This window comes from Sphaerotilus sp. (assembly GCF_034519685.1).
GTDB lineage: Bacteria > Pseudomonadota > Gammaproteobacteria > Burkholderiales > Burkholderiaceae_C > Sphaerotilus.
Window position 1 is genome coordinate 164,821 of the sequence record NZ_JAXHOF010000007.1, and the last position, 56,994, is coordinate 221,814.

A 56,994-nucleotide genomic window follows, 5' to 3' on the forward strand; every position below is an offset into this window, starting at 1 on the left:
CCGAGCGCATCGAAGTCGACTTCCTGCGCTGGAACGACTTCGACAAGAGTGCCCGCCTGGCCTGCCACTCTGCCGACGGCGTGATCGAGCTGATGCCGATCGCCGACGCCGAGCGTTTCACCTTCAAGTACGTCAACGGCCACCCGAAGAACACCCGCGCCGGCCTGCCGACCGTGATGGCGTTTGGCGTGCTGGCCGATGTGGCCACGGGCACGCCGCGCCTGCTGTCCGAGCTGACGCTGACCACCGCGATGCGCACCGCCGCGATGTCCGCCACCGCCGCACGCCACCTCGCCCGCCCCGGCAGCCGCGTGATGGCGCTGATCGGCAACGGCGCGCAGAGCGAGTTCCAGGCCATCGCCTTCCGCGACCTCGTCGGCGTGCGCGAGCTGCGCCTGTTCGACACCGACCCGGCCGCCACCGCCAAGCTGGTGGCCAACCTCGCCGGGAACCTTGCCGGCGGAGGCCTGTCGGTGACGGTCTGCGCCAGCGTCCGCGAGGCCGTGCAGGGCGCCGACATCGTCACGACCGTGACGGCGGAGAAGGCCAACGCCACCATCCTGACGCCCGACCTGATCGCGCCGGGCATGCACCTGAACGCCGTCGGCGGCGACTGCCCCGGCAAGACGGAGCTGCACCCGGACGTGCTGCGCTGCGGCCCGGTCTTTGTCGAATACGCGCCACAGAGCCGCATCGAGGGCGAGGTGCAGCAGATGCCCGCCGACTTCCCCGTGACCGAGTTCTGGCAGGTGCTGGCCGGGCAGGCACCGGGGCGCACCTCGGCCGAGCAGGTCACGGTGTTCGACTCGGTCGGCTTCGCGCTGGAGGACTACGCCGCGCTGTGCTTCGTGCAGGACACGGCGCGTGCGCTGGGCCTGGGCCGCGAGATCGACCTGGTACCGCAGGCGGCGAACCCGAAGGATCTGTTCGGGGTGCTCCGTCAGCGGTAGCTTGCCAGCAGGATGCTGGTCTCGGTGGTGCGGATGCCCTTGATGAGCCGCACCCGCTCCAGCACCCGCGACAGCTCGGCCATCGAGTCCGCGCGCAGCTCGGCGAGCAAGTCCCAGCGGCCGTTGGTGTCGTGCAGCGCCTGCACCCCCGGCTCGCCGAGCAGGTTGGCGATGACCTCGCGGGTCTGGTTGCCCTCGACCAGCACGCCCATCCAGGCGCGGATCTGGTTCGGCTCAGCGTCCGGGCGCAGCCGCACGGTGTAGCCGACGATCACCTGCTCGTCTTCGAGCCGGCGCAGCCGGTTGGTGACGGTGCCGCGCGAGACGCCGAGCTTGGTGGCCAGCGCCGCGACGGTCAGCCGCGCGTCCTGGCGCAGCAGCGAGATCAGGTGGCGGTCGGTATCGTCCATCGGGGCAGTGTGCCTGCAGCCGGCGGCCGCGGCGCGACAATCGCGCCATGCGCATGACCGACACCCCCCACCTCGACCGCGAAGCCGGCCCACGCCGCAGCACCCGCGACACCACCCGCACCGACGACACCCGCATCGACGCCGTGCGCCCGCTCATCACCCCGGCGCTGCTGCACGAGCGGCTGCCGGTGAGCGAGTCGGCGCAGGCGCTGGTCGAGCAAGCGCGCGGCGAGATCGCCAATGTGCTGCACGGCCGCGATGACCGGCTGGTGGTCGTCGTCGGGCCGTGCTCGATCCACGACCATGCGCAGGCGCTCGAATACGCCGCGCGCCTGAAGCCGCTGGCGGACGAACTGCGCGGCGAGCTGGTCACCGTGATGCGCGTGTATTTCGAGAAGCCGCGCACGACGGTGGGCTGGAAGGGCTACATCAACGACCCGCACCTCGACGGCAGCTTCGCCATCAACGAGGGGCTGGAGCGGGCACGGGCGCTGCTGCTGGACATCCTCGGCCTCGGTCTGCCGGCGGGCAGCGAGTTCCTCGACCTGCTCAGCCCGCAGTACATCGCCGAGCTGATCTCCTGGGGCGCGATCGGCGCGCGCACCACCGAGAGCCAGAGCCACCGCCAGCTCGCCTCGGGCCTGAGCTGCCCGGTCGGCTTCAAGAACGGCACCGACGGCGGCGTGCGCGTGGCCACCGACGCCATCCTGGCCGCCAGCGCGCCGCACGCCTTCATGGGCATGACCAAGATGGGTGTGGCCGCCGTGTTCGAGACGACCGGCAACGCCGACTGCCACGTCATCCTGCGCGGCGGCAAGGCGCCGAACTACAGCGCGGCGGACGTGGAAGCGGCCTGCACGCTGCTGCGCGGCGCAGGCCTGCGCGAGCAGGTGATGATCGACCTCTCCCACGCCAACAGCAGCAAGCAGCACCGCCGCCAGATCGACGTCGCCGACGACATCGCCGGCCAGATCGCCGGCGGCGAGCGGCGCATCACCGGCGTGATGATCGAGAGCCACCTGGAGGAAGGGCGGCAGGATCTGCGCCCGGGCGAGCCGCTGCGGCATGGGGTGTCGATCACGGATGCGTGCATCAGCCTGGCGCAGACGGAGCCGGTGTTGCGGCGGCTGGCGGAGGCGGTGCGGGCGCGGCGGGCGGGTGGCGCCAGCGCGGCCTGAGCGTCGGCAAGCCGGGGCCTCACATCGTGTTGAGGTCATCGGCTGTTCTGGTCAACTCTATGTGAGGTGAACCTCGAACGCGGGCCGCGCCAGACAGCTAGCCTGCAACCGCTGACGCTATGCTTTTGCACTTTTCCAGCAGGGGGCAAAGCACATGAACAAGAGCGAGAAACGGCGGATCTTTCTGGCCTCATCGGCCGAGCTGGTCGAGGACCGGCGCGAGTTCGAGATCTTCATCAACCGGCAGAACGATCGCTGGCACGAGCGTGGTGTGTTCCTGAAGCTGGAGCTTTGGGAGAACTTCATCGATGCGATCTCGCAGACGCGGCTGCAGGACGAATACAACAAGGCGCTCAAGGGCTGCGACGTGTTCGTGATGCTGTTCTGGACCAAGGTCGGGATGTACACGGCCGAGGAATTCGAGACGGCGTTCGGGCAGTTCAAGGCGACGGGGCGGCCGTTGATCTACACGTATTTCAAGGACGCTCCGAGCGGGCATCCGCTGGACGATGACGATCAGGCCAGCCTGTATGCCTTCCGCAGCAAGCTCAAGAAGATGGGCCACTTCTACACCTCGTACAAGAACCAGGACGCCCTGTGCCGGCACTTCGGCGATCAACTGGAGAAGCTGGCGCTGGCTGGGGCATTCGGCACGTTGCCGGGGCCGGAGACGGCGGCTTCGCTCGCTGCGGCTGCTCCCACGAACACGGCGACGCTGCACGGCGGTGGTGCCATTGCGCAGGGCACGAATGCCCAGGCGGTTGGCCAAGGCGGCTTCATCGTCAACGGTGACAACCACGGCTCCATTAATACCGGCACCGTGAACACCGGCGGCGGCGGCTACTTCGGCGGCACGGTGAACGCACAGCAGGTCGTTGGCGGCAACCAGTTCAATCTCGGGAAGAAGCGCGATGGGCGCTGAACCCGCTCCATCCGTCCACACGGGCGGCGGCATGGCCGCGCTTGGGGACGTGACAGCCGGGCGCGATGTCATCGGCGGGGACCAGTACAACATCACGCTCCTGCTGCAGCCCGAGATGCTGGCCGGGCTGGTGGTGGTGCCGGACGAGTCGGCGCTGCGCTGCTACCTGCATGCGCTGATCGACACGCTGACGCCGCTGCCGCTCGACCGAATTGACACCCGCGCCTCGACCGGCGGCGAGCCACTTCGACTGGACGACGTGTTCGAGCCGCTCGACACGCGCACGCAGATTCCGCAAGGGCTGACGCTCGCGCAATGGCTCGACCCGGCGCGTCAGCGGTCGCGTGGCAAAACTGGTCGGGCGGGATCGTCGCCAGAGGAACAGGAACAGCGCCCGGTCACAGCCCTCGAAGCCTTGGCGCATCACCGCAGCCTGACCTTGCTCGGCGCAGCCGGCGGGGGCAAGAGCACCTTCGGCGCCTGGATGCTGGTGGTGCTGGCGCGGGCATGGCTAGGCGAGGAGTCGACGATGCTGGGAGAAGCCTGGCCGCATGACGCGCTGCTGCCGATCCGCGTGACCCTGCGGCATTTCGCGGCATCGCTGGCGCCGTCGGACGCAGGCACGGCCGAGCGGCTATGGACTTTCATCGCGGATACGCTGAGGGGCGCCGGGCATGAACTGCCCGTGAAGTACCTCAAGAGCGTGGCGATCCAGCGTGGCGTGTTCTTCCTGTTCGATGGGCTGGACGAGTGCGGCACGCCCGCGCAGTGCGAGCAGGTGCTGAGAGGCATTGAGGCACTGGAACTCAGCCTCGGCGGAACGAGGAGCAAGAGCCGCTTCCTGCGCACGGTGCGGCCGAACGCCTGGAAGGGCGACCTGGTGGCGGCCAAGGGTGAATACGCCCTGGCGGCGCTGACCGAGGCGCAGATCGATCACTTCATCGGCCGCTGGTACGACGCAGCGGATCGGCACGGCTGGAACTTGCGCGCCGATTCGGCCGTATTGGTGGCGGATCTTCAGCAGGCGAGTCGACGCCCGGAGTTGCGTGAACTGGCGGCCAATCCGTTGCTGCTGACGCTGATGGCGGCGCTGCACACGGTCGATCGGCTACCGGACGCCCGCGCCGATCTGTACAAGGAGGCGGTCACGCTGCTGTTGATGCGCTGGGATGACAAGCACAAGCATGGCGCGGGGGCCAGCCGGCGCCGGCTGCTCGATCTGCCGCATCTCCGCATCGAGAGCCTGTTGCCGACGCTGGAACAGGTCGCCTTCGAGACCCACGAAGCGAAGGAGTCGGCGGTCAGCGAATACCGGCTGTTGGATGGATTCCGGAAACTGTTCGCCGAGGTAGGCGACCCGCTGGGGTGTGCGCAGAAGGTGGTGACGTACATCGTCGAGCGTACCGGCCTGTTGAGCTGGGACGGTGGCGATCGCTCGCCGCGCCGCTTCGAGTTCCCGCACCGCAGCTTCCGCGAATACTTGGCGGCTTGTCACATGGCCCATCAGCCGGAGATGGCCCGCCAGTGCATCGCGCTGGCGCGCAGTGATCCAGCGCTGTGGGAGTTGCCGCTGGTGCTGGCGGCACGGGTGGCCGGGGCGGAGCGGGGCACATTGGCCGCGCAAGCCTTGGTGGAATCCTGGCCGCTGCCTGATTCGCCGACGGAAGCGGACTGGCTCTGCGCGCGGCTGGCCGGGTTGCAACTGAAGGAAATCGGCAAGGAGTCGGTGCTGGTCGAGCCGTATCGCCGGGTGATGGCGGATCGGGTCGTGGCGGCGCTGATGCGTGGCGCGTTTCCGAGCGAACCAACGGTCAATGGGCTGCCGGCGAAGGTGCGTTCCCGGTTGGGGGATGCGATCGGGGCGTTTGATCCACGCTTTGATGCGGAAAACTACTTTTTGCCCTGCGGCGATGACCTCGGCTTCGTTTCCATCCCCTGTCGCGACGACCTGCGCTTCGCCCGCTACCCGGTCACGGTGGCGCAGTTCCGAGCCTTCGTCGTAGACAGCGGCTTCGAGCCAGGTGACCCGGATTGCCTGCGCGACCCGGACCACCGTCCGGTGTGCTACGTCAACCACGCCGAGGCACTGGCGTACTGCGAATGGCTGACCGGCACGGGTTACCTGCCTGATGGCTGGCGGGCGGATCTGCCGGACGAGCACGAGTGGGAACACGCCTCGCGTGGCGGCCAACCGGGCGATTGGGATTACTGGTGGGACAAGAAGAAGGCGGACCCGGAGAAGGCGAACTACAACGACAGTGGAATCGGTGATACCTCGGTCGTGGGGTGCTTTCCGGCCAATGGATACGGGCTGTACGACATCCTTGGCAATGTCTGGGAGTGGACCAAGAGTCCCTACAGCAAAAGCGATAGCGATAGCGATCTGGTCGTGCGCGGCGGGTCGTGGTTCAATTCCGCGGGCGGCCTGCGTTGTGCCGCCCGCGGCGGGGGTCACCCCGGCAGCCGCGGCTACAACTTGGGGTTCCGTGTGGTGTTGCGGTGTTCCCCTGTTTGAATTCTCGGGTCTCGGCAAGCTCGGCACTCTGCTACTCGGGAGGCTCTGCGCTTCTGGAGGGCGCGCGGGGGAGACTTCCCCCGCCCGCCGCTGCAGGCGGCGTATGTTGGCCGCGCCAGCGTTTCACCGCGCTGGCCAGGCCGTCTGGAGAGGTCGTGCGCGGCGGGTCGTGGATCAATTCCGCGGACAACCTGCGTTGTGCCTACCGCAACAGGAATCACCCCGACAACCGCAACAACAACTTGGGGTTCTGTGTGGTGTTGCGGTGTTCCCATGTTCTTCAGCCCCTTCTTCTGGCCGTGTCGGCCCTCGCGACACGGTGGCGCATCGGTCACCCGCACCGACGGCGTTCCGGCAATGCGGGTTGACGTTCGCAAGGACGTTCCCCCGCCGAGGCGAAGGAAGAAGAACAGCGCCAGACAGGTCTGGTCCACTCGCCAGCCCGCCCGCCAGGGAGCGAGCAGCGTGGTCCCGCAGGGCGTCACGGGCGATGGGCGCATAGACGAGCCGGGGCGCGGTCAGATCCACCGATCCGCCGCGCCCCGCCTGCGGCGGGCGGGGGAAGTCTCCCCCGCACCCCCTCCAGAGGCGCCGAGTCACCCGAGTAGCAGAGTGCAGAGCTGGCCGAGGCCCGAGAACTCAAACAGGGGAACGCCGCAACACCACACGGAACCCCAAGAAGCTGCCGCGGCCGCCAGGGAGAAACCTGAAGCGGCAGGCACAACGCAGGCTGTCCGCGGAATCGAACCACGAACCGCCGCGCACGACCCGCCACACATCATCTGGAGCATCTAGATGCTCACGCTTCGCTGTCAGCTCATACGGGTACTTGAAGGTTGGCTCCCTGAGATCCGTGCTCCATAGACTGCGTGTCCATTCCCAGACGTTGCCCGCCATTTCCTCGCAGCCATAGGGGCTCGCCCCTGTCGGAAAGGCGCCGACCGCGCTGGTCTGCCCGATCGCGCCCTCGATGCTGTTGGCCCGCTCGGCATCGAAGTCGTCACCCCAGGGATGGACACGCTGCACGTTGCCGTTCGGCTGCAACGCACCGGACGGTTGGCCCAAAACGCGCGTGATCGCGTCGATCCCGACCGGCTGAGGCACCACAGGGACACGGTCGCCGCCGCGTGCCGCCTTCTCCCATTCCGCTTCGGATGGCAGCGCCACTTCCCACCCCGCTGGCAGCCGGTCGCGCCAGCGCCGGGTCAGCCATGCACAGAAGCGGCGGGCGTCGTGGAAGGTCACATGCAGCGCGGGATTGTTCGAGCGAACGCCGAGGCTGTCCGTGTCGTCGGGCGTGTTGCCGTCGTTGACGAACGCCAGCCATTGCGCCGTTGTTACCGGATACCGCGCCATGAAATACGCCGAGGGCAGATCGACCGGATGCACGGGCAAGGAATGGTCGTCCCAGCTCTCGCCGCCCATCGTGAACGCCCCCGCTGGCACGAAGCAGAACTGCATCGCATCCACGCCCGTCACCTCGGGCCGCGGGTCATCCAGCTCGGCCAGCGTACACCCGGCCAACGCCCGCTCCTGTGCCAGCAGCTTCGGGTGCCGCAGCAGCTTCAGTTGCCAGTCGCGCATCAACGCGAGGTGGGACTCACGCCGCTCGGGCACGTTGCGCAGCTCGACGTTCTCGGCCAGCACCTGCCCGGCCAGCAGCGCGCCGTGGCGGTCGGCGTCGCTGTCGTCTCGGCCCTTGCAGCACAGCGCGGTACTCAGCTCCCAGACCGTCGATTTCGATCCCGTCGCCGCCTTCGCGGCGGCCAGGAGCGTGACCTCGCGCCAGCGGTTCAGATCAGCGCGCGCGAGTTCGGCGAGTGCATCGGGGAAGTCGGCGTCGGTCAGGTGGCAGGCGGCCAGGTACTCCTGGAACGAGCGGTGCGGAAACTGGTAGCGCCCGACCCCCTGCGACGACAGCAGGCCGGCGCGGTCGCGCAGGTAGTCTTCCAGTTGGCGGACCATCACGTTCGGATCGTTCGATGCATTCAGCAGCGCCAGCGTGAGCTGGCCTTGCGGAATGTCGGCGGTGCCTTCGAGCTTGGGCTGGTCGCGGTGCGCCTCGAACGCCAGCCGGTTGAGCTGTGCGCGGATGTCCTTGCGGCTCGACTTCAGCCACTCCGCCAGACTCGGCAGCACGACGCGCGTGCCGTCGTCGCGCACATGCACCTTCAGGTTCTCCCACTGGTTCAGCAGCATGTCCACCGCGCGGTCGTACAGCGCCTCGCGGTTCTCCGGCAGGCTGCCGCCGCGCTCGGTCTGGATCTGCGCCATCAGCGTCAGCAGCAGCGGGCGCATCGCCAGCTCGCCGATGCTCGGGTTGTGGTCGGTCTCCCGCGTCAGCCGTTCGGCCCCGTCCTGAGCGGCCGCTTCGCTCATGCGCGCCAGCTCGACCATGTGCCCGAACCATGCCTGCACGAAGCCGTGGATCTGCGCCCGCGTGAAGTCCCCGAGTTTCACGTCCGCAAAGCCGTTCAGTCGCCACTGCTGCTCCTGGTAGGCATAGGTGCGGCTTGTGACCACGACCCGGCAGCGCGGGAATGCAGTCACGAAGGTTTCCACCGCCTGCTGGATCTGGACGCGGCGCGTGTCGGCGTCGGGCACTTCGTCGAGGCCGTCGAACAGGACCAGCCCGCCTGCGCCCTGCAGCTCGCCAAGCAACGGTTGCTCGAAGGCGTCCTGCTTGTTGGTGCGCAGGTTGCGAGCAATGTGGTTCCAGACCACCTGGGCCGTGATCGGCGTGCCCGGCGCCGGCAGTTGCGCCGCCAGATCGCGCAGCACGACCCGCACCGGCAGCAGCGCGCCGTGGTCCCAGCGCTGGGGTTTTGGCGATTCCTTGTCTTTGTCTTCCTGCTCGTCCCGCGCACGCGGGATCGGTGCCGTGAGCCACGCCAGCCCGAGTCCCAGCCCGTCCTCGCCCAGCAGCTCGTCCGCCATCGCCAGCGCGGCGATGTTGACGAAGGTGCTCTTGCCGCTGCCAGGGCCGCCGAGCAGTACCAGATGCGACTCCCGGTTCATCACCTCGACGGCAGACAGGGGCGGCGCCTTCTCCATCTGACGCTGCGCAAGGGCGACGTCCTCCGCACGCTCCGTGAGCAAGGCGGTGTAGACGGAAGACAGCCGGATCTGCGAGGCGCCCGTCTCACCAGACAGCGCGAAGTGGTTGAGCTGCCCGACGAGGTGCGCGAGATAGGCGCTGCGCATCTGCTGGGCCGTCGCGCCGGGCTGGGTGCCCTGCTGGATCAGGAGCTGGATGATGCCGGTGTTGTTGCCCATCACCAGCGCGCTGCCCGCCCCGACCGCGATCGCCTTTTCACCGATGGCGGCAGCGCCGTCCTGCACGGTGACCGCCGTGGCGGGCTGCGTCGGCAGCGTTCCGAGCAGTTGCACGGGCGCTGGCGTCGGTGCTGGCGCCAACCATCCTGTGATCTTTTGTATCCACCCCATTCCCTGTCCCTCCCGGCAGTGCGTCGGGCAGCGTAGCGGGGAACGCGCAGAAATCAAGCTTCCGGCAAAATGTCGTGGTCCAATTTAAACGGACACCTCGATAGGGGATTTTTGACCCGAAGAGGAAAACATGACAGACATGAGCAAACAACCGCGAAGAAAGTTCGACCCGGCCTTCAAGCTGCAGGTGGTGCGGATGATTCGAGAACAGAACGTGAGCCTGAGCCAGGTGTGCCGGGACATGGACCTGGTGGACAGCGCGGTGCGACGCTGGGTGGAACAGTACGATGCGGAGCAGGCGGGTGGGCCCGGGCAGGGCAAGCCGTTGACGGGCGACCAGCAGCGCATACGCGAGTTGGAGGCCGAGAACCGTCGCCTCAAGGAGGACGTCACGCTGTTAAAAAAAGCGTCTGCCTTCTTTGCCCGGGAACTGCGGTGACCTACGAGGTGATCAAGCAGGCGGCGAAGAAGGCCGAGGTGAGCAGGCTGTGCGCACTGCTGGAGGTCAGCCGCTCGGGGTTCTACGCCTGGCGGGTGCGTACCGGTCGACCCGAGGCCGTGTGCGCCACCGGTGTCCGGCTGAAGGCGGCGTTCGAGGCCAGCGGGCGCTGCTATGGCAGCCGCCGGCTCACGGCCGCGCTGCGTTCGCAGGGTGTCGAGGTCGGCCGCCACCGGGTACGCACGCTCATGAGGCGCCACGCCCTGCAGGCCCGCTGGCGGCGCAAGTTCGTCCACACCACTGACAGTCGGCACGATCTGGCCGTGGCCGACAACGTGCTCGACCGGCAGTTCCAGCCCACCGCCCCCGACCGGGCCTGGGTGTGCGACATCACCTACATCCGCACCCGCAGCGGCTGGCTTTACCTGGCCGCCGTGCTCGACCTGTACTCGCGCAAGATCGTCGGCTGGGCCTGCGCGCCGAGCATGCCTGCCGAGTTGGTCTGCTCGGCGCTGCACATGGCCCTGAGCGTGCGCCGGCCTGCGCCCGGGCTCATCGTCCACTCTGACCGCGGCAGCCAGTACGCCAGCCTCGTCCACCGGGCCATGCTCCAGCAACACGGCATCGTTTGCAGCATGAGTCGCCGGGCAAACTGCTGGGACAACGCCGTCATGGAGCGCTTCTTCCTCAGCCTCAAGACCGAACGTGTCTGGCAGCGTGACTATGCCAACCACGCCGAGGCGGCCTCCGACATCGCCGACTACATCGTGCGCTTCTACAACCCTGTGCGCCTGCACTCCACCCTGGGCTATCTCTCCCCGGCTGACTTCGAGCGCCAGTCCGCCTGAACCCGCTTTTTACCTATCGGACTGTCCGAAAAAACTTGACCACGACAAAACGGTAGGCGTCCGACTGATCACGCCGGACCATGAAGTCTCGCCACGGTCTGCGCATAACGCGGATCCTCGCCTTCGCGAGGATGGCGGGGTGTGGGGTGGGTGACTCAGGCGGCCACACAGAGGAAACCCACCCCGGTTACCATCATCCGCTTGCCCGCTCGCGTCCTCCCCGGCCGCCTCCCCCCATGCAGTCCGCCCTCTTCCGCCACGCCCTCGTGCTCGGCCTGGTTTCCGCGATCGGTCCGTTTGCGATCGACATGTACCTGCCGGCGCTGCCCGAGATCGGCCACAGCCTGAACGCCAACGTGGCGCAGGTGCAGCTCAGCCTGACGGTGTTCTTCCTGGCGCTCGGCCTGTGCCAGTTGCTCTACGGCCCGCTGTCGGACCACTTCGGCCGCAAGCCGCCGATGTACTTCGGGCTCGCGCTGTTCGTCGCCGGCAGCATCGGCTGCGCGCTGGCGCCGGACATCGAGACACTGATCGTGCTGCGCTTCATCGCCGGGGTGGGCGCCTGCGCGGGCACGGTGATCCCGCGCGCCGTCGTGCGCGACCTGCACACCGGCGTGGAGGCGACCAAGCTCACCTCGATGCTGATGCTGGTGTTCAGCGTCTCGCCGATCCTGGCGCCGCTGGCGGGCAGCCTGGTGATCTCGGTGGCGAGCTGGCGCTGGATCTTCTGGACCGTGTCGGCGCTGGGCGTGCTGGGCATCGCGCTGCTGGTGTCACAGCTGGAGGAAAGCCGCCCCGCCGCCTCGCGCACCGCCTCGACGCTCGGCGGTGTGCTGGCGACGTACTGGACGCTGCTGCGCGACCGCCACTTCATGGCGCTGACGCTGATCGGCGCCTTTGGCATGTCGGCCTTCTTCGCCTACCTGGGCAACTCGTCCTTCCTGCTGATCGGCCACTACGGCGTCACGCCGATGCAGTACGGCTTCTTCTTCTCGATCAACGCCGCCGCCTTCATCGGCATCGCGCAGTTCAACGGCCGGCTCTGTGCCCGCTACGGGCTGGTGCGCGTGGTGGAAGCGGGCGTCGCGGGCTTCGCCTCGATCGCGCTGCTGCTGTGGGCATTGTTCGCGCTCGGGGTGGACCGGCTGGATGTGCTCAGCGTGCTGGTGTTCTTCAGCTTCGGCTGCCTCGGGCTGGTGGTGCCGACGACGGCGGTGCTGGCGCTGGAGACCCATGGCGAGATCGCCGGCACGGCGTCCGCGCTGCTCGGCACCACGCAGATGGTCACTGGCGCGGTCGTGATGGGCGTGATCTCGCAGTTCGTCGACGGCTCGCCGCTGCCCATGGTCACCGGCATCGGTGGCTGCGCGCTGATCGCCGGTGTGCTGACCTGGTTCACCTTGGCGAAGGCGGCGCATGCGTCGTCGGCGCCGGCCCACTGACCTTGCACGTCCTGCCATGTCCGACGACCACGACAACCAGATCCTGATCCCCGAGTCCTTCCTCGACCTGCACCGCGACCGCCACCGCACGCGGCTGCGCACCCCGATCGCCGAGGTGCGCGTGCGCTACGAGGCCTGCGAAGACCTCGCGCAGCAGCTCGTCGCGCAGGCGCAGCACATCCACTTAGACCTCGGCGTGTCTGAGGACGAAGTGCTGATGCGCATGGAGGCGGGGCTGCAGTCGCCCGATTCCGGCTTCACGCCGGAGGAGGCGGTGTGGGTGGTGCGGCGGCTGGCCGAGCTGCTGCAGTGGGACTGAGCGGCCGAGCCTGAGCAGCAGAGGTCACGGCTCGATCGCCATGCCCCATAGCGCCTGACCGTTGCCGATGCTGCCGAGCAGAGTGGCGCGGCCGGTGGCCAGGTCGAGCTGGTGCAGCCGGGTGCGGCCTTGCTGGCGCAGGGCGGCCAGGGCGGTATTGTCCGTGTCGGTGATGTCGAAGGCCACGTCGTCGACTGGCCCGGTGCCCATCGGCCCGACCGTGAACAGCCGGCCGGTGTTCGGCGACACGGCGGGCTGGACTGACTCGTGCGTGCCCTGCGTGACCAGGCTGCCGGCGACCAGGTCGATGGCGTAGTTGGTCGTGAGCTTGTCGTTGGTCTTGTGGTAGGTGTAGGCGGCACCGGCGATGCGCGGGGTGCCGCTTCCCTGCAGTGCCGGGTCGACCGCGGCGACGGCGCCGGTGTCGGGGTGCAGGCGCAGGTTCAGGCCCGACTCGGTGACGACGCGCACGCGGTCGGCGACGGGGTTGAAGTCGAAGCCGGTGCGGCCGGACTGCTTCAGCGCCGGGATGGCCGTGCCGATCGGCTGGAGCTGCCCGGTGGCGGTGTCGAGCGTGCAGAGCTGGCCGCCGGAGGTCAGCGCATACAGCACGCCCCGGGCCACGCGGAAGTCGAGGCCCACGAGCTGCTCGCCGGGCGCCAGGCCCTTGAGCGGCAGGCGTTGCAGCAGCTTCTGCGGCTGGCCCGCGTTGAAGCGGACCAGCTCGGCCGTGTCCGTCACGGCCCAGACGGTTTCGCGTCGGGCCGTGGGGGCGGGTTCAGCCGGGGGCAGGGCGCAGCCGGCGAGGGCAGCCAGGCTGGCCAGGGCCAGCAGGTGGCGCGAAACGGGGAGGTGGAGGTGTGGCATCCCCGTGGTTTCGGCGGCCGGCGGGCAAGGTTGAGGCCCCCCGGTACCGCGCCGGATGCGCGCGCCGCCCTCGGGCTCAGGAGCCTGCCTTCTCCGGCTCGCGCAGGAAGATCTCGACGCGGCGGTTCTTGGCGCGGCCGTCGGCGGTGCTGTTGTCGGCCACCGGCTGGCGCTCGCCCTTGCCGTCGACGGCGATCCGCGTGGCCGAGACACCTTGCGAGACCAGGTAGTCGCGCACCGATTCGGCGCGGTCCAGCGACAGCGGGTTGTTGACCGCGTCGGTGCCCTGGCTGTCGGTGTGGCCGACGATCTGCACGCGCATCGTCGTGTCCAGCCCCTGGGCGAACTTGGTCAGGATCGGGGCCAGCTCGGGGCGGATGTTCGAGCGGCCGGTGTCGAAGGACAGGTCGCTGGGCACGTTGACCTTGAGCTGGTTGTCGTCCGTGCGGGTCACGCCGACGCCGGTGCCTTCGGTGGCCTGCTCCATGGCCCGGCGCTTGTCTTCCATCTTCTTGGACCACAGGTTGCCGGCCACGGCGCCCACCGCGCCGCCGATGACGGCGCCCGAGCCGGCCTTGCCGCCGGTCACCTTGCCGAGGACCGCGCCGACTGCGGCACCCGCCGCAGCCCCGGTCGCCGTGCCCTTCTGGCGCTCGCTCATGTTGGCGCAGCCGCCCAGGAGCAGCGCGGCCGACGTGAGGGCCAGAACCAGGGGACGTGAAGGGGTGAATTGCATCATGGTGCGAAAGCTCCGTTGTCGAGGGGTACCAGCGTAGTCTGCCGGGTGCCCCGGAATGCACACCATCCATTAAGACAGTGTCCGGATGTATTGAACGTTTGAAAGCGGTGTGTCGATGACGGTCGCGAGGTGACGATCGGTACCTGTGCGTGTGCGCCTGTATCGGCGGGGCATCCGGGGCGACAATCGCGGCTGACCACGAAGACGGATGACTGCCTTGAACCCGACCCCCCTGTTTCTGCCCTGCGCTGCCGGCGTCGAGCCCCTGCTGGCCGATGAAGTGCGCGCCATCCTGACCGCAGCCGGTGCGCCGCGCGCGGCCGAGTCGGTGCAGCTCGGCCGTGGTGGCATCTCGCTGATCGGCAGCGTCCACACCGCGATGCGCCTGAACCTGGAGAGCCGGCTGGCGCCGCGGGTGCTGTGGCAGGTCGCTGAAGGGCGTTACCGCGACGAGGAGGATCTGTACGACATCGCCCGCACGGTGCCGTGGACCGACTGGATCACGCCGCGCCAGACGATCCGCGTCGACACCTCGGCGGTGCGCTCGCCGCTGCAGAGCCTGCATTTTGCGTCTCTGCGCATCAAGGACGCCGTCTGCGACGTGATGCGCGAGCAGACCGGCGAGCGGCCGAACGTCGATCCGCATTTCGCCGATCTGCCGCTGCAGCTGCATGTCGGCGAGGACTACGCACAGCTCTACGTCGACCTCAGCGGCGAGGCGCTGTTCAAGCGCGGCTGGCGCGAGGTGCAGGGCGAAGCGCCGCTGAAGGAGACACTGGCCGCCGCGATGCTGGCCGCCGCTGGCTGGTATGGCCGCCCGCAAGACGGCGACCTGCTCGACCCCTGCTGCGGCGCGGGCACCATCGCCATCGAGGCCGCGCAGATCGCCTGCGGCATGGCACCGGGCCTGCAGCGCACGTTTGCCTTCGAGAAACTGGCCCCGTTCCGCGCCGAGGTGGTGGCGTGGCAGTCGATGAAGGCCGAGGCGCGCGCGCGCATCCATGCGCCGGCCGTGCGCATCCACGCCGGCGACGTGTCCTTCCGCATGACCGACTTCGCCACGCGCAACGCCGAGCGCGCCGGCGTGGCCCACGCCATCGAGTTCAAGACCGTCGATGCGCTGCAGCGCAACGCTCCGGCCGACCGTGGTGTGCTGATCCTGAACCCGCCCTACGGCGAGCGCATCGACGCCAAGGGCACCGGCTCTGCCCCGGGCGGCTACCGCGACTCGCGCGAGCAGTTCGAGGGCGGCGGCACGTCACAGGCGTTCTTTGCCGCGCTGGCCACGCACTGGAAGCGCCAGTACGCCGGCTGGTCCGCCTGGGTGCTCAGCCCGGACGCCAAGCTGCCGCAGGCAATGCGGCTGAAGGAGTCGCGCCGCGTGCCCATGTGGAACGGGCCGATCGAGTGCCGGCTGTTCCGGTTTGATCTGGTGGCGGGGTCGAATCGGGGCGCACCCGATTCCGCTGGGCCTGCACCACGGCGTTGATGTTCCGGCTGGGGGCGATCTGGGGGCGATCGTGTCTATGCGATGCCCAGATCGGCCACCAATGCGGTCACCCGGGCGAGCAGTGCTTCGGTGCAGGTGATGAGTGCCTGAACGAATGCCTCGGTGACATCCAGGTCGCCTTCGTACTCCGCCAGATTGCGTTTGCCGTGGGCGAGGTTGAGGATCTGCCACTGCTGGGCGGTCCAGCCTGCCGTGTGCTCCAGACATTGGAAGACCAGGTACCGATTTTCCGAACGATAGCCCTGCGCCCGCATGGCAGCCAAGGCGGTGGCGTGTGCCGCGTTGTAGGCCAGATCGAACCTGCTTTCGATGGACAGGCTGGCCACATGGCTGTCCTTGAGTCGTACGCGGGCAGAGTGCAACAGGCCACGCAACTCCCGTCCATCGGGCGGCTCTGCATCCAGCTTTCGGATGCGCTCAAGGTTCTGCAGCGCGGGAATGGCGGAGGAGTCTCTGGAGGTCATCTTCGTTGCCTTTGACGAACAGCTTGGGTTGGGCGAGCACACGGGTCACGAATGCGCGCCCTTCGGCATGGCGGAGGGCCAGCTCTTCTTCGGTGTAGAGGGTTGGGTTGACAGGCGCCCCCAGGGTCGTCTGGGGCGCTTGCAGGGCGCTCATCAGTTCGGCGTAGCCGAGGTGGTCCGAGATCACCATCAGATCCACATCGCTGGCGGCATGGGCTTGTGCCTTGGCCACCGACCCGTAGATGAAGGCGACGGTGATGCGGCTTTCCAATGATTTCAGCGCCTCCCCCACGACCCCCGCTGCGCCAACGGTGCGCATGATGAGCGTGTGCAGGGCCGTGAAGACAGGGGCATCGCGGTTGACCTGGAAATGCTTCTGATTTCCGACGGACCACGTCAAGACCAGCCCAGCCGCCTCCAGGCGACTGAGTTCTCGGTGGGCGGACCCGGTGCCCACCCGGGCCAAGGCGATCACTTCATTCGCATAGAACGACCGGTCGGGTTGACCGAACAGCACGGCGAGAACCCGTTGCTGCGTTCTGGAAAACAGTGCGTCGGCGACAGATATTCCCATGTAGGGAATTTACATTCCCAATAAAGGAATGTCCAGCGATGCTGGCTCCATGTCAGGGCTGGCACCCACTGCCGCTGCCACTACCATCGCAGCGTGCCCTGCAACCCGATGGAGATCCCCGCATGCCACGCATTTCCCCGACCCGCCGCCTGCTGCTCGCCCTCGCGGCGGCGTTCGTCACCGGCCTGAGCGCCGTGCCCGTCCACGCCGACACCGGCAAGACCGTCCGCCTCCTCGTCGGCTTCCCGCCCGGCGGCGGCACCGACGCCATCGCCCGGCTGCTGGCAGAGCGGCTCAAGGACGAACTCGGCGCGCCCGTGATCGTCGAGAACAAGCCCGGCGCCGGCGGCCAGCTCGCCGCGCAGGCGCTCAAGGCCGCCGCGCCCGACGGCACGACCTTCTTCCTGTCGCACGACCACACCATCACCATCCTGCCGCTGGTGGTGAAGGCTCCCGGCTTCGATCCGGCCAAGGACTTCGTGCCGGTCGCCGGCTTCGCCACCTTCGTCAACGCGCTGGCCGTCTCGGGTGGCACGCCGGCGAAGTCGGTCAACGAGTATGTGAACTGGGTGAAGACGGCCGGCGCGGGCAAGGGCGCGGTCGGTGTGCCGGCGCCCGCGTCGGTGCCGGAGTTCCTCGTCAAGGTGATCGGCGAGAAGTACAAGCTCGACCTGATTTCCGCGCCCTACCGCGGCAGCGCGCCAATGATGACCGACATGCTCGGCAACCAGATCGCCGCCGGCGTCGGCTCCGTCCCCGACTTCATCGAGAACCACAAGGCGGGCAAGGTGCGCGTGGTCGCGGTGCTCGGCGGGGCGCGGCAGGCGGCGCTGCCGGACGTGCCGACGTTTGCCGAGCTGGGGCTGGCGGGGTTCGAGGACGTGCCGTACTACGGTGTCTTCGCGCCCGCCGGCACGCCGAAGGAGACGATCGAGCGCTTCGGCGCTGCGCTGAACAAGGTCATCGGCCAGTCCGATGTGCGCGAGCGGCTGACCGGCATGGGGCTGACGGTCGGCTACATGCCGTCCGAGCAGCTCGGCCAGCGCGAGCACGCCTACAAGCAGGTCTGGACGCGCATCATCAAGGCCAGCGGCTTCCAGCCGCAGTGACCACGAGGCGCGCCCCCAGAGGCTTCAGAAACTGGCGTCAGCGCGCATCGAGACGGTGCCATCAGGTCGGGCGACCCACACCAGAAGGCCGCTTTCGCTGTCGGCGGCATGCAGGATCAGCTCCTGCCCGACCACGCTCGGCTCCAGGCCGCGGTAACGAAAATCCTTGAGCGGCTGGCCCGCCACGCGCTGGGCATGCGCCGCCAGCAGCGTGGCGTTCAAGGGGCCATGCACGACGAGGTTGGCGTAGCCCTCCACGTCGCGGCAGTAGTCCACGTCGTAGTGGATGCGGTGGCCGTTGAAGGTCAGTGCCGAATAGCGGAACAGCAGCGTCGAATTCGGCGCAAAGCGCTCGCTGTGCGTGGGCACCGGCATGACCGGCGGCAGCACGGCCGGGCCACGCGGGCCGGGATCCTTGTAGACGATGTCGTGGGTCTCCGACAGCGCCACGCATCCGTCCAGCAGCACGTCATGCCGCACCGTCACGAACACCAGCTCACCGCTGCGGCCTTGCTTGTGCTCGACCGCCTCGATGCGCGAGCGCTTTTGCACGGTCGCCCCCAAGGGCAGATCGGCCTCGAAGCGCAGGTGGCCGCCGGCCCACATGCGGTTGGCCAGCGGCACGGGCGGCAGGAATCCACCACGCGCCGGGTGCCCATCGCGGCCCAGTTCCGCCGGGGGCAGGCCTTCGAGGAAATACAGCCAATGCCACAGTGGCGGCAGCGGCTGCCCCGCGACCAGGGCCTCGCGCGGCAGGCCCAGCGTGGCCGCCATCAACTGCGCCTGACGCACGGACAGCGTGTCGTCGACGAGGCTCTCGCGCCCCACCCATTGGCGCAAACGGACGATGTCCACCTGGCTCATGCCGGCTCCTGACGGCGAACTCGGCGCGTCTCGCTGCGAATGGACACCACCACCAACTCTGCGAGCGGCTTGGCTCGCAGGACGGACTCGGACACTGGCTGCATGGGGCTCTTTCTGGCACGCCGGCAAGGGCGCAGGGGCTGTGGACTGACGATGTGCTGCAAGTGTGCACAAGTTCGCCCCACGGTGGACAGCACCCCCATGCCGCGCTGTCCGGACCACGGCCGTCACTGCAGCATGAACGTCTCGTACTCCAGCTTGTGCAGCTTGCTCTCCAGCGCGAGCATGGCGACGAACACCGTGATCATCATCGCCAGCGCCACGCCGTAGCCGTAGAAGGACGCACCGAGCTTGAGCGTCACCACCGACAGTCCGATGTTGAGCACCAGCAGCAGCGCCGTCAGCCCGAACACGACGCGGCGCCGGTCGAGGTAGAAGAAGATGTTCAGCAGCCCGAGCAGCACCACCTGCAGGCTGGCGGCGACCACGTGCAGGTAGAGCAGCGGCAGGTAGAGGTGCGAGATGCCCAGCCAGTCCAGCACCGTGGGGGCCACCAGGATCACCAGCAGCACCGTGATGCCCTGGATCTTCAGGATCTCGTACAGCCCTTGCCGGATGGTGAACACCATCTCGTCGCGCAGGCGCTGGATGTTGCCCAGCGAGCCACCCTCGCGCACGGCGTCGTAAAAGCGTTCGTAGTATTCGACGAAGTCAGTCTCGATGCGCACCAGGAACACCGCCATGCCGGGGATGATCGCCAGATAGGCGAGGAAGGCCGGCATGTCGTAGATGATCGATGCCCGAAGCGGGCCGATGATGGCCTGGCTGACTTCCGGCGCGGCCCAGAACACCAGCTTGTCGGCCCAGACGCCCAGGTTGTAGAACAGCCCGACCCAGACCAGCGAGGTGAACATCGCCCCCGGCTGCAGGAACTCGAAGGCGATCAACCGCTCGGTGGGCAGCGTGCGCAGCACCATCACCAGCATCCCCGCCAGCAGCACGAACTGCCCGACCACGAAGCCCAGCAGCAGCCCCTCCATGCCCATGCCACGCAGCAGCAGCGCGCCACTGACGCTGACGCCATAGCCCAGGCCGAACAGCCCGACGATGGTCTTGTACTGCTTCATGCCGGACAGGAAGATCGTGGCCAGCCAGATGCCGCTCATCACCACCAGCCCGCCGGCGAAGGTGACGCGGTAGAGGTTGGTCTGGCCCGGGAACAGCGTGGCCACCGCCAACAGCCCGAGCAGCCCGGAGCCGACGGTGACGATCAGCAGCGCACCGATGAAGTTGGGTGCGACGACGGCCTGTCGCTTCTCGAACAGTCGGTCCGCCACCCAGCGGGTGAAGGAGAGCTGGATCGGCCCCGTGAGCACCAGCGACAGCATGATGAGGTAGGTCACCGAGACCTGGAACTGGGTGATCTGGTGGTCCTGCACCGTCACCGCCGACACCAGACCGATCACCAGGATGCCCAGGATCGACAGCACCCACGGCCCGGAGCTGATGATGCCCGCGTAGGCGTAGGCCTTGAACAGTCCGGCGAAGCTGTCGCGCCGCAGGAGCTTCCTCAGCTCGAAACCGATGCCTGCCACGTCAGGGCCCTTTCATAGACTGCGCGGTAACGCCCGAGCATGCGTTCGAGCGAGTAGTAGCGGTAGACCCGCTCCACACCCGCCTCGCTGGCGCGTTGCCAGGCATCGGCGTCGGAGAGCAGCTCGATGGCGGCGTCGGCCAGCGCCTTCGGATCGGCCAGCCCGACCACCCGCCCGGAGGGGCCGAGCGCACGGTCCTCGTCGTCCAGCCCCTCGATGAGCTGGCGGCAGGAGCCGACGTCGGTGCTCACCGCCGGCACGCCCGCGGCGAAGCCTTCCAGCAGCACCAGCGGCAGCGCCTCGCTGATCGAGGACAGCACCACCAGCCCCACCTTCGGCAGCAGCTCGGTGAGCTGCTGGAAACCGAGGAAGCGCACCTTGTCCTGCAGGCCCAGGCTGTCGATCAGCAGCTTGCACTCTTCGGCATAGACCGGGTCTTCGTCCTCGGGGCCGGCGATCCAGCCCTCGGCGTCGGGCAGCTGGTTGATGACGCTGCGCAGGGCGCGGATGAAGGTCTTGACGTCCTTGATCGGCACCACGCGCCCGATCAGGCACAGCACGGGCGGCACCTCCACCGGCCGCAGCGCGCGCAGCGGCGCGAAGCGGGCGATGTCGATGCCGTTGGGGATGGTGCTGGTGCGCTCGCCGGCGGCGCCGTCGGCGACCTGGCGGCGGCGGTTGGCCTCGTAGAGCGCGATGATCTGGTCGCTGGAGTCGTAGCAGGCCTTGCCGATGCCCTGGAAGAAGCGGATCCACAGCTCGCGGAAATAGCTCAGCTCGGTCAGGTCGCGCTGCAGCACCGAGCGGTTGTCGGCGATCCAGCGGGCGCCGAACAGGTCGATCTTGCGCTCCTTGGTGTAGATGCCGTGTTCGGACAGCACCAGCGAGCGGCCGTGCCGGCGCTTGCACATGGCGCCGAGCAGGCCGGCGTAGCCGGTCGAGACGGTGTGGAACGCCTTCACCGGGATCAGCCCGTCGGCGATGCGCTTCAACTTCCACAGCGGCGCATGCATGGTGCGCACGGTCCAGAAGTAGTCGACGAAGGACGGGTCGGTGCAGCGCTCCTCGTACTGCGCGCACAGGTGCTGCCAGGCCTGGTCGCCGCGCAGGAAATGGGCCTCGGAGAGCTGGTTGTCGAAGCGGTCGACCACGGCGCCGAACAGGGCCTGCGGGTCGGTGCCGACGGGGCTGGATTCCGGGTCTTGCCAGTGCCGGTGCAGCGCCTTGACATGGGCAAAGGCGGCCGGGTCGGTGCGCACCGTGCGCTGGGCGGGGCGTGCGTCGTCGTGGTCGAAGAGGTAGTGCGCCTCGACGTGGACCAGGTTCGGCGGCAGCGTGTAGCGGACCGGGCCGTAGTCCTCGGGCCGCGATCCCAGGAACACGACTGCGAAGGTCAGGTCCGGGAAGCCCGTGATGATCTGGTGCACCCAGCTCGACACCCCGCCCGAGATGTAGGGGTAGGTGCCCTCCAGCAGCAGCGCGATGTCGGCCGATTCGGCACGGGGCAAGGCCGGCAATGCGTTCAAGTCCGCTCTCCTGCGGGTTGCCAGTAGCGCACCAGCGCGGCCATGCGCGGGGTCACGGTCAGCGGGTCGATGCGTTGCATCAGGGCGCGCACGCTGGCCCAGTCGCCGCGGCGGTAGGCCATCTCGGCGAGGTAGGGCAGCACGCGGTTGTCGGGCAGGCCGTCCTCGGTGGCGCGGATCAGGTCGTCGCAGGCGCGGTCGATGTCGCCCTGCTCCAGGTGCATGCGCGCCAGCAGCTGGCGCAGGCCGCCGTCGGAGGGGTCGAGCGCGATGGCGGCCTCGGCGTGCTCGATGGCGCGCGCCAGCGTGTGCTCGCGCACATCGCCCTGCACCAGCGACTGGTAGACCAGCTCGAAGTTCAGCTCGGCCAGCTGGCGCAGCACCTCGATGCGGCTGCCGCTGTGGCTGCCGGGCTCGGTGGTGAGCCGCTCCAGCACGGCGGCCTGCTGCGTGATGCGGGTGCGCAGGGCCTTTTCCTGGGTGTCGAGCAGGCCGTAGGCGACCAGGCGCAGGTCTTCCACCGGGTCGCTCAGCAGCTTGCGCAGCAGGTCACCGGCGATGCGCGCGGGCTTGCTGGCGATGGCGTTGAGGGCCCGGGTGCGCAGCGTGGGGGCGGCGTGCACATCGGTCAGCAGCTGGCGGATGCTCAGGCCGCGGAACAGCCGTGCCGGCTCGCGCACCGACAGCAGGAACTCCGGCGGGGCGGCCAGCCGGAAGTGGTTGTCGGTCTGGCGCAGCGGCAGCATCCGCATCACCCCCACCGCCAGCAGCAAGGCCAGCAGCCCGAGGAACGGAATGAAGAACGCCAGGCTGAACAGCAGCCCCAGCACCGCCAGCGGCGGCTGGCGCAGCCGCGCCGGCAGCAGCGGGTAGAGCGCCACGGCCAGCACGCCACAGGCCAGCGCATGCGTGCCGACATAGGCGCCCAGGCGCAGCACATCGCGCTCGCCAGTCCACAGCAGCAGCGCCGCACCGACCTCCAGCCCCAGCGCCAGCAGGAACTGCAACGGGTTCATGCGTGTGGGCCTCCGAGCACGCCGACCAGCGCTGGCGCCAGTGCGGACTGACCCAGCGTGATCACGCGGTGGTGGATGCCCAGCGTGGCCAGGTCGGCCTGGTGGGGCGCCAGCCCCTGGCGTTCGGCGACATAGGACGCCAGACTGCGCAGATAGCCGTCGACCGCGGCACGGCCGACCAGCGGCATCAGCGTGACCAGCCGCTCACGCCCGTCCTCCAGCGCATGGGGCCAGACGATGTCGGGCGAGCGGGCGCGGCGCTCGGCCAGACGGCGCTGGCTGGCGGCGTGCTCCGTGTCGCCGAAGGTCAGCACCACCACCTGGCTGGGCAGCTGGAACTCGCGGGCGATCCGGTCGAGCCGGCTGGCTTCCTCGGCGAACTCGACCGGGCAGTTCGGCAGGTGGGTCAGCAGCCCCGGCACTTCATCGCCGACCAGCGCCGCGTCCGAGAACGACGAGCACAGCACGGCCATCAGCTCCAGCGCCTCGTCGTGCAGCGCCAGGAAGGGCATGCGGCTGACCACCAGCAGCGCCTGCTCGCGGTGCGTGCCGAGCACCAGCGGCGCGGCGACGAGGTGGGTCGTGGCGGCTTCGTGGGCCGGAAAGCCGGCCTGCACATGGGCCAGGCGGTGCTGGTCGAGCGCGAAGCGCACCAGCGGGTCGTCCAGCCGCACCGTCACCGGCTGGCCGACGCTGGCGAGCGTGGCACCATGGGCCGGGCCAGGGGTGAGGGTGATGACCTGCGCGCTCTCGATCTGGCAGTGGACGCCGAGGAAATCGAGGAAGGCCTTGGCCGCGGCCGGTGCGGCGAGCTGGCCGGCCAGCGAGCGTGCGCGCATGTCGCCGAGCGCCTGGCGCAGCGTGGACGGCTGCAGCAGCAGATCCTGCTCCAGCACGTCGTGCGAGCGCTGGACCATGAACAGGCGGTTGGTGACGCGCTCGATGCGGTCTTCGAGGTAGGCGTTGGCCTGCGACAACCGGCGGATGCGCGAGCGCCACAGGCCGCTGAACTCGCCGCAGACCATGGTCAGCAGCAGCCCGCCCAGGAAATACAGCGCCGGGAAGGGCGCCGACGGATCCGCCCCCTGCAGCACCCGCCAGGCCAGCAGCACCAGCACCATCGAGCCCAGCCCGGCCAGCACGCCGTAGCGCAGCGCGACCAGGATCGGCGCGAACCAGGTCCACGGGATCGGCGCCTGGGTGAACAGCGGATCGGCCGGCGAGACCCAGTGGCCGATGGCCAGGATGGCCAGCGTCATCAGCACCACTTCGAGTGCGGCCCAGCCCATCCTGGCCCGGGGGGACGCGAGCGCGTGCAGCCCGTCCTGGGCGGTGGCATCGGCCGTGAGCTTGGAAACCAGCATGGCGGACCCCAGGGTTCAGCGCAGCGAGAGGTCGCCGAGCAGGTCGCGCATGAGCTTCTGGCCGACGGCGGACAGGGCTTCACGGCTCCAGCCGGACTTGGCGCCGGTGGCGGTCCAGATGACCTGACCGTTCTTCAGGTCGATGATCTGCAGCACCAGCCCGACGGCCGGCTCGCCATCGACGCCCACCTTGTAGCGCCATTCGTCCACCGCGCCGGTGATGGCGTAGCGGATGCCCTGCTCGGCGGCCCAGCGCTGGCCGTCCTGTCGCAGCTTGCTGTCCGGGGATTCGCCGAGCAGGTCGTTGACCACGGCCGCGGGTGGGCGCTCGACACTCTGCAGACCGCGCTGGCGCAGCAGGGATTCGAGGATGACCTCGGCCCGCAGACCGGCCTGGGGCGTCTCGGTGTGGTTGGCCAGCGGCAGGATGGCCCAGCGGGCACCGGCCTCCAGCGCCACGGTGTTGCCGCGGCTGCGGTCCATCACGGTGCAACCCGCCGCGCCCAGGGCCAGCAGGAGCAGCAGGAAGCGGTGGAGAAGGCGAGAGGAAAGGGACGTGGACATGGCGGATTTCCTGGTGGATCAGAACGGGCGCACGTAGCGCACGCCGAACGAGCGGGCGTCGCCGCTGCTGCCGGCGCGGGTGGTGCTGAACTGGAGCTGGAGCTGGTCGGCGCCGGTGAGCCGGCCGCTGGCCCCGACCGTGAAGGCGTGGCCGACGCCGAGCCGGCTGTGGTGGGTCAGGCTCAGGTCGAGGTAGGGCCGCCACGGGCGCTGGTAGGCGTCGCGACTGGACAGGCCGGCGCTTAGACCGATGCCGTGCAGCGCGAAGCTGTCGGGCACGAAGTAGCTGGCGCCGGGGCGCTGGCCGTCCGTGGTCAGGCGGCTGGTCCAGTCGGGCAGGGCGCCGTCCTTCTGGCGGTAGCGGGTGTAGTTGCCGAACAGGCGCAGCCCGAGGTCGGGCGTGCCGCCGCGGATGACCTGGCCGACTTCCCAGTCCAGCCCCAGCGCGCTGCCGAGGCTGCCGCCGCCCTGCAGCCCGAACTGCGCCGCGCGCACGGTCACCCGCACCGGGTTGGTCAGCGTCAGGCGCAGGTCGCCCGACAGGCGGGCCTCGTTCTGCAGGCCGGCCACCGACAGCGCGGTGCTGTCCGGTGCGCGGGTCTGCAGGCCCAGGTCGGCCCGCAGCTGCAGCCGCGCCATGGGCTGCACGGTCGCGGAGAAGGCGAGGGAAGGGATCGTGTTCCGTTCGGCGGACCGCAGCCCCAGCGTGCCGTCGAGCTGCAGCGCGCGGTCGGGGCGCCACTGCAGGGTGGCGCTGGCGGTGCGGTCGTGGGCGGCCACGGTGCCGAAGGACGGCGTGCGCCCGCCACCCAGGTCGGTGCGCTGGTGGCGGTCCTGCAGGTGCAGGTGCAGCAGGGCGGTCTCGGTCAGCGGCAGGGCCAGCGCGACGCTCTGCTCGGTGGTGCGCAGGCTGTCGCGCTGCAGGTTCAGGTCGGCGGTGAAGCGGCGCTGCGCCTGCCAGGCGGTGTCGGCATAGGCTTCGTGCAGGCCGTCGTCGTCGCGTGCGCCGAGCTGGTCGATGCGCAGGGTCTGGGCCTGGCGGGTCCGGCCGAGCGCCTGCAGGGCCTCGATGCGCTGGCCGACGGGCAGGCCGTTGCCATGCGGCCCGTCCAGCAGGGCGCGCACGGTGGAGAGATCGCCCTCGTGCAGCGCCAGGGTCATCTCGGCCCACACGGGGGCGGCGAGCGCGCGGGTCTGCCGGCGCCCCAGCCACCAGCGGGTCTGGTCATGCCGCTCGTTCGAGAGCAGCCAGCCCAGGGTCAGGTCCTGCGCGGCGCGGGCCTCTGCCGCGGAGGCGGTGGCCGTCCCCGGCCCCAGCAGTCCGCCCGGCGCGAGCAGCCCGCGCAGCGTGCGCAGGCCTTCGTCGGCGGTGGCACGGGCGAGCTGCAGCCGCGCGAGCTGGAGCTGCAGCGTGTGGCGCTGTTCGGCGGTCAGGGTGCCGGCGCTGTCGCCCTGCAGGCGCCGGCGGGTCAGCATCAGGGCCTGGACACGCACCCGGGCGGCTGCCTCGCCCTGTCCGGCGGCGTCGAGCACGTCGGCATAGGCGGCCACCCACAGCGCGTCCTCGCGCAGGGCGGGCGCCTGCCGCCGCCAGAACGGCAGGGCGCGGCGCGGCTGGTCCAGCGCCATGTAGCCGGCGGCGTAGGCGGCGTCGTACAAGGGGTTCTGTTCCGCTTCGCCGTGCCAGGCGAGCAGGCGCTGCTGCAGTTCCTGGTGCTGCGCCGTGTCGATCAGCAGGGCGAGATAGGCGACGCGGGTCTCGATCAGTCCGGGCTCGGCCTCCATGGCGCGCAGCAGGTCGGCCTTGGCGGCGGCCATGTTGCCCCGGGCCTGGTGCCACTGGGCGCGCAGGGTCCAGAAATAGGCCTCGTCGGCCACCAGCGCCTCTTCCGCAGGGCCGGTGCCGTTGAACAGCCGCTCCATCTGGGCCAAGTCCTGCAGGTTCCACCATTGCTCCAGCGCCGCCAGCAGGTAGCCGGGCATGCGCAGCCGCTGCCAGGCGGTCTCGGCGAACCGGGCGGCCTCGGTGCGGTCGCGCGCCAGCAGCAGCCCCAGCAGCCGGTCGGCCTCGAAGGCGTTGAAGTCGCCGTGGCGGGTGATCTGCGTCAGGGCGTGCAGCGCCTGGTCCTCGCGCTGGAGCGACCAGGCCATCTGACCCAGCAGGCGCCAGTAGGCCGTGTCCTGCGGGCTGGTCGTGGCGCTCAGCGGCGACAGGGCCTCGTGGCCGAGTGCCGCTTCGCCGCGCATGCCATGGAAGGTGGCCAGCCGCATGGCGCGCGGGACATTCGTGCCCTCGCGGGCGATGAGCCGGCGCAGCGCGTCGATGGCTGTCGGCAGCTCGCCCATGCGTTCGGCCAGATCGACCTGCATCTCCAGCAATGCCCGGGCGGGCTGGCGGCGGTCGGACTCGACCAGCCAGCCCATGCCCTCCTCGGGACGGCCCAGCCGTTCGGTCAGGGCGACCACGTCGAGGGTTTCCTTCACCGTCAGCGGGCGCAGGGCCGCGATCTGGGTCCAGGTCTGCAGCAGCACTTCCTCGTCGTTGAGGCTGGGTGCCAGGCGCAGCACACCCTGCAGCGCCCGGTCCAGCATCTCGCGTTGCTCGCGCGGGGCGGCACCGCTGCGGGAGAGCTGCTGCGCCAGCGTGCGCCACTGCTGCAGCGCGTCCTGCGGTCGCCCGACCCACTCGGACACCTGCGCCAGCCGCTCGCGCCAGGCGTGCTGCTCTGGCGCCTGGCGCACCGCGGATGCGGCCACGCGCCAGGCGTCGTTCAGGTTGCGGCCCGCCAGGAAGGTCTGGTAGGCCAGCAGGTACGACGTGTCCTCGAAGGGCAGGCGCGGATCGCCCGGTTCGGGCCGCGTCCGCACGTCCCCGGCCGCATCGGCGGGCACGGCGCCGCGGTCGGCATCGACCGGTGCCGGCATCGGCTGCGCCTGCGCCGGGCTGACCAGCGCCTCCACCAGTGCGGCCACCCATCCCAGCCCGTCGGGTAGCACCGGCGTGCGCGGCGGCTCCAGCGCGGCCGCATTGCCGTTCATCTGCAGCAGGCGGCGGGCGTAGTCCTGCGCCTGGTCGGGGCGGTTGGCGGCCAGGGCAAGGCGGGTCAGGTAGTCCAGCAGACCGGCGTCGCGTCCGACGAGATCGTCGTGTCGGCGGGCCAGTGTGAGCGCCTCGCCCAGCAGATTGCCCGACTGCAGGATGCGCAGCCCTTCGCGCAGGTGCCAGCGCCGCTGGGCCTCGGAGGGGGCGATCTGCATCGCCCGCTGGTGCAGGGTGACCGCCCCCTGGTAGTCCTGCGCCCAGATCGCCGTGCGCACGGCTTCCTCGAACCACGGCGCCTGTGCCCCCTGGTCGTCGAAGCGGATCAGGGCGTGGAAGCGCTGGGCCAGCGGCAACTGCTCCAGCGCGGTGGCCTTGCGGGCGAACAGCAGCAGATCGGGCGTGGACCAGGGCAGCGCCAGGCGTTCCCGCAGCGCGTCGACCAGTTGCGCACGCAGCAGCCGGGCGCTGTCGCTGCCGGGCAGGGCGGCGTTGGCACGTAGCTCCAGCAGGCTGTAGCGCAGCCGGGACAGGCGCAGCGCGGTGTCGGCGCCACCCGCGGGTGCGCGGGTCTGCAGCGGCGAGAGCACCTGCTCGGCCCGGTCTGCCTGCTTCAGCGCGAAATGGCGCTCGGCCAGCAGGATGCGCAGCTCGTCGTTGTCCGGCTCGCTGCTCAGCAGGTTGGCGAGGTAGCTGACACTGAGCGCGTCGTTGCGCGGCTCGCCGCGCAGGCGCTCGATCAGCTCCTGGCGCGGGTAGAGGGTGACCAGCAGCACCAGCACCATCGCCGACACCGCCAGCAGCCCGCTGGTGGACAGGATGCGCGCCCGCAAGCCGGTTGCGTCAGGGGCAACCAATCGTGAGCGTTTCTGTTCCATCTTGGTCGCTGGCGTAGTGGTGGAGTCCGTCGCTGCTGCGCAGCGGCGTCAGGCGGCGTCCACCCAGGCTGACGCTGCAGCCGTTCGGGTGGCGCACCGTGAAGCGCAGGGGCACATGGGCGTGCAGGGTCACGCGGGTCGTGCTGCCCTCACGCACCAGCGCGTCGATGCGGGCGTTGGCGTCGACCAGGTAAGGCATGGCATCCGGCTGCGGGGCCAGCACGATGCGGGCTTGGGGGCCGTCGAGGTGGATGTACTGCTCGGTGCCGTGCTGGTTGTAGCCGGCCACGCCCGTGCTCAGCGCCATCTGCGGCACGCCGGCGGCGCGTGGCAGCCGCATCTGGCGCAGCGCGGTCGCCCCGCGCACCAGGAAGCTGCCATCGGCGGCCCGTGCCACCACGATGTCTTCATAGTTCATCGCCTTGCGCACCCACTCCGAGGTGTAGACCGGGTGCAGCGGCTGCGCCAAGGCCCAGCGGTAGGCGCGGTGCAGGGCCTCCAGCGAGGCCCGGCGCGACACCGCATAGGTGTGGTAGTAGATGTTGACCGGCTTGAGGCGGTAGGGCTTCTCGGTCATCTCGAAGGTCTGGATCACCCGCTCGTGGCCGTAGAGCGGACCGAGGAACTCGCCGGTGTAGACGTTCTCGTTCTGGTTCGGGGCGAAGACCTGGAAATGCCGGCCCTTGTGCAGCCCGAGCGGCGCAACATGGGTCATCGACGGCACGGCGCGGGTGATGGTGGTGTCGCCGCCGTTGATCGACAGCACGCCGGCGCGCTCGACCGCGTCCAGCGTGGCGGCGTTCGGGTTGGTGTCGCCGCTCCAGTGGACCAGCGTGACACGCTTGCCCGGCGGGGCCAGGCGGGACTCGATGTAGCGGATCGAGCCGGTGATCTCGCGCTCGGCGTCGAAGCGGTAGCCCGGCAGTTCCAGCGAATAGCCCTTGCCGAAGGCGCCGCCCTCGACATCGCTCCACTTGAAGGGATGCGAGAAGGTGTGGGTCGCCAGCTCGATGTGCGGCAGCGCGAACATGCGCCGCGCGTGGTCTTCCATCTGGGGCGCGAGTTTCGGATACAGGCCGTGCGGCGCGGTCTCGCCCTCGATGACCGACATCGCGGTGGGCACCCGGTAGCGCGCCAGCACCTCGCGCAGCAGCACCTCGCTCGACAGCGGCGAGCCGGGCTGGTCGCTGCGGTTGGGGAAGCCGTCGCCGTCGATGTGGACCAGCAGCATGCGCCGGCCGGTGTCGGTGGTCGTGTCGGGCACGGGCATCGCAGGCAGCGCCAGGGCCCGCCGCAGGAAGGCGATCGGGTCGATCACCCAGCGGAACTCGTCCTTGCCTGCCGGCAACCGCGCCAGGCTGTAGCCAGGCCAGGCATAGCCGCCCCACGGGGTCAGCGCCACGGCGTCCATCGTCGTGCCGCTGGCGTCGCGCGCCTGCAGCAGCAGCTCGGAGGTGGGCGGTGCGGCCAGCGGCACGAAATCCAGCGGCCCCGGCGTCGGCGAGACCTCGAAGCCGATCGCCGCATCGCGCTGGCTGAACGCCACCGGCGACACCGCGCGGTACGGCCCCACCCGACGCACCAGCCCGAAGGTGTCGCGCACCGTGTTGGCGTCACCCACCCCGGGCCAGCCCAGCGCCACCACGCGGGTGCCGTCGGCGATGGCCTGGCGCAGCAGCTTGGCTGTGGCCGGGCGAGGCTTGTCGTTGGTGAAGGTGGTGACGATGCCGGCCAGCGGCCCGAGTGCGGCCAGCGACGGCAGCGGTTCCTCGTCCGGGTTGATGAACAGCGGCACCAGCCCGAGGTAGTACGCCGGCGTGGCGAAGAAGCGCAGAGCGTCCGAGGACGGCATCTCGGTCGAGTCCTTGCCAACCTCCGCGTCGTGCAGGATCAGCAGCCGGCGTGGCAGCACCTCGATCGCGCCCAGTCCGAGTGTGTCCAGGTCCGGCGTCGTCACCCAGGGGATGAAGCCGTGCGACTGGATGCGCTGGGCCGTCTCGCGGGCCAGCGCACGCTCCTGCGGGGCGACATAGTCGATGGCCAGCACCGGGCGCTGGTGGCGGGTCCGCACCTGGTCGAGCTGGCCGAGCAGCCAGGCGCGATCGGCTTCGGGCACGGCCTGGTAGCGGCGGTTCTTCTGGTCCCAGCCGCGGTAGAGCGACTCGGCGGCGACCATGTCGGCCTCCTGCGCGAGCTGCGGCAGGATCTCGAAGCCGCGGTTGAAGATCAGCTTCGCCTGGGGAAACGCGGCCTTGAGCGCCTTGACCGTCCGCACCAGGCCGGCTTCCTGCGCGGCGCGCTCCTCGGGGGTCTTGGCGGCCAGCTGGTAGGAGTCCAGCGTGTCGAGGAAGAAGCCGCGGTAGCCCTTGTCCCATTGCGGACGGGCCACGTTCTCGACGAACCAGGCCGGCCATTCCGGTGTGCGCTGGTCGACCACGGCGCTGTTCCAGGCGTCATTGCGGCCGATCAGCCAGGTGGCCGGGATCGTGGCGTGGAGCGGATGCTCGCGGTGGACTTCGCCCACCGACAGGTAGGCCAGGAAGCGCGTGTTGGGGGCTGCCTGCGCGCGCGCGGCGATGTCGCCGTGGTGACCGGGTTCGAGCACCACCCAGTCGAAGGCGGACAGGGCGTTCCAGGGCGGTCTGGCGCCGTAGTGCAGGGCCACGCTGGGGCCGGTCGGTGTGGCCGCCTGCACCACGGGATGGGCCAGGCCGAACAGGCTGGCGATGGCCAGCAGGCCCGCCATCCACAACCGGCGCAAGCCGGCGAACAGCCGAACTTCCCGCCCTCCATGCCAGACTGTGCGCTTCACCGGACTCAATCCTCAAAAATTGGTATTTTTGTGCTCGAACAAAAAGTCAAGGTGATTTTTCTCACCATCAACTAATGTTCCATAACAAGTGCTACCAAATATTGGTGGCGCATTACGGCCCGGATCTGAAAATGTTCAATTCAGGTTCCGGTCGTGCCCGCGCGGGCTTCGCCCTGTGCCGCGGACACCAGCTCATCCAGGATGCCGCAATGCCCGGTGTGGTCGTGGGGGCCTGAGCAGCGCGCGCGCAGTTGCAGAAGCTGTTTCTCCAGCACCCGCATGCTCTTGAGCCGCGCCCGCACACGCGCCAGCTGCTCGTCGACCAGCCGGTCCACGTCGCGGCAGTCGGCCAGCGGTGCGTCCACGAAGCTGAGCAGCCGCTGCACATCGGCCAGCGGCATGTCCAGCGCCCGGCAGTGACGGATGAACGACAGGCGCTCCAGGTGCTCGGCCGCGTAGTCGCGGTAGCCGTTGTCGCGCCGGGCCGGCGCAGGCAGCAGGCCCTGCTTTTCGTAGTAGCGGATGGTCTCCACCTCCACGCCCGTGGCGCGGGCCAGTTCCTTGATCTGCATGGGAGTCCTTTCGTGGAGGCAAGTGTTTGTGTTGGCTTGTGTTGGCTTGTGTTGGCTTGCCTTGGGTTGACACTGTAGTGACTTTAGGGTTTCCAATGCAGAGGCACTGTTGTTGAAAGGAATGCCCCATGTCTGCCCATTGCTGTGACCACGACACCCCCAAGGCCGAGACCATCGTCCACCTGGCCCGCTACCGCCGCATCCTCTGGATCGCCTTGGTCGTCAACGCCGCGATGTTCCTCGTCGAGATCGGCGCCGGGTTGCGCGCGGGTTCGCTGTCACTGCTGGCCGATGCGGTCGATTTCGGGGGCGATGCGCTGAACTACGCGGTCTCGCTGGCCGTGCTCGCCTCGGCGCTGGCGTGGCGCGCACGCGCTGCGCTGCTGAAGGCGGCCAGCATGGTGGGCTTCGGCCTGTATGTGCTGGGCGCTGCGGTGTGGTCGCTGTGGCACGGCGAGGTGCCGCAGGCCATGACCATGGGTGCCGTGGCGTTGCTGGCGCTGCTGGCCAATGTGGCGGTGGCCTGGATGCTCTACGCCTTCCGCGAAGGCGACGCCAACATGCGCAGCGTGTGGCTGTGCTCGCGCAACGACGCCATCGGCAATGCGGCGGTGTTCATGGCCGCGCTGGGCGTGTTCGGTACCGGCTCGGCCTGGCCGGACCTGGCGGTGGCCAGCCTGATGGCGGCGCTGGCGCTGCACGGCGGCTGGACGGTGATGCGCCAGGCGCGCGCAGAACTGGGCGGCACCCCGGCCGGGGACGACCACCATGGCCATGCCCACTGACGAGTTGCCGGCATGAACCGAAGCTGGATCTGGCTCATGGCGGCCTGGTGCGTGGCGCTGGCGGCCACGCTCGGCGCGCTCTTCCTCGGTGAAGTCATGGGCATGACGCCCTGCCTGCTGTGCTGGTACCAGCGCATCTTCATGTTCCCGCTGGCGCTCATCCTGGGCATGTCCGTCTTTGCCGACGACCGGCGCGGCGCGGTGTACGCATTGCCACTGGCACTCGGGGGGACTGCGATGGCTGGCTACCATGGCGCGCTGATCGCTGGGTGGGTGCCCAAGTGGTGGGTGCCGTGTGGGGCTGGACCTTCGTGCAGCGAACAGCGCCTGGAAATCCTGGGGGGCGTCCAGATTCCGTGGCTGTCCCTGCTGGCCTTCGCTGCGATTGCCCTGCTGCTGTTGACCTACTTGAGAAAGACCCGCGCATGAACGCCAGAAAAATCACCGTCGTCGGCCTGCTGGCGCTGGTGGCCCTGTTCTTCTATCTGGGCATGAACGCCTACCAGTCGCGTGTGCAGACCGCGCAGGATGTGCAGGTCCGGGCCGAACAGACCCGGCTGGTGCGCATGCATTCGCCGGTGTTCGGTCCGCAGAATGCGCCCGTCACCATCGTCGAGTTTTTCGACCCGGCCTGCGAAACCTGCCGCGCGTTCTACCCCCTCGTGAAGAACCTGCTGGCCCGCTATCCCGACGATGTACGGCTCGTGATCCGGTATGCGCCGTTCCACCAGGGCTCGGACCAGGTGGTCAAGCTGCTGGAGGCGTCCCGGAGCCAGGGCCAGTACCAGACCGTGCTGGAAGCGGTGCTGGCCGCGCAGCCCACCTGGGCCGACCATGGCCAGCCCCGCATCGAGAACGCATTCCAGGCGGCCGAGCAGGCCGGGCTGGACCTCGACAAGGCGCGGCAGGCGATGGAGAAGCCCGGCCTGCAGGCGCTGTTGCAGCAGGACATGGACGACCTCACCGCGCTGCAGGTCACCAGGACGCCGACCTTCTTCGTCAACGGCCGCAGCCTGCCGAGTTTCGGGCCCGATCAGCTGTCCGCACTGGTGGCCGAAGAAGTGGCCAAGGCGAAGAAACAATGAAGCAGATCGCTCACCGGGCCGGCGCCGTTTCGTACAGCTCCAGCGGCAGCCCGTCCGGATCGGCGAAGAACACGAAGCGGTGCCCGGTGTACTCGTCGAGGCGGATGTCCTCCACCGCGATCCCCTCGGCCTCCAGTCGTGTTTTCCACGCCTGCACGTCGTCCACGGAGAACGCCAGGTGCCGCAGCCCGCAGGCCTCTGGTCGCGAGGGCCGCGGCGGCGGCGCGGGGAAGGAGAACAGCTCCAGCTGCGAGCCGTCCGGCAGCGCGAGGTCGAGCTTCCAGGAGTCGCGCGCCTCGCGGTAATGCTCCGCCAGCACGCGCAGGCCGAGCAGCGCGGTGTAGAAATGCCGCGAGCGGGCGTAGTCGGACGCGATGATCGCGGCGTGGTGGATGCGTAGCAGGTCCATGGCGGTGTTGCGGGTGGGGGATCGGTTGGACGTGGGACGGGCGCTAGACGAAGGCGATGTGCTGGCGCAGCGGCAGGGTGCGGATGCGCTGCCCGGTGGCCCGGAAGATCGCGTTGGCCAGCGCGGGCGCGGCCGGCGGTGTGCCGGGCTCGCCCACGCCGCGGAGGGGGCCGCCGCCCTCCAGCACCTGTACGCGGATGCGCGGCACCTGGGCCATGCGCAGCGTGTCGTACTGGTGGAAATTGCCCTGCTCGACCGCGCCCCCCGCGAAGGTGATCTCGCCGAACACCGCCGCGCTCAGCCCGAAGAGTGCGCCCGACTGCAGCTGGGCCTCGATGTTGCGCGGGTCCAGCGCGGTGCCCACGTCGGCGGCGATGCTGAGCTGGTCGATGCGGATGCCCTGCGGCGTGGCCGTGACCTCGACCACCTCGGCCACCGGCACACCGAACGAGAGGTGGAAGGCCAGTCCCCGACCGCGCCCTGCCTCCAGCGGTGTCTCCCAGTCGGAGAGCTTGGCCACCGCCTCCAGCACCGCGCGGGACGGCGCGTGGGTGAGCAGCGCGCGCCGCAGGGCCATCGGGTCCGCATCCGCCTGGTGGGCCAGCTCGTCGAGAAAACTCTCCAGGAAGAAGCCGTTGAACGAGTTGCCCACCGAACGCCATGAGCCCACCGGCACGCTCGCTGGCGTGCGGTAGGTGGTGGCGCGCCAGTGCGGCAAGGCGTAGGGCTGGTCGTGCAGGCCATCGGCGATCAGCTTGTCCGGGCCGGGTGGCGCCAGCCCGATGCGCCCGCCCTGCGACGCCAGCACCGAAGGACTCGCCACGCGCAGGTCCAGCGCCAGCACCGTGCCCGGTCCGGTGGCCCCGCGCAGGCGGGCGATGGCGGGCGGGCGGTAGCTGTCGTGGCCCATGTCCTCTTCGCGGCGCCAGGTGAGCTTGACCGGCTTGCCCGGCATGGCCATCGCCAGCCGCACCGCCTGCAGCACATAGTCCGACTCGGCCCTGCGCCCGAAGCCGCCGCCCATCGGCAGGGTGTGGACGTGGACCTGCGCGGCATCGAGACCGGCCACCTTGGCCGCCTGGTCGCGGGCCAGGGTGGGCACCTGGGTGCCGGTCCACAGGTCGAGCCGGCCACCTTGCAGCCAGGCCACGGCGTTCATCGGCTCCATCGTGGCGTGGGCGAGGTAGGGGACACGGTATTCGGCCTCCAGCGCCTGTCCGGCGGCCATCGCCTGGTCCACGTCACCGTCGTTGCGCCACTGCTTGTCCTCGTGCCTGGGGTCGAAGGAGGCGGCGACCGCGTCCATCAGCGCTGCGGTGGTCGGCGGGTAGACCGGGGCGCCCCAGGTGCACCGGACGGCCTGCGCCGCCTGGAATGCGCGCCAGGTGTTGTCGGCGACCACCCCGATGCCGCCGGGCAGCGCCACCACCTGCAGCACGCCGCGCATCGCCTTGGCCGCCGTGGCGTCGAAGGCGGTCAGCGGGGCGTCGAGGGCTGGGTTCATGCGCACGGTGGCGAACACCATGCCGGGCAGGCGCACGTCGATGCCGAAGGTGGCGGTGCCGGTGCATTTGCCCACCATGTCCACGCGCGGCATGGACTTGCCGAGGTAGCGCCACAGCGCGCGGGGCTTGAGCGGGAGCGCGTCCGGCAGGTCCACCCGGGCGGCGTCGGCGGCCAGTTCGGGGTAGGACAGGCGGCGGCCATCGGGCGCGACCACGGCACCGGAGGCGGTCTTCAGCGCGGACGCCGGCACGCCCAGCCGCTGCGCCGCCGCCGCCACCAGCGCGAAGCGCGCTGCCGCGCCGGCCAGGCGCATCTTGTCGAAGGCGTCCGGCAGGCTGGACGATCCGCCTGTTCCCTGCAGGCCGATGAACTTGGCCAGCACACCCATCGTGCCGCGCATCGCCTCGGCCGCGGCGCTGTGGTCGAGCACGCCAAAGGGCACCGCCTCCACCAGCATCGCCCGGTTGTAGTAGGCCGCGCCGGGCGGGCCGTGTTCGACGCGCAGATCGTCCCAATCGACATCCAGCTCCTCGGCGACCAGTGCGGCCAGCGTGGTGTGCACGCCCTGGCCCATCTCGGCGCGCGGCGTGATGACCGTGACACCCTGTGCGTCGATGCGCACATAGGGCGTGATCGCGTGGCTGCCCTCGGGCAATGTGTCCAGCAGCGGATTCGGGTGTGGCTGGCGGTAGCGCCAGACCCCGAAGGCTGCGCCGCCCAGCACGGCGACCGAGCCGATCAGGACGCCGCGGCGCGTGAGGGTGGCGAGCCGGCTCATGCGCGGGCGCCCTGCTGCAGACGCTGGGCCGCGTCGTGGACCGCGGCGCGGATGCGCGGGTAGGCGCCGCAGCGGCAGAGGTGGCCGGACAGGGCGGCGTCGATGTCGGCGTCGGTCGGCGCCGGGGTCTGCCGCAGCAGGGCCGCAGCCCCCATGATCTGGCCCGACTGGCAGTAGCCGCACTGTGCCACCTGGTGCGCGATCCAGGCTGCCTGCACTGCGTGCAGTGCCTCGGGCGTGCCCAGCCCCTCGATGGTCGTCACCTGGCCCGCCACGCTGCCCACCGGCGTCACGCAGGACCGCACCGCCGCCCCGTCGACATGGACCGTGCAGGCGCCGCACAGCGCCATGCCACAGCCGAACTTGGTGCCGGGCAGGTCCAGCACATCGCGCAGCACCCACAGCAGTGGCATGTCGGGTTCGAGGTCCAGCGTGTGGTGCTGGCCGTTGACGGTCAATTGCAAGGGCATGGGAGGCCTTTGGGGGGTGGTGAAGAACAGCTGCGCTGACCGCGCAGGCGTCAGGCCAGGGCGGGTGCCCGGTAGACCAGCACCTTCAGGGAGCGCTCGGCCGACACATCCGCGAAGGCCGGCGGATTCGGCAGGCGCTGCACCAGCGTCAGCTCGGGCGCCAGGGCCTGCATCGGCTCGGTGAGGAAGTCGGGGCCGAGTTCCGGCGCGTTCAGGCACAGCAGCGCGTGACCGCCGGGCGCGAGCAGGTCCGGCAGGCGCCGCATCAGCCGCGCGTAGTCCTTGCCCGCCACGAAGCTGCCCTTCTGGTAGCTGGGCGGATCGACGACGACGAGGTCGTAGGGGCCGCTGCGGTTGATCTTGCCCCAGGAGCTGAAGATGTCGTGCGGCAGGAAACTCGCGCCGTCGGCCACGCCGTTGAGGCGGTGGTTCTGCTGGCCGATGGCGAGCGCGCCGTGGCTCATGTCCACATTGACCACCTGGCGCGCCCCCGCCTGCAGCGCCACCACCGAAAACGCGCAGGTGTAGGCGAACAGGTTCAGCACCTTCAGGCGCGGCGTCTGCGCCGCCAGCGCCCGCACCCAGCGGCGCCCTTCCGCCATGTCAAGGAACAGGCCGTGGTTCTGGCCGCGCAGCACGTGGACGAGGTAGCGCGTGCCGTCCTCGCTCACCGCGTGTGGCTCGGGCACGCGGCCGGCCATCAGCCGCGTCTCGGCGCGGCCCGCGTGGCGCGTCTGGAAGACCCAGTTCAGCGGCTGTCCCGGCGCCAGTTCTGCCCAGCGGGCGGTGAGTGCCGTGCCAATGGTGGCCACTTCCTCGTCGGGCACCGGCTGGAAGCTGGTCAGCACCCAGACGGGTGGGTAGAAATCGAGCGTCCAGTGTTCGCAGCCGGCGTGCAGGCCGCCGCGGCCGTGGAAGAGGCGTGTGGCGTCGGTGGGCAAGGGCATCGACGCAAGGGTGTTGAGCAGGGGAGTCACGGGCGGATTCTGGCACCGGGTCTGCGAGACTGGCGGCCTCACCTGTCCACGAAGGCCCGCCCCATGCAGGACCAGCCCCACGACCTCATCGGCACCCCGGCGTTTGTCCCCGGCCGCCAGCGCGCGCAGCTCACCATCGCCGACCGCCACGGACGCCACCGCCGCGTCGTGCTGGAGACCGGGCACCTGATCGAGGCGCCGAACTGGTCGCCGGACGGGCAGTGGCTGCTGTTCAACAGCGAGGGCGCGCTGTTCCGGGTCCGCGCCGATGGCACTTCGGTGGCGCCGGAGCGCCTTGACACGGGCGCGCACGCCCCCGCCAACAACGACCATGTGCTCTCGCCGGACGGGCGCACGGTGTATGTCTCGACCGATGACGGGCGCCTGCTGGCCGTGCCGTTCGAGGGCGGCGTGCCGCGGCGGGTGTCCAGCGAGGCGCTGGTCGAGACGGGATTGCGCTACTACCTGCACGGCGTCTCGCCCGATGGCGCGCTGCTCGCGTACGTGGGCCTGCGTGCCTCTGCCGAGGGTCTCGGCTACGACTACAGCCTGTGCACCGTGCCCGCGCACGGGGGCGAAGACCGGGTGCTGCTGCGGCCGGGCGTGCCGGTCGATGGCCCGGAGTATTCGCCCGACGGCGCGTGGATCTACTTCAACGGCGAGATCGGCGCGCACACGCCCGGCCACTCGCAACTGTTCCGCATGCGCCCGGACGGCCAGGGCGTCGAGCAGCTGACCCACGACGCGCGCGTCAACTGGTTCCCGCACCTGTCACCGGACGGCCGCTGGATGCTCTACCTGAGCTACCCGCCCGGCACGCTCGGGCACCCGGCGAACCGGGCGGTCATCCTGCGCCTCGCGCCCGCCGAGGGCGGAGCGGCGACCGATCTGGTTCATCTGCTCGGCGGGCAGGGGACGCTCAACGTGAATGGATGGGCGCCGGACAGCGAGCGGTTTGCGTATGTGGCGTATCCGCCAAACAGCACCTGAACATGTCCATGGGCATGGGCGCCGTGGTCGCCACGGTAGCGACGCAATTCACCAGCGGCGGGCGGGGAGGATGTCAAGGATCGATCCTCACAGCGCCAAGTCGTACTCCACCGTCAACGGCGCATGGTCACTGAACCACTGCCCCTTGTAGATCGACGCTGACCGCGCCAGCGCCGCCAGCCCCGGCGTCGCGAGGTGGTAGTCGATCCGCCAGCCCACGTTCTTCGCGCGCGCCTGCCCGCGGTTGCTCCACCACGTATAGCAGGCGTCGGTCGTGTCGGGGTGCAGCCGCCGGTGGACATCGACCAGTCCGCCCTCGGCCGGGTCGAGCAGCCGCGTCATCCACGCCCGCTCCTCGGGCAGGAACCCCGAGTGCTTCAGGTTGCCCTTCCAGTTCTTCAGGTCGGCTTCCCGGTGCGCGATGTTGATGTCGCCCACCAGGATGAACTCGCGTTCGGCCTTCAGCGCCATCAAGTGCGGATAGATCGCGTCGATGAAGCGGAACTTGGCCTGCTGGCGTTCGTCGCCGGAGGAGCCGCTGGGGAAGTAGCAGCTGATGATCGACAGCCGACGCTCGGGCGTGTCGTGGCGGACTTCCACATAGCGGCCCTCGTCGTCGAACTCCGGGATGCCCAGGCCGGTGATGACCTCGGTCGGGGTGTGCCGGGTGTACATCCCTACCCCGGAATAGCCCTTTTTCTGCGCAAAATGAAAATGTCCATGCATGCCGTCCAGCACAGTGAGCGATGGGCTCAGATCCTGAGCCTGGGCTTTCACTTCCTGCACCCCCATACAATCGACCTGCACGGATTCGACCCACTCCAGCAGGCCCTTGCTGGCCGCTGAGCGGATGCCGTTGAGGTTGAGGCTGACCAGTCGCATCACCAGACCCTTTTGATCGTCAATCTTTCGTCCACGCAGATGACCCAAGACGCAAGCTCCCCCCGCACCGACGCTCTTGCCCAGGAATTCGTGGCCTTCGCGGTCGATGCCGGCGTGTTGCGCTTCGGCGAGTTCAAGACCAAGGCGGGGCGGCTGTCGCCCTACTTCTTCAATGCCGGTCTGTTCGATGACGGCGCCAAGCTGGGCCGTCTGGCGCAATTCTATGCACAGCGGCTGCTGGCCTCGGGCGTCGAGTTCGACATGCTCTTCGGCCCCGCCTACAAGGGCATCACGCTGGCCGCCGCCGTCTCGATCGAGCTGGCGCGCCTCGGCAAGAACGTGCCCTACGCCTACAACCGCAAGGAAGCCAAGGACCACGGCGAGGGCGGCACGCTGGTCGGCGCCCCGGTGCAGGGCCGCGTGCTCATCATCGACGACGTGATCTCGGCTGGCACCTCGGTGCGCGAGTCGATCGCCATGATCCGGGCGGCGGGCGCGACGCCGTGCGCGGTGACGATCGCGCTGGACCGCCAGGAAAAGGCCAGCGAACACGGCGTCGATGCGCCGCATTCCGCCGTGCAGTACGTGCAGCGCGAACTCGGGCTGTCGGTGGTGGCCATCGCCACGCTGACCGATCTGCTGGCGTATCTGCAGGGCCAGAGCGACCCGCGCCTGAGCAGCAGCCTGCCGGCGGTGCAGGCCTACCGCGAGCGCTACGGAGTCCAGCCGTGAACCCGGCCCGCGCGGCACAGACGGCGCTGGCCGGGTTGGCCGGGCTGGGCCTGCTGCCGGCTGCGCTGGCGGCCAACATCTACACCTGCGTCAACGCCAAGGGCCAGCGCATCACCTCGGACCGCCCGATCGCGGAATGCCTCGACCGTGCGCAGGAGCTGCGCAACTCGGATGGCTCCGTGCGCAAGGTGGTGCCACCGTCGATGACCGCGGAGGAGCGTGCGGCCCACGAGGATCGGCTGCGGCGGGAGATGGCCGCGGAGGCGATGCGCCGCGATGCGATCCGGCTGGACCGCAACCTGCTGGGCCGCTATCCCGACGAGGCCCGCCACCAGCGGGCCCGCCGCGCGGCGCTGGAGCCATTGAATACCGCCCTCTCCGCCACCGAACGCCGCCTCGCCGAGCTGGAGCATGAGCGCCGGCGGCTGCAGGACGAAGCCGAGTTCTACAAGGGCCGCGACCTGCCGCGCGAGCTGAAGATCAAGTTCGGCAACAACCAGGCCGCGCTGCAGGCCCAGCAGGACGCGGCCCAGAACCACCAGGCCGAGATCAACCGCATCAACGCCACCTACGACCAGGAGCTGGCGCGCCTGAAGCGGCTGTGGGCGGGGGCGGCGCCCGGTTCGGTCAGCCTGCCAGCTTCTGCTTCAGCAGCGCGTTGACCTGGGCCGGGTTGGCCTTGCCCTTGGTGGCCTTCATCGCCTGGCCGACCAGCGCGCCGAAGGCCTTTTCCTTGCCCGCCCGGTAGTCTTCGACTGACTTGGCGTTGGCGGCCAGCACCTCGTCGAGGATCTTCTCCAGCGCGCCGCTGTCGTTCATCTGCCGCAGGCCCTTGGCCTCGATCACGGCGTCCACGTCCGAGCCTTCGCCGGTCCATAGCGCCTCGAACACCTGGCGGGCGGCATTGTTCGAGAGGGTGCCGTCCTGGATGCGGCCGATCAGCGTGCCGAGGGTGGCGGGGGCCACCGGCGCCGAGGCGATGTCGCCGCCGTCGGTGTTCAGGCGCTTGCTGATCTCGCCCATGATCCAGTTGGCGACCAGCTTGGGCTGTCCGCAGACGGCGTGGGCCGCGTCGAAATAGGCAGCGGTGGCGCGGCTGGTGGTCATCATCGCGGCGTCGTAGGCGGGCAGCCCCAGCTCGCGCTGCAGACGGGCGGCCAGCGCGCCGGGCAGCTCGGGCATCTCGCTGCGCACGCGCTCCACCCACTCCGGCGCGATCACCAGCGGCGGCAGGTCCGGGTCGGGGAAATAGCGGTAGTCGTGTGCGTCTTCCTTGGTGCGCATCATCCGGGTCTCGCCGGTGTCCGGGTCGAACAGCACGGTGGCCTGCACGATCTCGACGCCGTCCTCGATCTGGTCGATCTGCCACTGGATCTCGTAGTCGATCGCCTGCTGCAGGAAGCGGAAGCTGTTGAGGTTCTTGATCTCGCGGCGGGTGCCGAAGGGCTGGCCCGGGCGGCGCACCGAGACGTTGGCGTCGCAGCGGAAGGAGCCCTCCTGCATGTTGCCGTCGCACATGCCCAGCCACACCACCAGCGTGTGCAGCGCCTTGGCGTACTCGACCGCCTGCTTCGACGAGCGCAGCTCCGGCTCGGTGACGATCTCCAGCAGCGGCGTGCCGGCGCGGTTCAGGTCGATGCCGGTCATGCCGTGCAGGTTTTCATGCACGGACTTGCCGGCGTCTTCCTCCAGGTGGGCGCGGGTCAGGTTGAGGCGGAACGGCTCGCCGTCGACGAAGAACTCGACCACGCCGCCCTGCACGACCGGGATCTCGTACTGGCTGATCTGGTAGCCCTTGGGCAGGTCGGGGTAGAAGTAGTTCTTGCGCGCGAAGATCGACATCGGCGCGATGGTCGCGTTCACGGCCAGCCCGAACTGGATCGCGCGCTCCACGGCGCCGCGGTTCATCACCGGCAGCACGCCGGGCAGCGCCAGGTCGACCGCGCAGGCTTGCGTGTTCGGCTCGGCGCCGAAGCGGGTCGAGGCGCCGGAGAAGATCTTCGACTGGGTCGAGAGCTGGGCGTGGGTCTCGAAGCCGATCACGACTTCGTAGCCGCGCACGAGGGGGGATGCGGTCATGGGGCGGTTTCTTCCGGACAGGCACCGCGAGGGGTGCAAAAGGCGAACGAAGGGAAATGCTACGGCATACCGGCCTTTCCCCGTTGGACAAGAGCGCTGGCATACACTTTGACCACCATGAAAACCGCCCGCATCGCCCTCGCCGCCGTGGCCATTGCCGCGCTCGCCATCGCTGCCACCTTCGCCGTGGGTGGCAAGGAGATGGCGCCCACTGTGCAGTACACGCTGCTCGACGGGACGAAGCACAGCAGCGATGCGCTGCGCGGCCAGGTGGTGCTGGTCAACTTCTGGGCGACGAGCTGCACGACCTGCGTCAAGGAAATGCCGCACCTGATCGAGACGCACCAGAAGTACAAGGACCGCGGCTTCGAGACGCTGTCGGTGGCGATGGCCTATGACCCGCCGGCCTACGTGGTGAACTTCGCCGAGACGCGCAAGCTGCCGTTCCGGGTGACGGTGGACAACACCGGCGAGATCGCCCGGCAGTTCGGCAAGGTCCAGCTCACGCCGACCACCTTCATCCTCAACAAGAAGGGCGAGATCGTCCAGCGCTACGTCGGTGAGCCGGACTTCGCGCAACTGCACGCCTTGCTGGAAAAGCTGCTGGCCGAAGCGGCGTAATCCCGCCCTTGTCGGTCTCCCGGCGGCGGCCTAGACTGCCGCCCCAACAAGGGGGAGACAGACATGTCCGACAAGAACACGCCAGAGGCTGGCAGCGCCGTGGTGCTGACGCTGCACGGGGGGAAATCCCTGGCGCCGAGCCTGCCCGCCTGCTTCACCGCTGCCCGCTCGCGCAGCAGCAGCACCGACAGCGCCGAGCCGCACGACCCGTTCCTCCCGCCCGGTTTCCTGATCCCGCGCCAGACCATCGCGCTGGGCCGCCGCACGCCGCAGCAGCGCGGCACCCCAGCGCCGACCGACACGGCCCCGACGCTGCATGTCGCACCCGACGAGCTGGTGGTCATCGAGCTGGCCCATGGCGGGCTGGTCATCACCCGTGGCGAGCGGCTGCACCCGCAGCACCTGTCCGAGGTGCTCCAGGCTGGCGGGGTGTCGCGTGGCGCGGTGTCGGACTGGGCGGGCGAGCAGATCCGCCGCATCTACACCGTCGCGCTGGGCGCCTTGCCTGCGGACGATCCGGTGGTGGAAGACCTCGGCGACAAGGTCGAGGACTGGCTGCTGGACAAGGTGGCCGCCCCGCTGGCGCGCAAGGGCGTCGCGGGGGTCGTCTGGGCGATCGAGCGGCGGCTGACCGGCCTGTGCGGACTGCGGCGCTGGCACCGGGACGGGATGCGCAACTGGTCCGACGAAGGGGTGGAACGCGGTCAGAAGCCGATGCTGGTGTTCCTCCACGATCTCGCCTCCGACACGCTGGGCAGCTTCGGCGCCCTGCAAGGCAGCGAGACGCTGGGCGCGCTGGAGCGGCAGTTCCCCGGCGGTGTCTACGGCTTCGAGCACCGCACGCTGTCGTGCAGCCCGGTCGTGAACGCCACCGAGCTGGTGAAGGCATTGCCGCAGGGCGCGCACGTCAGCCTCGTGACGCTGGGCCGGGGCGGGCTGGTGGGCGATCTGCTGTGTGTGACCGACTTCGCCAGCACAGGCCATCTGCCCGAGGCGCAGCGGGCCGAGCTGGACCGGCTCGCCGCCGTGCTGCGGGAGCGGAAGATCACCGTGCAACGCTACCTGCGCGTGGCGAGTCCGTCCGACGGCACGGCGCTGCTGGGCGAGTCGCTGGACCTGTTCCTCTCGGGCGTGCTGTCGGTGGTGGAATCGGGCGTGGGGCTGGTGGCCGATCCGCTGACGCAGACGGTCTGCTCGGCGTTCCAGCGCACCGTGCTGGAGATGGTGCGGCTGCGCGCCGACGCCAGCGCAATCCCCGGTCTGGCCGATCTGCTGCCCGATGGGCCGCTGGGCCGCTTCCTGCGCGATGCCTCGGTGCAGGCAGGGGTGCAGATGGCCGTCATCGCGGGTGATACCGACGACGACGACGGCTGGCGGCGCCGCATGGGGCTGTGGCTGCTGGACAAGGTGCTGATCGGCTCGCCGTACCACGACCTCGTGGTGGACACGCCTTCGATGCTGGGCGGGATCGCGGCCAAGGTCGAGCCTCCCGTGCGTGTCCGGCTGGATGCCCGCGAAGAGGTGAGCCACTTCCGCTACTTCCAGCATCCGTCGCATGTGCAGGCGCTGAAGGATTGGCTGTGTGCGCCGCGCGCGGAGGCGCTGGCGGCGTTGCCGGGGTTCGACACGCTGGAGGCCGTGCAGAAGAAGCTGCGACCGGCGGAACCCGGCGAAGCACCCGCCAGCGCCGCGCTCACGCGCCATGCGTCCAGCGCCGTCCAGTCTCCCCGTGCGGCGCGGACACGCCGTGCTCCGCGCAGCACCCTGCGCCGCAAGCTGGAGGTCTCCGTCCACGCCGCCGACCTGCGTTTCCGGCCGGGCGTGCTGATGGTCGGCCACTACGAGCAGGATCCGATCGCCGGTCCGCAGGCGGTGCTGGACCGCGAGCTGCTGCAGGGGCTGCTGGCCGAGCGCCACAGCCTGGGCCTGTATCCGGGGCCGATCGGCTCGGCGCTGGCGGTGCTGCCCGAAGGCGGTGGCACGCAGCGCGGCGCGGTCATCGTCGGCCTGGGGCGCTTCGAGAAACCGCTGACCCGCGACGGGCTGACCGAGGCGGTGATGGCCGGCGTGCTGCGCTACCTGCTGCAGGTGGGCGACTGCCACGGTCCGGCCGCGCAGGGGCTGGCATTGAACACGCTGCTGATCGGCACCAACTCGGCGTCGAGCCTGTCGATGGGTGCGTCGGTGGAGGCGCTGGTGCGCGGTGTGCTGGAGGCCAATGCGCGCTTCCATGACACGACGCGGCAGGATCTGCGCGTGGACACGCTGCGCATTGTCGAGCTGTACCTCGACACCGCCATCACCGCCACCTACGCGCTGAACGAGTCCGGCCGCCAGCAGACACTGCGCATGGCGGCGGCGCAGCTCGACACCCAGCTCGTGAGCATCCCGACACTTCGCCACGACGAAGGCGCTCGCCCGCGCCTGTTCGACGGTGCCGCTGCGGGTGGCAACTATTGGCCGCGCCTGATGGTCACGGACGCCCGCCGCAGCGAGGATGGCGCGGCGCAGGACGACCCACCGAAGCCAACGACCACCTCGACACAACCCACCGCCGTGGCCACACGGCTGCGCTACCTGCACCTCGGCCAGCGCGCCCGTATCGAGACGGTGGAGCATCAGCGCCAGCCGGGCTTGGTCGAGCAGCTCGTGCGCCAGCAGATCAAGGACAACCGCTGGAACCCGGACGCTGGCCGTGCGCTGTTCCAACTGATGGTGCCGCACGCCCTGAAGGACACGCTGCGCCACTTCCAGCAGCTGGTGGTGGTGGTCGATGCGCAGACCGCCAACATGCCCTGGGAGCTGGTGGCGGCGGACGATCCGGGGCGTGCTGGCGCGGCGCCGCGTGCGCTGGCGTTGTGCATCCCGCTGGTGCGACAACTGGTCACGGCCGAGTACCGCCAACAGCTGCGCCAGTCCACGGGCCGGGCGGCGCTGGTGATCGGCAATCCGGCGCTGGACGGGTTCAGCGAACACTTCGTGAACGAGAAGGACGATCCGCTCGGGCAGCCCCCAGATCTTGCGGGTGCCGCAGACGAGGCCGTCGCCGTGGCCGCCGTGCTGCAGGCGCATGGCCACGACGTGACCTTGCTGGCCGACGACGACCCGCCGACCCGCGCCGCCGACGTGCTGAAGGCGCTGTACCGCCAGCCGTGGCGCATCCTGCATGTGTGCGCGCACGGCGGATTCGCGCTGCGCACGGTGGACAAGGTGGAGCTGACGGGCGTGCTGCTGTCGGATGGTGCGGTGATCACCGCCGCCGAGATCGAGGCGATGGAGATGGTGCCGGAGCTGGTGTTCCTGAACTGCTGCCACCTCGGGCAGATGAGCGCGCCGGTGCGGGCAGGCAGCGTGCAGCGGCTGGCGGCGAGTCTCGCGCAGGAGCTGATCCGGGTGGGTGTGCGCTGCGTGGTGGTGGCGGGCTGGGCGGTGGGGGACTGGCCGGCGCAGCGGTTCGGTGAGGTCTTCTACGACAAGCTGCTCGGATCGGAAGGACTGGACTTCGGCCATGCGGTGTTCGAGGCGCGCAAGGCCGCGCAGGATGCGGCGCCGCAGGACATCACCTGGGGGGCGTACCAGGCGTATGGGGATCCGGGGTGGCGGGCGAATCCGCAGGGGTCGGGTGGCGGCCCGCGCCCCGACCACCGTTTCGTGACGCCGGACGAGCTGCTGGACAAGCTGGCGCAGTTGCGGGTGGAGGCGACGCAGCTGGCCAAGCGCCATGCCAGCACGGCGGCTGACCAGCGGGCGCAATGGGTGCGGATCGACGCCTTGCTGACCGAGCGGTGTCCTGAAGGCCACGACTGGCTGACCCAACCTGCAGTGCAGGCGGCTGTCGGATCCGCCTGGTACGGTCTGTCCAACTTCGAGGAGGCCATTGTGCTGCTCAAGCAGGCCATTCAGGGCGAGCAGAAGAAAGGGACCGTGCCGATCCGCGCGATCGAGTTGCTGTCCAACGCGCTGACACGCAACGCCCAAGTCAGTGCAGACACCGGCTTGCTGGACAAGGCGGAGGAACAGCTGCAGGAGGCGCTGCAGTGGCTTGTGCGGCTGGACCAGCTGGCGGGTTTGACGACCAGCGAACGCCATTCACTGCGGGGCAGCGCGCACAAGCGCCGGGCCGATGTGCTGGCCCGGCGCTGGGCAGTGGCCAAGGCCAGCAAGGTGCGCCGCCCGCGGCTGATGCGCACGCTAGGTGAACTGCGTGAGGCGGTGGAGGCGGCCATCGCTTCCTATGAGGCCAGCGGCACAGGCCCTTATCCCCAGCTCAATGCACTGGCGTTGCAGGCACTGATTTGCACAGACACCGAAGCCGACGGGCTGATCGAGCGCGCCCGCCGTTGCGGTGCCGAGGCACAGACCAAGGCCAATGCCCAAGGTGCGGAGATCTGGGACCGTCTGATGCCTGCGGAAGCCGAGCTGGTGGCGTGGCTGCTGATGCCCGACGCCAGTGCTGAGGCCGTCGCACAAGCCAGGAAGACACGGGCGACGTACAGCGCAGTGCTGGAGCACCACGTTCTCAATCCTGTGGAACGTGACTCGGTGCTCAGCCAGCTGGATCTGCTGATGCGGCTGGCACAGGCATTCACGCGCCCGTTGGCAGAACGCTTGAAGGTGGTACATGAGTGGGTGGTCTGTGGTGTAAAACACGGTGGCGCACCCTGTCCACGGTGACCGCCACGGCCTGAAGGAGAACCTGCCATGTCCACAGCCCCCCGCACGACTGTCGATGTCGAGACTGCCGAGGCCAGCACCCTGGTCGATCTGCTGCTGTCGCACCGCGCCGTGAAGGACCACGCGGCGATGGTCGATCTGGTGGCGCGCCTGCCCGAGCCTGTCGCGCAGACCCGCCTGGTGCAGGAGCAACTCGGCTTCGCGCTCAACCGACTGGGCCGCCGCGACGAGGCCGAGGCGGTGCTGCAGGCCGTCATCGCCCGCCACGGACCCAGCGGCGAATCGAACGGGTTGCTGGGCCGCATCTACAAGGACCGCTGGGAAGGGGCCGTGCAGGCGGGTGACGCGGGCGCCGCACGGTGGTGGCTCGACCAGGCCATCGCCACCTACCTGCAAGGCTTCGAAGCGGACTGGCGCGACGCCTACCCCGGCGTCAACGCCGTCACGCTGATGGAATTGACCACGCCACCTGACCCGCGCCGGCTGACGCTGCTGCCGGTGGTGGCGTATGCGGTTGAGCGGCGCATCGCGGCGGGCGCACCCGACTACTGGGACCACGCGACATTGCTGGAGCTGGCCGTTCTGCGCGACGATGAAGCCGCTGCCGCCCGGCACCTGGCCGACGCGCTGGCCGCGGTACGCGAGCCATGGGAGCCGCAGACCACGGCGCGCAATCTGGGGCTGATCCGCGCCGCACGGGCTGCACGAGGCCTGGTGCAGGACTGGCTCGACGCGGCCGAAGCCGCGCTGCGCCGTTAGCCTTTCAGCGCCCCGAACACCGACTGCAGGATCTTGCTCCCCGTCCCGATCGGATCCTGCCGTATCTTCTTCTCTTCTTCGCCGATCATCAGGTAAAGCCCGTCCAGCGCCTTGGCCGTCACGTACTGCTGGATGCTGGCCTGCTGGTCGTTGACCAGGCCGAGCGCCTTGGCCTTGCTGGCGATGGCGTTGTACTTCTGGGCCAGCGCGACCTTCTCGGTCGCCGTGGTGACGATCGGCAGGAACTTCTCGCCCATCGGCGTGCGGGTCTTGTCGGCGAAGAAGTCGGTCACCGAGGTCTCGCCGCCGCGCAGGATCTGCGCGGCGTCCTGCACCGACATCGACTTCACCGCGTTCACCAGCAGCGGCTTGGCGGCGGGCACGGCCTGTTCGGCGGCCCGGTTCATCGCGGTTTCCAGCGCGTCGATCTTCGCGCCCTGGCCGAAGGTGCGCAGCAGCTTGGCGCCTTGCTGCAGCCACTCCGGCAGCGCGATGCGCACCAGCGGGTTGTTCAGGTAACCGCCGTCGCGCCCCAGCAGGCTCACCGCCGAGCCAGCGCCCCGCTCCAGCGCCGCCCGCAGGCCCTGCGTCGCGTCCAGTTCGCTCAGCGCCCAGCCGGGCAAGGCGGCGGTACCACCGAGCAGGAAGGCTGCGTGTTGCAGCACGCGCCGGCGGGGCAGATCAGGGGTGTGCGTGGTGTGAGAGATGTTCATTCGGGTCTCCTGTTCAGTACCTTGGCCACCGGATTCGGCCGCAACCGGAACGCATCCGGCATCCCCGAGCCCAGCAGCGGCCGCAGGTACATCCGGAACGCATCGGTCACGTCGGTGCCGCTGGCGCTGAGGAACGCGTCCTCCATCGTGCGCGTCTTGCCGGCGACGGCCTCCAGCGGCAGCAGCTCGTAGTCGGCCGCGTAGTAGCCCGCGCGCTTGATCGCCACCGAGCCATCGCGCCCGCCCCACATCGCGAACTGCACCGCCTTCTCGCCGACCTCACGCGCCTCGCGCTGGTCCACGTCGCTGACGCAGCCGATGAAGCTGCGCTGCAGGTAGCCGAAGGTGTCGCCGCGCACGCGCTTGATGCCGAGCTTGCGCTTGATCTCCTCGCACAGCAGGTCCGCCAGCGCCCCGGTGCCGGAGAGCTGCACATTGCCGTGGGCGTCGAACTCCATGTCCTTGGCCAGTGTGGTGATGACGGGCGTGCCAGCGGCGTCGTGGATGCCTTCGCTGACGGCGATGACGCAGCGGCCGAGGCGGGTGTACGTGGCCTTCACGTCCGCCAGGAACTTCTCGAGGTCGAAGGTGCGCTCCGGCACATAGATCAGGTGCGGGCCGTCGTCGTCGAACTTCTTGCCCAGCGCCGAGGCGGCGGTGAGGAAGCCGGCATGGCGGCCCATCACGACACCGACGTAGACGCCGGGCAGCGCCGCGTTGTCCAGGTTCGCCCCGGCGAAGGCCTGCGCGACAAAGCGCGCCGCGCTGGGGAAGCCGGGCGTGTGGTCGTTGCCGACCAGGTCGTTGTCGATGGTCTTGGGGATGTGGACGCAGCGCAGGTCGTAGCGCGCCGTCTGCGCCTGCTCGCTGACGATGCGCACGGTGTCGGACGAGTCGTTGCCGCCGATGTAGAAGAACTGGCCGATCTGGTGCGCCTGCAGCACCTTGAAGATCTCGCGGCAGTAGGCCTCGTCGGGCTTGTCGCGGGTCGAGCCGAGCGCGGACGAGGGGGTCGCGGCGACGAGTTCCAGGTTGTGGCTGGTCTCCTGTGTCAGGTCGACCAGGTCCTCATTGACAATGCCGCGCACGCCGTGGCGCGCGCCGTAGACACACTCCACGCCGCGGTGCCGCCGCGCTTCCAGCACGACGCCGACGAGCGACTGGTTGATGACGGCGGTCGGGCCGCCCCCTTGGGCGACCAGGATCTTGGCGGGATTCATGCAGCGGTTCTCCGGGGTGTCGGGGGTGGCAGGGCCGGGCGGGCATCGGGTCGGGAACATCCTACGCCGACTCAGCTTCTATTCACATCCGGCTGCTTTACTCGCCTCCCCATGCACCTTCTCGACCGATTCCGACACCGCCTTGCGCCCATGCCCCGTGAAGGGGTGCTGCTGGCGGTGAGCCTGCTGTGGGCCTTGACCTGCCACCAGCCCTTCTTCACGGCCGCTCTGCAGGGGCGCGACTGGGGTGCGCCCGATACCTGGGGATTCGCGGCGGCACTGTTCACGGGGCTGCTGGCGCTGAACTTCATCGTGCTGGGGCTGCTGTGCCACGGGCGGCTGTTCAAGCCCATGCTGGCGCTGCTGCTGGTGGTGGCGGCCGGGGCGACCCATTTCATGCAGGCCTTCGGGGTCTACCTCGATCCGTCGATGCTGCGCAATGCATTGCGCACCGATGTGGGTGAGGCCCGCGAGCTGCTGAGCCTCGGGTTTGCCGGGCAGCTGCTGCTGCAGGCGGTGCTGCCGATCGCGCTGCTGTGGGGCCTGCGCCTGCGCGAGCGCAGTCTCGGGCGGGCATTCGGGCTGCGGCTGCTGTGGGTGGTCGGCGGGATGCTGGTGCTGGTGGGCACGCTGCTGGCGGTGTTCCAGCCCTTTGCCTCGCTGATGCGCAACCACAAGGAAATCCGCTACCTGGTCACGCCGACCAATGTGCTCTGGTCGGTGGGCAGCGTGGTGGCGCAGGATCTGAAAGGCGCCGCCAAGCCGCGCCAGCCGATCGGCCTGGACGCCCAGCCAGGGCCGCAGATGCAGGCGCGCACGCGGCCGACGGTGCTGGTCGTCGTGGTCGGCGAGACGGCGCGGGCGGCGAACTGGGGCCTGAGCGGCTATGCACGCCAGACGACGCCCGAACTCGCGAAGATCCCCACGCTGGTCAACTTCCGCCAGGTGACGAGCTGCGGCACGAACACCGAGGTGTCGGTGCCGTGCATGTTCGCCCCGGTCGGTCGGCGCGATTACGACGAGGCGACGATCCGGGGGAGCGAGTCGCTGCTGCATGTGCTGCACCGCGCGGGCGTGGGCGTGCTGTGGCGTGACAACCAGTCCGGCTGCAAGGGCGTGTGCGAAGGGCTGCCGAGCGAGGACGTGCTGCAGCAGAACCCGCCCGGCCTGTGCGCCGACGGGCGTTGTCTGGATGAGGGGCTGCTGCACGGCCTGGATGAGCGGCTGGCGCAGGCCAAGGGCACGCAGGTGCTGGTGCTGCACCAGCTCGGCAACCACGGCCCGTCCTATTTCCGCCGCTACCCGGACGCCTTCGCGAAGTTCCAGCCCGCCTGCATGAAGGACGACCTGCGCCAGTGCACCCAGGCCGAGATCGTCAATGCCTACGACAACGCGCTGCTGTACACCGACCATGTGCTGGCGCGGCTGATCGGGCAGCTGCAGGCGCGGGCGGCGACGGTGGACAGTGCGGTGCTGTACGTCTCTGACCACGGCGAGTCGCTGGGCGAGTCCAATCTCTTCCTGCACGGGCTGCCCTACGCCATCGCGCCGGACGTGCAGAAGCAGGTGCCGATGGTGATGTGGTTCTCCACAGGCCTGACGCAGTCCGCGCGCCTGGACACCGAATGCCTGCGCCGCCGCGCCGCGCAGCCGGCGGCACACGACCACCTGTTCCACACCGTGCTCGGTCTGGCCGATGTGCGCACCGCGCTCTACGCGCCGGAGTGGGATCTGCTGCGTGGCTGTCGCCAGCCGGCGCCATGAACTCCTGGCGCCGCGATCTGGCCTGGCTGGCAGCGGGCCTGCTGCTGCTGGTCGGCTGGGATCTGACGGGTGCGGATCTGGCGGTGGCGCGCTGGTTCGGCTCTCCGAGCGGCTTTGCGCTGCGCACGGTCTGGTGGACCAGCGGCTTGCTGCACGGCGGTGGGCGCTGGCTGGCGTGGGCCATGCTGCTGGTGCTGGTGGTGGGCGTCTGGCGGCCCCTGCCGGTGTTCAACCCGCTGACGCGGCGTGAGCGGACCGGCTGGGTGCTGGTGACGCTGGCGGCGGTGCTGCTGGTGCCGGCGATCAAGCGGGTGAGCCTGACGAGCTGCCCATGGGATCTGGCCGAGTTCGGGGGGCTGGCGCAGTACGTTTCGCACTGGCGCTGGGGTGTGGGCGATGGCGGACCGGGGCACTGTTTCCCGTCCGGCCATGCGGCGGGGGCGTTTGCGTTCCTGAGCGGGTACTTCGTGCTGCGGCCCGGGCATCCCGGACTGGCCCGCCGCTGGCTGGTCGGGGTGCTGCTGCTGGGCAGCGTGTTCGGTCTGGCGCAACTGGTGCGCGGCGCGCACTTTCCGAGCCACACATTCTGGACGGCGTGGTTCTGCTGGGTGATCTGCTGGGCAGGACAGGGACTCTGGCGGGCCACTGCGCCCGACTTACCGCGGTAAGCCGCTCGGTCGTCCCGTCTGCCGGGGGGTAAGGCTCCACCGCTGCGCCCGCCGGGGCAGGGGAGGGCGGCTTCCGGATGTGAGCGCATGCTTTGCGCGGATGGCCCGTCATGGAGGGTTCCCTGTCGGGCATGGCCCCGGTTCCGAGGCGTTTCCGCTGGGGGCGGACGTGGCGAAGCCGGCGTCTCCTTGCGGAGGCACCGGCTGCGGTCGGTCGCGGCAGTGGGCGTGGCCGGGGGATCGACCCCGGGCGGCTCCCGGCCGCGGAGACGCCGCAACGGCCGCTGACACTGGCGCGCGCGGCTGGGCTGCGGGGTGCTGGCCGTGGTGCCGGTGACCGTGTGGTCGATGGCCCGCGCCCGGGCCCGCGCTGGTGCCGACGCGAATGCCCACGGCGCACACCCTGGCCGCAGCAGGGCGGCCAGGGGTGTGCACAGCAGCAGGCGGAACAGCAGGGCGATGAACATCGGCGTGGCAGGGGTGGCCCGTCGAGTGTGCCGGCGGCCGGCGGTGGGTGGTGGCCGGATGAAGCGGTGCTGAACAGCCCATCCTGTCGGATCGGAGCGGGCCGGGTTCCCCGCGGTACAGTCTCCCGATGGATGAATCCACCGCCCGACAAGTGCTGCTGATCCAGGCGTTCGAGACCGCCGGATCCGACCACCCGCTCTGGACCGCCGACGACCGCCGCTGGGCCACCCGCGTCGCGCTCGAAGGCGCCGATCCCGCTGCACGGGCCGACCGTTTCATCGCCGTCCGGGCCGATGCTGCGGTCCGCCGGCTCGCGCCCCGCGCAGCGCCCGTGGCCCACTGGCTGGCGCACCGGCTCTGGCACCGCCGCTGGGCCGTGGCTGCGCTGCTGCTGGGCGTCGTGCTGGGTTTCGTGGTCGACACGGTCGGGGCTGGCCACCGCGTCAACCTGCTCGGCACCGGGGTCTGGGGGCTGGTGGCGTGGAACCTGCTGGTCTATGTGCTGCTGGTGCTGCCGGTGCCGGATGGCTGGCTGCGCCGTGCGCTGTCCCGCCGGATGCTCGACCTGCGCGGCCTGCTGCGCGGCGCGCGCCAGGAACCGGTGTTCGAGCGTGTGGCGCAGACCTGGGCCGCTGCGAGTGCACCGCTGTCGCTGGCGCGGGCAGGGGTGCTGATGCACCTGGGGGCCGCGGGGCTGGCGCTGGGGGTCATCGGCGGGCTGTATCTGCGCGGGATCGGGCTCGACTACCGTGCCGGCTGGGCCAGCACGTTTCTCGATGCCGCCGCGGTGCACCAGGTGCTGGGCGCGCTCTACTGGCCCGCCCAGCAGGCGCTGCACGCGCTGCAGTGGCTGCCCTTCGTGGTGTCTCCCATCGCCTTGCCCGATCTGGCCGGGTTCGAGGCCCTGCGCCTGGTCGGTGGCGAGTCGCCTGCCGCCACCCCGGCCAGCAGCGCCGCTCCCTGGATCCACTTGCAGTCCCTCACGCTGGCGATGCTCGTGGTCGTGCCGCGGCTGGCGCTGGCGGCACTGGGCGGGCTGCGGGCGCTGTGGTGGTCGAAGCGTTTTCCGCTGCGGCTCGAAGGTGAGGCCTATTTCGACGACCTGCTGCGCCAGCAGCGCCGCGAGCAGGCGCGTGTCACGCTGCTGCCCTATGCGCAGGACGCCGCCTCGCCCGCCGAGCACGAGGCACTGCGCCAGTGGCTGCAGCCGCTGCTGGGCGAGACGCTGCAGTGGCAGGTGATGCCGGTGCGGCCCTACGGCAGCGAGGACGAGGTGGCGCTGCAGCAGTCGCTGGTGGGCCGGCCGACGCTGTTGCTGGCGCGCTTCGACCTGTCGGCGACCCCCGAATCCGAGGTCCACGGCCGCTGGCTGCGGGCGCTGCAGACCGCCACGCGCCAGGCCGGCGCGCCCAAGGGGGTGCTGGTGCTGGAAGAGGGCAGTTTCGTGCAGCGCTTCGGGCAGAGCGCGCCGGAGCGTGTGGCGCAGCGCAGGGCGGCCTGGCAGGCACTGGGGGGCGAGGTGGGCATGGCGGTGCTCTCGGTGCATGCGGGTGTGCCGGTGGAGCCGTCTGCGGCGGCGCTGCGGCGTCAGCTCGACGGAGCCGCCGCATGAGCCGCCGCGACAACACCCTCGCGCTGAGCCTGGTCTCGCACACCAACATCGGCAAGACCACGCTGGCGCGCACCCTGCTCGGCCGCGACATCGGCACCGTGCGCGATGCCACCCACGTCACCGACTTCGCCGACGAACACCGCATGGTCGAGACCCCGCAGGGCGAAACCCTGACGCTGTGGGACACCCCCGGCTTCGGCGACAGCGTGCGGCTGGCCAAGCGCATGAAACAGTCCGGCAACCCGGTCGGCTGGCTGCTGACCGAGGTCTGGGACCGCTGGCGCGACCGGGCGTTCTGGGCCAGCCAGATGGCGCTGCGCAATGTGCGCGACGAGGCGGACGTGGTGCTCTACCTCGTCAGTGCTGCGGAGTCGCCCGAGGCGGCGGGCTATGTGGCCCCCGAGATGGAGCTGCTGGCGTGGACGGGGCTGCCGGTGATCGTGCTGCTCAACCAGCTCGGCGCACCAGGACAGCCCGCGCAGGAGGCCGCCGAGATCGAGCGCTGGCGCACCCACCTCGCCGCGCAGAAACATGTGCGTGCCGTGCTGCCGCTGGACGCCTTCGCGCGCTGCTGGGTGCAGGAGCTGACCTTGCTGCAGGCCATCGAAGCCGCCCTGCCGCCTGAGCGCCAGCCGCTGATGGGCCGGCTGCGCGGCGTCTGGCAGGCGCAGCGGCTGGCCACCTTCGATGCCGCGATGCGCACGCTGGCCGACAGCCTGGCCCGCATCGCCCATGCCCGCGAGACGGTGCAGGAGGCCGGCTCGCTGCGTTCGGCGCTGCGGCAGGTGGGCAGTGCGCTGGGCCTGCGCCGCGACGAGGCCGATCCGCGCCAGCTGGCGCAGGAGGCGCTGCTGGCGCGGCTGGACAGCGAAGTGCGCAGCAGCACCAGCGATCTGCTGCACCTGCACGCGCTGGAGGGCCAGGCGGTGGCGGAGGACATCCTCGCCCGTGTCGGCAGCCAGTTCGACCGGCGCGAGCGGGTGGGAACGGGGGCCGCCGCGGTGGTGGGGGGCATGGTGTCGGGCGCGCTCACGGGGCTGGGGGCGGATCTGGCCACGGGCGGGTTGACGCTTGGTGGCGGGCTGATCGCCGGTGGTGTGCTGGGTGCGCTGGGTGCGCTGGGACTGGCGCATGGCGTCAATCTGGTGCGCGGGCTGGACGAGTCCTGGCTGGGCTGGCGTCCCGAGGCGCTGGATGCGGCGGTGGAGGCGGCGCTGCTGCGTTATCTGGCGGTGGCGCATTTCGGGCGCGGGCGCGGCCAGTGGGCGCAGACGGAGGCGCCGGCACAGTGGCGTGCGGTGGTGGCCGAGGCGCTGCTGTCGCAGCAGCCCGCACTGGCGGCGCTGTGGGCCGCACGGGCTGATGCCGCCACAGCCGACGAGGCCGCCACTGCGCGGGCCTTGCACGCCGTGCTGCTGCGCAGTGGTCGGCAGGTGCTGGCCGCGCTGTATCCCCAGGCCCCCGTGCCCGAGGCCGCGGACAGCATGTCGGTGCGGAGCGTGTCCGTGGCCGTGGCCGTGGCCGTTTCCTGAGCGGGGACTCAGGCGGCTAGGCTGCCGCCGGCTCGACCAGCGCGGCGGCGCTGCGTGGCACGGACACCGGCGGCAGCCCGTGGGCCAGCAGCATCGACGCCCGGAAGCGGTGGTGCCCGTGGCGGTGGCGTGCGCGGGTGCGGGCCGCATCGCCCAGGGTGTGACGCAGCGGTGCGGCTTCGACCAGCCGCGCGATGGCCGCGATCAGGTCGTTGTTGCGGTTGCACAGGTAGCCCGACAGCGCATGCACGATCAGCGCCCGGTAGGCCGGCACCTGGCGCCCCAGGCACGGCACACCGGACGCCA

At 69.8% G+C, this 56,994-nt stretch carries 47 protein-coding genes (2 of these 47 cut by a window edge); 23 read left to right on the plus strand and 24 right to left on the minus strand.

Annotation, left to right across the window (positions count from 1 at the left end; translation table 11 throughout):
- Window positions 1–950, plus strand: partial view of an ornithine cyclodeaminase gene (locus U5O44_RS22685; RefSeq protein ID WP_322590702.1) — the 3' portion only. 118 nt of this gene lie to the left of the window's left edge; 950 of the gene's 1,068 nt are visible here — the last part of the coding sequence; the start codon falls outside the window, past its left edge; its stop codon occupies window positions 948–950.
- Here the strand turns inward: U5O44_RS22685 and U5O44_RS22690 are convergent.
- Entirely contained in the window at window positions 941–1,360 is a 420-nt protein-coding gene (locus tag U5O44_RS22690; protein WP_322590703.1) for an Lrp/AsnC family transcriptional regulator, read from the minus strand. The genes U5O44_RS22685 and U5O44_RS22690 overlap by 10 nt on opposite strands.
- A gap of 47 nt (window positions 1,361–1,407) precedes the next feature.
- Between U5O44_RS22690 and U5O44_RS22695 the strand changes: the two genes are divergently transcribed.
- The 4 genes from U5O44_RS22695 (at window position 1,408) to U5O44_RS23095 (ending at window position 6,343) form a co-directional block, all read left to right on the plus strand.
- Window positions 1,408–2,538 (plus strand): 3-deoxy-7-phosphoheptulonate synthase, encoded by a 1,131-nt coding sequence (locus tag U5O44_RS22695; RefSeq protein ID WP_416222230.1) that lies wholly within the window; start codon window positions 1,408–1,410, stop codon window positions 2,536–2,538.
- A gap of 154 nt (window positions 2,539–2,692) precedes the next feature.
- Entirely contained in the window at window positions 2,693–3,460 is a 768-nt protein-coding gene (locus tag U5O44_RS22700) for a hypothetical protein (protein WP_322590704.1), read from the plus strand.
- Window positions 3,450–5,975, plus strand: a complete 2,526-nt coding sequence (locus tag U5O44_RS22705; RefSeq protein WP_322590705.1) for an SUMF1/EgtB/PvdO family nonheme iron enzyme — start codon at window positions 3,450–3,452, stop codon at window positions 5,973–5,975. Before U5O44_RS22700 ends, U5O44_RS22705 begins: the two co-directional genes overlap by 11 nt.
- A 155-nt stretch (window positions 5,976–6,130) precedes the next feature.
- On the plus strand, window positions 6,131–6,343 hold the full coding sequence (locus U5O44_RS23095; RefSeq protein WP_416222231.1) for a hypothetical protein: 213 nt from the start codon (window positions 6,131–6,133) through the stop codon (window positions 6,341–6,343).
- 271 nt (window positions 6,344–6,614) lie between these two features.
- Here U5O44_RS23095 and U5O44_RS22710 read toward each other — a convergent pair whose 3' ends face one another.
- Complete coding sequence (locus U5O44_RS22710; RefSeq protein WP_322590706.1) at window positions 6,615–9,365, minus strand: SUMF1/EgtB/PvdO family nonheme iron enzyme; 2,751 nt, start codon at window positions 9,363–9,365, stop codon at window positions 6,615–6,617.
- Between the two features lie 187 nt (window positions 9,366–9,552).
- On the opposite strand from U5O44_RS22710, the gene U5O44_RS22715 reads away from it, so the two are divergent.
- The 3 genes from U5O44_RS22715 to U5O44_RS22725 all read left to right on the plus strand — a co-directional run bounded on the left by U5O44_RS22715 (window position 9,553) and on the right by U5O44_RS22725 (window position 12,470).
- Window positions 9,553–10,709 (plus strand): IS3 family transposase gene (locus U5O44_RS22715; protein WP_416222103.1). Its coding sequence is split into 2 segments (ribosomal slippage): window positions 9,553–9,835 and window positions 9,835–10,709, totalling 1,158 coding nucleotides; the frame shifts between segments, so codons are not numbered across the junction.
- A 236-nt stretch (window positions 10,710–10,945) separates the two neighbouring features.
- Entirely contained in the window at window positions 10,946–12,151 is a 1,206-nt protein-coding gene (locus U5O44_RS22720; RefSeq protein WP_322590707.1) for a multidrug effflux MFS transporter, read from the plus strand.
- Between the two features lie 16 nt (window positions 12,152–12,167).
- Window positions 12,168–12,470, plus strand: coding sequence for a hypothetical protein (locus tag U5O44_RS22725; protein ID WP_322590708.1), 303 nt, complete (start codon window positions 12,168–12,170; stop codon window positions 12,468–12,470).
- Between the two features lie 24 nt (window positions 12,471–12,494).
- Here U5O44_RS22725 and U5O44_RS22730 read toward each other — a convergent pair whose 3' ends face one another.
- On the minus strand, window positions 12,495–13,337 hold the full coding sequence (locus U5O44_RS22730; protein ID WP_322590709.1) for a DUF4394 domain-containing protein: 843 nt from the start codon (window positions 13,335–13,337) through the stop codon (window positions 12,495–12,497).
- Between the two features lie 76 nt (window positions 13,338–13,413).
- The gene (locus U5O44_RS22735) at window positions 13,414–14,076 is read right to left on the minus strand and encodes a YiaD family glycine zipper/OmpA-like lipoprotein (RefSeq protein ID WP_322590710.1); all 663 of its coding nucleotides are present in this window, start codon (window positions 14,074–14,076) and stop codon (window positions 13,414–13,416) included.
- 208 nt (window positions 14,077–14,284) lie between these two features.
- On the opposite strand from U5O44_RS22735, the gene U5O44_RS22740 reads away from it, so the two are divergent.
- Entirely contained in the window at window positions 14,285–15,565 is a 1,281-nt protein-coding gene (locus U5O44_RS22740) for a THUMP domain-containing class I SAM-dependent RNA methyltransferase (protein WP_322590711.1), read from the plus strand.
- 35 nt (window positions 15,566–15,600) lie between these two features.
- Here the strand turns inward: U5O44_RS22740 and U5O44_RS22745 are convergent, their stop codons facing one another.
- Together U5O44_RS22745 and U5O44_RS22750 are read right to left on the minus strand one after the other, a co-directional pair.
- Entirely contained in the window at window positions 15,601–16,050 is a 450-nt protein-coding gene (locus U5O44_RS22745) for a hypothetical protein (protein ID WP_322590712.1), read from the minus strand.
- Window positions 16,004–16,624: a nucleotidyltransferase domain-containing protein gene (locus tag U5O44_RS22750; protein WP_322590713.1), complete on the minus strand. Its 621-nt coding sequence runs from the start codon at window positions 16,622–16,624 to the stop codon at window positions 16,004–16,006. The genes U5O44_RS22745 and U5O44_RS22750 overlap by 47 nt, the downstream gene beginning before the upstream one ends.
- A 122-nt stretch (window positions 16,625–16,746) precedes the next feature.
- On the opposite strand from U5O44_RS22750, the gene U5O44_RS22755 reads away from it, so the two are divergent.
- Window positions 16,747–17,733 (plus strand): Bug family tripartite tricarboxylate transporter substrate binding protein, encoded by a 987-nt coding sequence (locus U5O44_RS22755; protein ID WP_322590714.1) that lies wholly within the window; start codon window positions 16,747–16,749, stop codon window positions 17,731–17,733.
- 24 nt (window positions 17,734–17,757) lie between these two features.
- On the opposite strand, the gene U5O44_RS22760 is transcribed toward U5O44_RS22755, so the two are convergent.
- From U5O44_RS22760 to U5O44_RS22800, 9 genes are all read right to left on the minus strand, one after another.
- Window positions 17,758–18,597, minus strand: coding sequence for an HTD2 family dehydratase (locus U5O44_RS22760; RefSeq protein ID WP_322590715.1), 840 nt, complete (start codon window positions 18,595–18,597; stop codon window positions 17,758–17,760).
- A 227-nt stretch (window positions 18,598–18,824) separates the two neighbouring features.
- On the minus strand, window positions 18,825–20,192 hold the full coding sequence (gene pelG / locus U5O44_RS22765; protein ID WP_322590716.1) for an exopolysaccharide Pel transporter PelG: 1,368 nt from the start codon (window positions 20,190–20,192) through the stop codon (window positions 18,825–18,827).
- A complete protein-coding gene (pelF, locus tag U5O44_RS22770) occupies window positions 20,168–21,718 on the minus strand; it encodes a GT4 family glycosyltransferase PelF (protein ID WP_322590717.1) in 1,551 nt (516 codons plus the stop codon). Before pelF ends, pelG begins: the two co-directional genes overlap by 25 nt.
- Window positions 21,715–22,734 (minus strand): tetratricopeptide repeat protein, encoded by a 1,020-nt coding sequence (locus U5O44_RS22775; protein WP_322590718.1) that lies wholly within the window; start codon window positions 22,732–22,734, stop codon window positions 21,715–21,717. The genes pelF and U5O44_RS22775 overlap by 4 nt, the downstream gene beginning before the upstream one ends.
- Complete coding sequence (locus tag U5O44_RS22780) at window positions 22,731–24,098, minus strand: PelD GGDEF domain-containing protein (RefSeq protein ID WP_322590719.1); 1,368 nt, start codon at window positions 24,096–24,098, stop codon at window positions 22,731–22,733. The genes U5O44_RS22775 and U5O44_RS22780 overlap by 4 nt, the downstream gene beginning before the upstream one ends.
- Window positions 24,099–24,113: 15 nt before the next feature.
- Complete coding sequence (locus U5O44_RS22785; RefSeq protein ID WP_322590720.1) at window positions 24,114–24,662, minus strand: penicillin-binding protein activator LpoB; 549 nt, start codon at window positions 24,660–24,662, stop codon at window positions 24,114–24,116.
- An 18-nt stretch (window positions 24,663–24,680) separates the two neighbouring features.
- Window positions 24,681–28,559 carry a tetratricopeptide repeat protein gene (locus U5O44_RS22790; protein ID WP_322590721.1) on the minus strand — a complete coding sequence of 1,293 codons (3,879 nt, stop codon included), beginning with the start codon at window positions 28,557–28,559 and terminating at the stop codon, window positions 24,681–24,683.
- Window positions 28,546–31,392 (minus strand): bifunctional glycoside hydrolase/polysaccharide deacetylase family protein, encoded by a 2,847-nt coding sequence (locus U5O44_RS22795; RefSeq protein WP_322590722.1) that lies wholly within the window; start codon window positions 31,390–31,392, stop codon window positions 28,546–28,548. The genes U5O44_RS22790 and U5O44_RS22795 overlap by 14 nt, the downstream gene beginning before the upstream one ends.
- 140 nt (window positions 31,393–31,532) lie before the next feature.
- Window positions 31,533–31,964 carry a Cd(II)/Pb(II)-responsive transcriptional regulator gene (locus U5O44_RS22800; RefSeq protein WP_322590723.1) on the minus strand — a complete coding sequence of 144 codons (432 nt, stop codon included), beginning with the start codon at window positions 31,962–31,964 and terminating at the stop codon, window positions 31,533–31,535.
- Between the two features lie 128 nt (window positions 31,965–32,092).
- On the opposite strand from U5O44_RS22800, the gene U5O44_RS22805 reads away from it, so the two are divergent.
- From U5O44_RS22805 to U5O44_RS22815, 3 genes are read left to right on the plus strand one after another with little or no spacing between them, the layout of a single operon-like run.
- A complete protein-coding gene (locus U5O44_RS22805) occupies window positions 32,093–32,749 on the plus strand; it encodes a cation efflux transmembrane domain-containing protein (RefSeq protein WP_322590724.1) in 657 nt (218 codons plus the stop codon).
- 12 nt (window positions 32,750–32,761) lie between these two features.
- Window positions 32,762–33,178, plus strand: a complete 417-nt coding sequence (locus tag U5O44_RS22810) for a disulfide bond formation protein B (RefSeq protein WP_322590725.1) — start codon at window positions 32,762–32,764, stop codon at window positions 33,176–33,178.
- Window positions 33,175–33,834 carry a DsbA family protein gene (locus U5O44_RS22815; RefSeq protein WP_322590726.1) on the plus strand — a complete coding sequence of 220 codons (660 nt, stop codon included), beginning with the start codon at window positions 33,175–33,177 and terminating at the stop codon, window positions 33,832–33,834. Before U5O44_RS22810 ends, U5O44_RS22815 begins: the two co-directional genes overlap by 4 nt.
- Window positions 33,835–33,844: 10 nt before the next feature.
- Here U5O44_RS22815 and gloA2 read toward each other — a convergent pair whose 3' ends face one another.
- The 4 genes from gloA2 to U5O44_RS22835 are packed head-to-tail and all read right to left on the minus strand — an operon-like array spanning window position 33,845 to window position 37,944.
- Window positions 33,845–34,243: an SMU1112c/YaeR family gloxylase I-like metalloprotein gene (gene gloA2, locus U5O44_RS22820; protein WP_322590727.1), complete on the minus strand. Its 399-nt coding sequence runs from the start codon at window positions 34,241–34,243 to the stop codon at window positions 33,845–33,847.
- Between the two features lie 43 nt (window positions 34,244–34,286).
- On the minus strand, window positions 34,287–36,527 hold the full coding sequence (locus U5O44_RS22825) for a xanthine dehydrogenase family protein molybdopterin-binding subunit (RefSeq protein ID WP_322590728.1): 2,241 nt from the start codon (window positions 36,525–36,527) through the stop codon (window positions 34,287–34,289).
- Entirely contained in the window at window positions 36,524–36,997 is a 474-nt protein-coding gene (locus tag U5O44_RS22830) for a (2Fe-2S)-binding protein (protein WP_322590729.1), read from the minus strand. The genes U5O44_RS22825 and U5O44_RS22830 overlap by 4 nt, the downstream gene beginning before the upstream one ends.
- A gap of 50 nt (window positions 36,998–37,047) precedes the next feature.
- A complete protein-coding gene (locus tag U5O44_RS22835) occupies window positions 37,048–37,944 on the minus strand; it encodes a class I SAM-dependent methyltransferase (RefSeq protein WP_416222235.1) in 897 nt (298 codons plus the stop codon).
- A 93-nt stretch (window positions 37,945–38,037) separates the two neighbouring features.
- Here U5O44_RS22835 and U5O44_RS22840 point away from each other — a divergent pair, with 93 nt between their 5' ends.
- Window positions 38,038–38,964: a TolB family protein gene (locus U5O44_RS22840; protein ID WP_322590731.1), complete on the plus strand. Its 927-nt coding sequence runs from the start codon at window positions 38,038–38,040 to the stop codon at window positions 38,962–38,964.
- Window positions 38,965–39,051: 87 nt separating this feature from the next.
- Here the strand turns inward: U5O44_RS22840 and U5O44_RS22845 are convergent, their stop codons facing one another.
- Entirely contained in the window at window positions 39,052–39,846 is a 795-nt protein-coding gene (locus tag U5O44_RS22845; RefSeq protein WP_322590732.1) for an exodeoxyribonuclease III, read from the minus strand.
- A 39-nt stretch (window positions 39,847–39,885) separates the two neighbouring features.
- Between U5O44_RS22845 and pyrE the strand changes: the two genes are divergently transcribed.
- Window positions 39,886–40,578 (plus strand): orotate phosphoribosyltransferase, encoded by a 693-nt coding sequence (gene pyrE, locus U5O44_RS22850; protein ID WP_322590733.1) that lies wholly within the window; start codon window positions 39,886–39,888, stop codon window positions 40,576–40,578.
- A complete protein-coding gene (locus tag U5O44_RS22855) occupies window positions 40,575–41,240 on the plus strand; it encodes a DUF4124 domain-containing protein (RefSeq protein WP_322590734.1) in 666 nt (221 codons plus the stop codon). The genes pyrE and U5O44_RS22855 overlap by 4 nt, the downstream gene beginning before the upstream one ends.
- Here U5O44_RS22855 and gatB read toward each other — a convergent pair.
- Window positions 41,206–42,657 carry an Asp-tRNA(Asn)/Glu-tRNA(Gln) amidotransferase subunit GatB gene (gene gatB / locus U5O44_RS22860; RefSeq protein WP_322590735.1) on the minus strand — a complete coding sequence of 484 codons (1,452 nt, stop codon included), beginning with the start codon at window positions 42,655–42,657 and terminating at the stop codon, window positions 41,206–41,208. The genes U5O44_RS22855 and gatB overlap by 35 nt on opposite strands.
- Window positions 42,658–42,774: 117 nt before the next feature.
- Between gatB and U5O44_RS22865 the strand changes: the two genes are divergently transcribed.
- The 3 genes from U5O44_RS22865 to U5O44_RS22875 all read left to right on the plus strand — a co-directional run bounded on the left by U5O44_RS22865 (window position 42,775) and on the right by U5O44_RS22875 (window position 48,711).
- Window positions 42,775–43,278 carry a TlpA family protein disulfide reductase gene (locus tag U5O44_RS22865; RefSeq protein WP_322590736.1) on the plus strand — a complete coding sequence of 168 codons (504 nt, stop codon included), beginning with the start codon at window positions 42,775–42,777 and terminating at the stop codon, window positions 43,276–43,278.
- A 63-nt stretch (window positions 43,279–43,341) separates the two neighbouring features.
- Entirely contained in the window at window positions 43,342–47,952 is a 4,611-nt protein-coding gene (locus tag U5O44_RS22870) for a CHAT domain-containing protein (RefSeq protein WP_322590737.1), read from the plus strand.
- Between the two features lie 27 nt (window positions 47,953–47,979).
- The gene (locus U5O44_RS22875) at window positions 47,980–48,711 is read left to right on the plus strand and encodes a TRAFs-binding domain-containing protein (protein WP_322590738.1); all 732 of its coding nucleotides are present in this window, start codon (window positions 47,980–47,982) and stop codon (window positions 48,709–48,711) included.
- Here the strand turns inward: U5O44_RS22875 and U5O44_RS22880 are convergent.
- Window positions 48,708–49,424: a DUF4197 domain-containing protein gene (locus U5O44_RS22880; RefSeq protein WP_322590739.1), complete on the minus strand. Its 717-nt coding sequence runs from the start codon at window positions 49,422–49,424 to the stop codon at window positions 48,708–48,710. The two genes, U5O44_RS22875 and U5O44_RS22880, sit on opposite strands and share 4 nt — an antisense overlap.
- Entirely contained in the window at window positions 49,421–50,644 is a 1,224-nt protein-coding gene (locus tag U5O44_RS22885; protein ID WP_322590740.1) for a 6-phosphofructokinase, read from the minus strand. Before U5O44_RS22885 ends, U5O44_RS22880 begins: the two co-directional genes overlap by 4 nt.
- Before the next feature lie 150 nt (window positions 50,645–50,794).
- On the opposite strand from U5O44_RS22885, the gene U5O44_RS22890 reads away from it, so the two are divergent.
- The 4 genes from U5O44_RS22890 (at window position 50,795) to U5O44_RS22905 (ending at window position 56,688) form a co-directional block, all read left to right on the plus strand.
- Window positions 50,795–52,408, plus strand: a complete 1,614-nt coding sequence (locus U5O44_RS22890; RefSeq protein ID WP_322590741.1) for a phosphoethanolamine transferase — start codon at window positions 50,795–50,797, stop codon at window positions 52,406–52,408.
- Window positions 52,405–53,076 carry a phosphatase PAP2 family protein gene (locus tag U5O44_RS22895; protein ID WP_322590742.1) on the plus strand — a complete coding sequence of 224 codons (672 nt, stop codon included), beginning with the start codon at window positions 52,405–52,407 and terminating at the stop codon, window positions 53,074–53,076. Before U5O44_RS22890 ends, U5O44_RS22895 begins: the two co-directional genes overlap by 4 nt.
- Window positions 53,077–53,671: 595 nt before the next feature.
- Window positions 53,672–55,156 (plus strand): DUF2868 domain-containing protein, encoded by a 1,485-nt coding sequence (locus U5O44_RS22900; RefSeq protein WP_322590743.1) that lies wholly within the window; start codon window positions 53,672–53,674, stop codon window positions 55,154–55,156.
- On the plus strand, window positions 55,153–56,688 hold the full coding sequence (locus U5O44_RS22905; RefSeq protein ID WP_322590744.1) for a GTPase domain-containing protein: 1,536 nt from the start codon (window positions 55,153–55,155) through the stop codon (window positions 56,686–56,688). Before U5O44_RS22900 ends, U5O44_RS22905 begins: the two co-directional genes overlap by 4 nt.
- A gap of 16 nt (window positions 56,689–56,704) precedes the next feature.
- Here the strand turns inward: U5O44_RS22905 and U5O44_RS22910 are convergent, their stop codons facing one another.
- On the minus strand, window positions 56,705–56,994 hold the 3' end of the coding sequence (locus U5O44_RS22910; RefSeq protein ID WP_322590745.1) for a glycosyltransferase. 796 nt of this gene lie beyond the right edge of the window; the window shows 290 of its 1,086 coding nt (coding positions 797–1,086); its start codon lies beyond the right edge, outside the window — the gene reads right to left on this strand; it ends in the stop codon at window positions 56,705–56,707.

Coding starts and splice junctions, on each gene's coding strand:
- U5O44_RS22875 (WP_322590738.1), top strand. CDS start 47,980: ATGTCCACAGCCCCCCGCACGACTGTCGATGTCGAGACTGCCGAGGCC.
- U5O44_RS22895 (WP_322590742.1), top strand. CDS start 52,405: ATGAACTCCTGGCGCCGCGATCTGGCCTGGCTGGCAGCGGGCCTGCTG.
- U5O44_RS22825 (WP_322590728.1), bottom strand. CDS start 36,527: ATGAGCCGGCTCGCCACCCTCACGCGCCGCGGCGTCCTGATCGGCTCG.
- U5O44_RS22740 (WP_322590711.1), top strand. CDS start 14,285: ATGACTGCCTTGAACCCGACCCCCCTGTTTCTGCCCTGCGCTGCCGGC.
- pyrE (WP_322590733.1), top strand. CDS start 39,886: ATGACCCAAGACGCAAGCTCCCCCCGCACCGACGCTCTTGCCCAGGAA.
- U5O44_RS22735 (WP_322590710.1), bottom strand. CDS start 14,076: ATGATGCAATTCACCCCTTCACGTCCCCTGGTTCTGGCCCTCACGTCG.
- gatB (WP_322590735.1), bottom strand. CDS start 42,657: ATGACCGCATCCCCCCTCGTGCGCGGCTACGAAGTCGTGATCGGCTTC.
- U5O44_RS22695 (WP_416222230.1), top strand. CDS start 1,408: ATGCGCATGACCGACACCCCCCACCTCGACCGCGAAGCCGGCCCACGC.
- U5O44_RS22700 (WP_322590704.1), top strand. CDS start 2,693: ATGAACAAGAGCGAGAAACGGCGGATCTTTCTGGCCTCATCGGCCGAG.
- U5O44_RS22870 (WP_322590737.1), top strand. CDS start 43,342: ATGTCCGACAAGAACACGCCAGAGGCTGGCAGCGCCGTGGTGCTGACG.
- U5O44_RS22905 (WP_322590744.1), top strand. CDS start 55,153: ATGAGCCGCCGCGACAACACCCTCGCGCTGAGCCTGGTCTCGCACACC.
- U5O44_RS22750 (WP_322590713.1), bottom strand. CDS start 16,624: ATGGGAATATCTGTCGCCGACGCACTGTTTTCCAGAACGCAGCAACGG.
- U5O44_RS22840 (WP_322590731.1), top strand. CDS start 38,038: ATGCAGGACCAGCCCCACGACCTCATCGGCACCCCGGCGTTTGTCCCC.
- U5O44_RS22730 (WP_322590709.1), bottom strand. CDS start 13,337: ATGCCACACCTCCACCTCCCCGTTTCGCGCCACCTGCTGGCCCTGGCC.
- U5O44_RS22830 (WP_322590729.1), bottom strand. CDS start 36,997: ATGCCCTTGCAATTGACCGTCAACGGCCAGCACCACACGCTGGACCTC.
- U5O44_RS22845 (WP_322590732.1), bottom strand. CDS start 39,846: ATGCGACTGGTCAGCCTCAACCTCAACGGCATCCGCTCAGCGGCCAGC.
- gloA2 (WP_322590727.1), bottom strand. CDS start 34,243: ATGGACCTGCTACGCATCCACCACGCCGCGATCATCGCGTCCGACTAC.
- U5O44_RS22890 (WP_322590741.1), top strand. CDS start 50,795: ATGCCCCGTGAAGGGGTGCTGCTGGCGGTGAGCCTGCTGTGGGCCTTG.
- U5O44_RS22705 (WP_322590705.1), top strand. CDS start 3,450: ATGGGCGCTGAACCCGCTCCATCCGTCCACACGGGCGGCGGCATGGCC.
- U5O44_RS22690 (WP_322590703.1), bottom strand. CDS start 1,360: ATGGACGATACCGACCGCCACCTGATCTCGCTGCTGCGCCAGGACGCG.
- U5O44_RS22720 (WP_322590707.1), top strand. CDS start 10,946: ATGCAGTCCGCCCTCTTCCGCCACGCCCTCGTGCTCGGCCTGGTTTCC.
- U5O44_RS22885 (WP_322590740.1), bottom strand. CDS start 50,644: ATGAATCCCGCCAAGATCCTGGTCGCCCAAGGGGGCGGCCCGACCGCC.
- U5O44_RS22865 (WP_322590736.1), top strand. CDS start 42,775: ATGAAAACCGCCCGCATCGCCCTCGCCGCCGTGGCCATTGCCGCGCTC.
- U5O44_RS22755 (WP_322590714.1), top strand. CDS start 16,747: ATGCCACGCATTTCCCCGACCCGCCGCCTGCTGCTCGCCCTCGCGGCG.
- U5O44_RS22785 (WP_322590720.1), bottom strand. CDS start 24,662: ATGTCCACGTCCCTTTCCTCTCGCCTTCTCCACCGCTTCCTGCTGCTC.
- U5O44_RS22900 (WP_322590743.1), top strand. CDS start 53,672: ATGGATGAATCCACCGCCCGACAAGTGCTGCTGATCCAGGCGTTCGAG.
- U5O44_RS22810 (WP_322590725.1), top strand. CDS start 32,762: ATGAACCGAAGCTGGATCTGGCTCATGGCGGCCTGGTGCGTGGCGCTG.
- U5O44_RS22775 (WP_322590718.1), bottom strand. CDS start 22,734: ATGAACCCGTTGCAGTTCCTGCTGGCGCTGGGGCTGGAGGTCGGTGCG.
- U5O44_RS22805 (WP_322590724.1), top strand. CDS start 32,093: ATGTCTGCCCATTGCTGTGACCACGACACCCCCAAGGCCGAGACCATC.
- U5O44_RS22815 (WP_322590726.1), top strand. CDS start 33,175: ATGAACGCCAGAAAAATCACCGTCGTCGGCCTGCTGGCGCTGGTGGCC.
- U5O44_RS22880 (WP_322590739.1), bottom strand. CDS start 49,424: ATGAACATCTCTCACACCACGCACACCCCTGATCTGCCCCGCCGGCGC.
- U5O44_RS22835 (WP_416222235.1), bottom strand. CDS start 37,944: ATGCCCTTGCCCACCGACGCCACACGCCTCTTCCACGGCCGCGGCGGC.
- U5O44_RS22800 (WP_322590723.1), bottom strand. CDS start 31,964: ATGCAGATCAAGGAACTGGCCCGCGCCACGGGCGTGGAGGTGGAGACC.
- U5O44_RS22745 (WP_322590712.1), bottom strand. CDS start 16,050: ATGACCTCCAGAGACTCCTCCGCCATTCCCGCGCTGCAGAACCTTGAG.
- U5O44_RS22760 (WP_322590715.1), bottom strand. CDS start 18,597: ATGAGCCAGGTGGACATCGTCCGTTTGCGCCAATGGGTGGGGCGCGAG.
- U5O44_RS22725 (WP_322590708.1), top strand. CDS start 12,168: ATGTCCGACGACCACGACAACCAGATCCTGATCCCCGAGTCCTTCCTC.
- U5O44_RS22780 (WP_322590719.1), bottom strand. CDS start 24,098: ATGCTGGTTTCCAAGCTCACGGCCGATGCCACCGCCCAGGACGGGCTG.